Source organism: bacterium (assembly GCA_040755795.1).
In the GTDB taxonomy this organism is placed as follows: Bacteria; UBA9089; CG2-30-40-21; order CG2-30-40-21; family SBAY01; genus JBFLXS01.
Genome location: JBFLXS010000002.1, coordinates 1 through 57,671 on the forward strand (window position 1 = coordinate 1; position 57,671 = coordinate 57,671).

Consider the following 57,671-nt stretch of genomic DNA (forward strand, 5'->3'; position numbering starts at 1 on the left):
GGTAATGGATTTGGAGCCAGTCAAACTATTCGTATAAAATTTGGCACGACACCAAGTATTACCTTTACCTCAACAGATGCCTACGGCAGTTTCTCAACCACATTCACCATTAATACCCAACCTTATGGACGGACGACTATTATAGCCTATAATGATGCCCTGGGTATATTTGCCATTGATAATACATTTATTAAACAGAACTTAGTGTTTATTACCCCTACCTCCGGCACAGTAGGAATAATAGTTACCTTATCTGGAGATGGCTATTGTGGAAATGATACGGTTTATGTTGATTTTGGGACGACACGAACTATAACCACTGTTTCTACCAGTGCAGGAGGGAGTTTCACAACTACCTTTACAATTGATACCCAACCTTATGGCTGGACCACAGTTAAGGCGTTTGGAGGAACGATTACCTACGAGGTTAAATTTAGAATTGAACCAAAGATTATCTTTATCTCGCCAACCGAAGGAACGGTAGGGACAATTATTACTTTACGAGGTAATGGATATAGAACTTCTGAAACGGTAACAATAGAGTTTGGGACGACAAAGAGTATTCAAGTTGTATCTGCTGAGGTTCAGGGTTCATTTACCACTACCTTTACTATTGATACCCAACCTTATGGTACAACTACGATTGTAGCACTTGGAGCTGAAATTTTCGCCAGAGGCACAGTTATCATCCAATCAAATATTATTTCTATTACTCCAAAAGAAGGCACGGTAGGGACAATTATAACTATAAGTGGAAATGGATATGAGGCATCCAAGACCATTCATATCGATTTTGGGACTAATGTTAATCTTAAATTAACATCGAGTGTGGCAGAAGGAAGCTGGACAACTACCTTTACGATTAATACCCAACCTTATGGCGTAACTACCATCAAGGCAAGAGGAAGTGAATGGGCAGTAGGCACGATCACTATCTTGCCTAATATTATCCTGATTCAGCCTAAAGACGGGACAATAGGAACACCTGTCATGGTAAGAGGGAATGGATTTGGTGCCACGGAGCCAATACATATTCACTTTGGCACAACACCTACGATTACCTTTGTTACAACTACTGCTTATGGTTCGTTCACCGCAGTTTTCACGGTTGATCTCCAGTCGGTAGGGATAACTACCATTAAGGCAGTGGGAATAAATACCAGGAAAGAGGCAAGTGGAACCTATACTGTTCAGGCAACATTAAAGGTAATTTCGCCAAAGACCGGGACAGTGGGAACTATAATTACCGTTCAAGGAGATGGATATAGAAGTAGTGAATATATACGGATAGACTTTGGAACGACGAAGAGTATTAATATTACCAGTACAGATGCGGCAGGTTACTTCAGTACGACATTTACTATCGATACTCAACCAGCTGGAATAACGACAGTAATGGCAACAGGGATAGATTCAGGTAGTAATCCTTTTGGCACACTGACTATTAAATCTAATATCTATTTAATTACACCGGTTATTGGTCCGGTAACTACGGTTGTAACTATCAAAGGGAATGGTTACAGTGCATCAGAGTTAGTAGTCATAGGTTTTGGATGGACGCGAACGATTACGACTGTTTCGACAATTCATAATGGGTCATTTGATACTATCTTTACCGTGGATACTCAGCCACTGAATGACAATTGGGCTTCTAAACTGGTGGTAGCTACTGGAACTACTTCTCTGGAAGTAGCCACAGGGTCATTTAAGATTATTCCAAGAATCTGGCAAGTTTCACCTCCTGCTGGAACTGTGGGAACAATAGTAACTATATTTGGTGATGGCTATAAAGGTTATGGTAGTCCACAATGGATATGGATTCAGTTTGGGACAGAAATTGGGACCGGTAATCTATCTTATAATGTAACTGATGTATATGCAAATTATAATGGTAGTTTTTCAACTACATTTACCGTTGATAATCAACCTTTTGGTAGTGCAACTATAATTGGTTATGGTCGGAATGACCCACAGGAATCAGCCATTAATTTCTTTAATATTACGGCAAAAATCTTTATGGTTACACCGAATAGAGGTCCAGTAGGAACTATAGTAACAGTTAAAGGTAATGGATATGGGTCAAGTGAATTAATAGAGGTAAAGTGGCCAGTTCCTGCACCTGGTGTGATAATGGCTACTCCTACCTCTAATTTTGATGGTGAGTTCACTGCTTCATTTGAAATTCGGCCACAAGGTAATGGAACTAATACCATTACTGCCATAGGTAGTTTAACTACTGCCTCTGCTATCAACTTCTTTGAAATAATTACAGGTATTACCTTGGTAAGTCCAACAGAAGGAACAATTGGGACTGTTATTACTGTTGCAGGTACCGGATTTAATCCTTTACAAACCATAAGGATTGATTTTGGTGGTATAACAAGTATTGCCTTTACATCATCAGGTGCAGATGGTGCATTCTCGACTACCTTTACTACGCAAGATCAACCTATGGGTAATGTGGTAATTAAGGGAGTTGATGAAGGAGGAAATTATGCCTATAATACTGCTAATCCTTATATTGTGTTAGGAAATATTATCATAACTCCTACTTCAGGGACAGTAGGTAGTTTTATTACGCTCCACGGAACAGGTTATGGAGTAACCGAAAATATTTGGGTTTGGTTTGGAGATAAGGTAGATTATACAGGTAACCCAGGGACACAAACTAATGAAGTTGGAACATTCCATACCATATTTACGGTTGATACGCAAATTTTTGGTCCAAAGACTATTAGAGCAAGGGGTTGGAGAGGAACTCAGCTAGATATTTCATTTAAGATTATTCCAAAGGTAGTGGTAGATCCTATTACTGGAAGTGTTGGAACAATTGTTACAGTGTTTGGGACAGGTTATGGTGACTCAGAATATGTGGTGATTAATTTTGGTAGAACCTCTACTATTGTTACAACAACGAGTAATAATATAGGAACATTTACGGTATTGTTTACCGTAGATACTCAACCAGTAGGTACAACTACCATTACCGGAGTTGGACAGAATTTCTATGCCTCGGCAACTACTTATTTAGGGATTTATAAATCTTTGACCTATTTGTCACCAACAATAGGGACGGTTGGTTCATTGATAACTATAAAAGGTAATGGATATAGTGTTAGTGAAACAGTGCAAATTGATTTTGGGATGACTAGGAGTATTACCTTAGTTACGAGTACCTATGATGGTTCATTTGAGGCTGTATTTACGGTAGATACTCAATATTTAGGTACAAAGACTATTATCGCTTATGGAATTATATCTAAACAAGACCAGAATGGTCAATTCAGAATTATACCTCATATCACCTTTGTTACCCCTACTTCAGGAACAATTGGTATCCTGGTGCGAATAGATGTGAATGGTTATGGGGCTTATGAATATATTAGAGTTGATTTTGGGAGTTTAATAAGTGTAACATCTTCCTATCAAACCGATAATGTTGGACAACGGGATAATATTCAATTTCAAATTTCACAACCACAACCTTATGGAACTACAACTATTACGGCTTTGGGATATACCTATCAAGAATTTGATATTGACTTTTTCCATATTGAACCTCATATTATACAGATTAATCCTTTAGATGGAACTGTAGGAAGTAAGGTTGCAGTAACAGGTGATGGTTATGGTGCTACAGAGATGATTCAGATTGATTTTGGAACTACCGTAAGCATTATTTTAGTAACTACCTCTGCATCAGGGACTTTTTCAGCTACCTTTACTATTGATACACAGCGGTCAGGGATAACTACCATCAAAGCCACAGGACTTACTATTCAGCAATTTAAATATGCTATCTTTACCATAAACTCTGATATTACAAATTATACTCCACAGTCAGGTAGTGTAGGGACTTATGTAACGATTGAAGGGACAGGATTTGGAGCAACTGAAACTGTGAGGATAAGTCTGGGGAATACAACGACGATTAATTTAGTTACTACTAATGCCTTTGGTTCATGGACAACTATCTTTACGATAAATGTTCAGACATGGGGGACAAAGACAATAACTGTTAGAGGACTTACATCTGGCGAGATACAGGATTCTAACAATAATCCATGGATGAAATTTAAGATATTACCTAATATTATTTTGGTATCTCCTGATACTGGGACAGTAGGGACATATATAACTGTATCGGCTAATGGTTTTTCTTCAACTGAAGGGATATGGGTTGATTTTGGCACCCATCCTAAGATTATAGATCAATTTCAGACTAATGGAAATGGTGAATTCACCATTAATTTCACCATCGATACTCAACCTTATGGTGTAACGACAATAGGTGCTTGGAATTCTGCTGCACCATCAAAAGAAAGAACTGCTTACGATACCTTCTTTATCCTTTCCAGGATTATTACCTTAACGCCTAAGTCAGGACCAATAGAATGGACTCGGGTGACGGTGGTAGGTGATGGATATGGTGCGACAGAGCAGGTGCGGATTAGTTTTGGGACTACGGTAAGTATAGCCTTTGCCACCACAAATGCCTACGGGACATTCTCTACTTATTTCACGGTTGATACTCAACCTTCTTTATATAATGCACCAGGATTATGGGGTTCTAAGACTGTGACAGCAACAGGAATAAATTATTTTGGTTCATATTCAGTAACATACAAGATAAAGGGTAGAATAGCTATCGTTTCACCTTCACATGGTGTTGTGGGGACGAGAGTGACTATATTCGGAGATGGATATGGTTATAGTCCAACGCTTGGTGGAGAAAACATAAAAGTAAAATTTGGCATTCTTCCTGAATCTCCTTCTATCTATGCATCACCATTAGGAACTTATTCATATACATTTACCGTTGATACTCAACCGGCGGGCTCTACGACCATCAAGGCTAGAGGGTATAATTGTAGTTCTGGTGAAAGTTATAATACATTCTATATAGATGCCAATATTATTCATTTTAGCCCTACTTCGGGTGTAGTAGGAACTATAGTGACATTGAGAGGTGATGGGTTTGGAGCGAATGAAATAATCAGGGTTGATTTTGGGATTACTCCAAGTATAAATATTACTACTTCCAGTTCGTTAGGGACATTTGCTATAACCTTTACCGTTGATACTCAACCATCAGGGACAACAACTATTTTTGTTAAGGGGATTAATTCTAATAATAGTGATACGAGATACTTTGTGATTAATCGGGGCATAACAGTATTTAGTCCTGCGGTTGGTAGTGTAGGGACGCTTGTAACTATAGAGGGTTGTGGATATACTCCATCAGAGGAGATAGTTGTTGGATTTGGAGAAAATCCTGTCATTGCTACGACTACTGTTTTAAATGATGGTGTATTTGAGATCTCATTTACCGTTGATACACAACCGGTTGGTGCAAAGGTAGTTACTATAAAAGGTTCTATTACTCCAGGGACGATAACACAGTCGTTCCAAATTGTAGGGAATATAACCTTAGTTAGTCCTGCGTCAGCGACAATTGGGACTATTGTTACGGTTAAAGGAGATGGATACGGAGTAACTGAGCTTATTAGAATCCATTTTGGACAAACTCGCAACATTAATATTACCTATAGTGATTATAGAGGGGTTTTCATCACGACATTTACCGTTGATACGCAAACATACGGAAGTAAGACAGTAATTGCGGCAAGTGGAGGTCAAGAGATTAGCAGATACTTTACAATTATTGGTAGAGTTTGGCAGGTGTCACCTACAAGTGGGAGTGTAGGGACAATTATAACTATCTGGGGTGATGGATATAGTGAGAACGAGAAGATAGGAGTTTATTTTGGGAAAGGAACTTCCTCGCAATATTTCGTTGGCACAACTACGGCGGCATCTACTCTATACGGTGGAACATTCTCAACGACATTTACAATAACTACCCAACCTGTAGGAACGACAACGGTTATTGCTAAAGGTGCGGGTGCTTCATATCAAGAAACCTTGAATTTTGTAGCCATAATAGGTAATATTATCCTTATTTCACCTCCACAAGGAACCGTAGGCTCACGCGTTACGGTAGCGGGTAATGGATATGGAATACAGGAACGAGTATTTATTGATTTTGGCACGACTAATACTATTATGGTTACTACTACTGATAATATCGGGTCATTTACTACTTTCTTTACTATTGATACACAAATTTATGGAACGACAACGGTGGTTGCAACAGGTAAAGAATCCGGACAAATATCCACAGACCCATTTGTGATTATTCCAGAAATTACTCTTATTTCACCAACAAAGGGTCCTGCCTGGACAATCGTTTCAGTAACCGGTAATGGTTATGGTAACTCAGAACTTGTGAGAATAAGTTTTGGGACAACGGTGACGATTGCTCTTACTTCTTCTAATTATCGTGGTGAATTTGAGACCACATTTAGCGTGGATACGCAACTTTATTATAAGAATACTATTGTCGCTACAGGTATCTTCACCGGGCAGGCAAGTGTTAAACAAGGAGTGTTCTTTGTTACCCCAAGAATTGTTTTAGTAACTCCTGATCGTGGTTCTGTTGGTTGTATGCTGACAGTTATTGGTAATGGTTATTCAAGTAATGAGACAGTAAAACTATTTTTGGGTATCTTTGACTATCGCTATCAAGGGATGGGTGGGACACCTATTAGTACTTGTGTCGCAACTAATTTTGGCACCTTCTCAACTACCTTTACAATTGATATAGAACCAGCAGGAACAAAATCTGTTACTTCACGGGGTGGGTCATCGGCTGCAACTTCTACTTATGATATCTTTATTGTAGGTGAAATTACTTTGGTTTCTCCTTCACAAGCGACTGTGGGAACAATAATTACCGTGAGAGGTAATGGTTTTGATGCCAGTGAGCTTATCCAGATTGATTTTGGAACATTCCTAACCATAACTACGGTGACGACAAATATCAGAGGGACTTTTACCACGACATTTACCATTGATACACAACCTGCCGGAAGCACTACTGTGCGGGCAACTGGATTAAGAATGGGGCTGGTGAGTGAAAAGACATTGTTCATTTATGGAAATATTATTAAAGTTACACCTACTTCGGGTTCATTAGGGACTATTATCACCGTTGTCGGCGATGGATTTGGCAGGACGGAGACGATTTATATTGATTTTGGAACCAGTAGAACTGTGGGGATTGGTTTGACTAATAGTCTGGGGACATTCTCAACTACATTTACCGTAGATATTCAGCCTTATGGTCGAACAACGATTAAAGCAACAGGCTCTGAGACGACTTTAGTCGCATTAGGGTCATTTACGATTACAGGTCGGGTAACGGTTGTTTCACCTTCACAAGGTTCGGTTGGTAGTATAGTTACTGTAGAAGGCACAGGATATGGTGTCAGTGAGTTAATTGGTATAGATTTTGGTACACATCCGACCATTACTATTACCTCATCTGATTGGAATGGTCAATTTAGAACCACATTTACTATCGATACCCAGATTGCCGCTACAAAGACGGTTGTGGCGAGAGATAAGAATACTTCCGCCGCAAACTTCTTTGCAGTTAGAGGTGATGTAACCCGTATCTGGTATGATAGTGGTCCAGTGGGAACTGTGGTTACTGTATGGGGTAATGGTTATGGTGCGACTGAGGATATATTTGTCCAGTTTGGTACGACACTTACTATTACTACTTCTACCTCCAATGGCATTGGTGAATTTATTGCTAATTTCACGGTTGATGAGCAGGCAGTTGCTTCTGTTACTGTAACTGTAAGAGGGATTCCTTCAGAAGAAAAGGCGATTACACACTTTCTTATCAGGCCAGGTATTTCCATGCTTGTTCCAACTGAAGGAACCGTCGGAACAATCATTAATATAGAAGGAAAAGGATATGATCCTATAGAACCTATTCAAATCGTTTTTGGACAGACACAAACCATTACTACCACTACCACAGATGGAGTAGGAAGATTTTTGACTACCTTTATCATTGATACCCAGGTTTATGGGACAACTTCGGTTACACCTATTGGACTTGATTCAGGCAAACAGGATACAAGATATATCTTTATCTTCCAGGAAATTGCTGTGGTAAGTCCAGATGGGGGGACAGTAGGGACTATTGTTAGTATTGTTGGCACAGGATTTTATGCCACAGAACTTATTCAGATTGATTTTGGCACGACAAAGACTATTACTAAAGTAACGACAGAACCAAATGGTAGATTCAGTACTACCTTTACTATTGATACCCAGATTGTGGGCACAACTACTATTAAAGTTACGGGTATGACATCTCAGTTAATCTCTACACGAACATTTACGATTATTCCACAAATCCATACAGTTACATCAAATATTGGGACAGTGGGAACAATTATTACCATTTGTGGAGATGGTTATAGTCCGATTTCAAACATTCAAGTTGACTTTGGCAGACACAATACTATTACTACTGTTACCACGACCGATGTAGGAACATTTGCAGTAACATTTACGATAAATACTCAACCTAATGGTAGCACGACCATAACGGCAACAGATGCAAAAGGTAACTTTGCCATTAATAAATTCGATATTATCCCGGATATTATCCTTTCTACCCCAACGATTGGCACAGTGGGAACGATTGTTACATTAGAGGCAACCGGATATGGCGATTCAGAACTCGTTAGAATTACCTTTGGTGAAAATGTTACTATTCATACGACCAATGCTAATACCGAAGGGTCTTTCTCGGTTACCTTTACCATTGATACCCAACCAGCAGGCACTACGACTATTAGACTTACCGGCACAACCATTGATAGAATGGATTCAAGTCTATTTAATATCATTTCAGATATTATCATCTTTACACCTACTCAAGGAACCGTAGGCACAATTGTTACCCTGGAAGGGACAGGTTATGGTATTACTGAACCAATCACTGTTCACTTTGGCACAACACCTACTATTGTTACCGTAGAAACAAATAGATGGGGAACATTTACCACCACATTTACTATTGATACTCAACCTTATGGTTGGACAACTATTGTCGTTAAGGGTGAGGAGACTAAGTTGTCAAATACAATGAATTTCTTGATTACAGAGGTAATTGAATCGATTACGCCTACACAAGGTTCTGTAGGGACAATAGTAACAATTATCGGTAATGGATTTGATGCCACAGATAATATATATATTAAGTTTGGAACTAAAGATAATATAGCTTCTTACAAGACGGATGCAGGTGGTAGATTTACCGGCACCTTTACCATAAATACACAGCCAGCAGGGACTACGACTATTAGAGCAACAGAATCAGATGGTCCAAAACAGGCTTATGCCTATTACTTTATTACCGGCAGGATAATTTATATTAACCCATTAGAAGGTGTCATAGGGACAATTGTGACTGTCAAGGGTAATGGTTATGGGGCAAGTGAGGTCATTCAAATTGATTTTGGCACAACCTACACTATAACTTCAACGGTATCTAGTAACATTGGAACATTTAATGTTACCTTTACCGTTGATACCCAACCTTGTGGCACTACGACTATTAAAGCTACTGGGATGAATACCCAGGAGGTTGATACCGGGACATTTACGATTAAAGCCGGTATTGCGATTGTTTCGCCTACCTTTGGAACTGTAGGGACAGAGGTATTGGTAGAAGGTAGAGGTTATGAGGCGACAGAGCAGATAGGTATTCAATTTGGCACAAATGGAACTATTACTTATGCTACTACTAATGATAAGGGTGTCTTTGTGGGGACATTTACCGTTGATACGCAACCTTACGGGTCAACAACTATTTTAGCTACCGGCCTTACATCTGGTTTATCAGATAAGTTTATTTTCAAGATAAAAGGGAATATCATTGACATCACTCCTGCAACTGGAACTATTGGTACTAATGTGGTAGTGAAAGGTAATGGTTTTGGGTCAAGTGAGACGATTAAATTCAAACAGGGAAGTGTTCTATTATCTCAGATAACTAATACTTTGATAGATGGTAGTTTTGTAGGCACAATTACCATTATTACTCAGATAGAGGGCGCCAGGATAATTGAGGCAAAAGGTCTGAATACCAATGAGAGGGCTACATCTACCTTTGTTATCATTGCCAATATTACTCAAGTTACACCTACATCAGGAACTGTCGGTAGTTTTGTTACGATTAAGGGTGATGGATATGGCAATGGTGAGCGGATAGAGATTAACTTTGGGACTACGCCAACGATTATCTTTGTTAGTAGTTCAACTGCGGGAACATTCTCAATTAAATTTACAATTGATACCCAATCTTATGGCACAACTACCATAGTAGCGGCAGGTATTGCTTCTGGTGAAAGTGCTCAAAGTGCCTTCCGAATTACTGAAGAGATAATTCTCATAACTCCTATTTCAGGGACCGTCGGAAGTATAGTTACTGTGGCAGGTAATGGCTATGGTGCTACAGAGAGAATTCAGATTGACTTTGGAAAAACAAGCAGTATTATGTTCACGACAACAGATGCCTATGGTTCATGGACAACTACCTTTACCGTTGATACGCAGGTTTATTGCAATAAGACAGTATCTGCCAGTGGACGGACTACCCCGACAAGGGATACGGTTATATTCTGTATTACGCCAAAGATTATTATTACACCTACTATTGGCACAGTAGGGATTTCGGTGACCGTAAACGGGAATGGTTATGATGCGGTTGAATATATTGGTATTTATCAGAGAGAGACTTTAGTTCATACCTCTGGTAATCCGACTTCAAATGATGGGACATTTACTACGGTCTTTATTATGACTAATCAGCCGATAGCAACTACGACTATAAAGGCAGTAGGACTTACAGATCCATTACAATCAGCCACAGATTTATTCTTCATCATACCTCATATCCGGCAGTATGCCCCGCTTGAAGGAACTATTGGAACAATGGTTACAATAGACGGAACAGGCTATGGAGCAAATGAATTAGTCCGAATAGATTTTGGGACGACACAATCAATTACTACTAAAGAGGCATCTGCAGACGGTCAGCTAAATGTTACCTTTACAGTTGATACCCAGCCCTATAGTACCAAGACTATTACCGCAGAGGGAACTATTTATCACCTAAAGGATGAAGTTACCTTCAAACTAAAATCCCGTATTTGGTCAATTACCCCTGTTTCCGGGACAGTAGGAACGATAGTAGAGGTAAATGGAGATGGATTTAGTGCTACAGAACTTATCCAAATTGATTTTGGTCAACATAGGACTATAACCACAGTAACCACAAATGAGATTGGGACATTTACGGTTACCTTTACGGTAGATACTCAGGTTTGTGGTGCAAAATCTGTTGTAGCCACCGGACTTAGTTCACAACAAATAGGTACATCTACCTTTAATATTATTGCCGATATTATTCTTGTTTCACCAACTGAAGGAACGGTGGGAGCTCAAGTAGAGATACGCGGGACAGGTTATGATGCAAACGAAGAGATAGAGGTTAGATTTGGTCAGACTGCTCCAATTTCAATTGAGCCTTTAGGCATATCCACTTCACCTGATGGGACATTTACTGCCTTCTTTAATGTTGATACCCAGCCAGCAGGTGTAACAACCATAGTGGTTAGAGGTTATGATGGTTTACCATCGGCTGATGGAACATTTACTATCAAGGCAGTTATTACCGGTGTTGCACCGCGTAGTGGGTCTGTTGGGACAATAGTTACCATTCAAGGTGGTGGGTATCAACAAATAGAGGGAATTAGAATCGACTTTGGTTCAACGCAAACTATTGCTACGACTATGACTGATGGTAATGGTTCATTTACCGTTACCTTTACCGTCGATACCCAACCAACAGGTAGAACAACAATTACTGCCACTGGCTTAAATGGTGGAGCACCTGCTTATGATACATTCTCTATTACTGGTAATATAACTCAAGTTACTCCGAATACAGGTTCTGTTGGCACAATAGTTAGTGTTTATGGAGATGGTTTTGGTCAGACAGAATTGATTCAGATTGACTTTGGAAAGACAATGACTATCGGGATGGTATCGACTAATGTTAATGGTACCTTTGGAACGACATTTACCATTGATTCACAACATTGTGGAGTAAAGACAATTGTTGCTATTGGGATGATGAGTGAACAAAGAGGGACTATTACCTTCACGGTTACCCAAAGAATTACATCTATCTCACCGACAATTGGGACAGTAGGAACACAGGTAACCCTGATTGGTAATGGCTATGGTTCTCAAGAGAATTTGACTATTCGATTTGGTAATGCGACACCTATTATAAATCAAGGACCAACAAGTATAGATGGGACATGGACTATTTACTTTACAGTTGATACCCAGTATATTGGAATAAAGAATGTTACGGTGGAAGGACAAGCAACTGGAGTTTCTGATACCAGACAATTTAGAATTATACCTAATCTATATCTGGTAACACCGAATACAGGAACAGTAGGAACTCAAATTACGGTGAAAGGAAATGGTTATAACCCAACAGAATTTGTTCAGATTGATTTCGGGACATCTCTGGATATGGTAAATAATCCACAGCCAAAGACAGATGCTGTAGGTAGTTGGACAACTACATTTATTATTAGTACCCAGCCTTATGGAGCAACTACTGTTAAAGCAACAGGTGTAGTCAGTGGAGAAAAAGCGGATAATTTAACCTTCTTTATCTTACCAAATGTAGTTTTAGTTACACCAGCTCATGCTACGGTGGGGACTTTAATTACGGTTAGAGGTAATGGTTATGGGGCATCCAGGACAATTCGGATAGAGTTTGGAACAACACAAACAATTCAATGGACATCTACCTATGCTGAAGGAAGTTTCACTACTACCTTTACCCTTGACACCCAACCTTATGGCAAGACAACCATTGTTGCCCATGAAGATGATATTTCTATTGAGGCTTACGGCACATTAAGTATTCAACCTAACATTGTTTCAGTTACACCTACGGAAGGAACGGTAGGGACAATAATCACTATTCGCGGAAATGGTTATGGTATAACTAAGACCTTGAGGATAGAATTTGGCACTACTAATAATATAAGAAATGTTATTAGTGATATAGAAGGAAGTTTCACGACAACATTTACGATTGATACCCAGCCGTATGGAACAACAACTATATTTGCACATCAAGATGATATTTCAATTAAGGCGACCGCAACACTGCGTATCTTACCTAATATCATCCTTATTTCGCCAAATTCAGGGACAGTAGGTCTGGTGATTACCGTTAAAGGTAATGGTTATAGTGCTACGCGAGCTATCCGAATAGAATTTGGCACGACACCTACCATTGTTATGGCATCGACCTATGCGGCAGGTATGTTTGAAACAACATTCACTATTAATACCCAACCTTATGGTGTAACGACGATTATTGCTCATCAGGATATTACTCCACGACTTAAGGCGTATGGGACATTTGCTATTGAATCTAATATTATCTTGATAAGTCCAAAAGAGGGGACAGTAGGAACGATAATTACGGTTGCTGGTAATGGATTTGTTGCCTCTCATACTATTAAACTTGATTTTGGTATAACAACGACTATTCAAACAACATCGACTTATGCTCATGGCAGTTGGACGACGACATTTACCATTAATACACAACCTTATGGCATTACCACAATTAAGGCTTATGGTAGTGAAGAGGCAGAAGGGACATTTACTATCCTGCCAAATATTATACTTGTAACTCCAGATGCGGCTACAGTGGGAACGGTAATTACTGTGGCAGGTAATGGATTTGGTGCATCAAAGACTATCAGGATAGAATTTGGCACGACTCAGACAATTCAATTGACCTCTACCTATGCCGAAGGGAGTTTTTCAACGACATTTACTGTTGATACTCAACCTTACGGTAGGACTACGGTTACAGCCCATGATGATGACAATGTGATAGCGGCAACCAGTAGTGTTACGATTAAACCAGAAATAATTCTGATTCAACCAGAAAAAGGCACTATCGGAACAACGGTTACCGTCAAAGGTAATGGTTATGGAGCGCACGAGATAGTCCAACTCGTGTTTGGCACCGCACCTACTCGTGATGTTGATACAACAGAAGGAGTAGGGTCATTTACATTTACCTTTACCGTAGATAGACAAACATTAGGGACAACGACTATTATTGTGAGGGGAATAAATACAGGTCAAAGCGTCCTTAAATATCACTTCCGTATAATTCCACATCTAACTGCGGTAATTCCAACTATTGGTTCAGTAGGGACAGTCGTTTTATTAAAGGGTGATGGTTATTTACAGAATGAGTTGGTGAGGATAGAATTTGGAACAACCAGAACTATAACTACAGTGACTGCAGATATAGATGGATTGTTTGAAACTACCTTTACTATTGATACGCAACCTTATGCTACAACTACTGTTAAGGGTGTGGTTGTTAGAACAGATGACTTCGCAGATAATCTGACTGTATTTATTACGCCTCGGATTATTCTTATTACTCCACCTGAAGGCTCAGTAGGGCAGATAATTACGGTTAGAGGTAATGGTTATCCTGCATCAAGCACTATTCGGATAGAATTTGGCACAACACGGACAATTCATACCGTCTCGACCTATGCTGAAGGTAGCTTCACCACTACCTGGACAATAGATACCCAGCCTTATGGCACAACAACACTTATTGCCCATGAGGATACTAATGCCATTAGTGATATAGGTAGTGTTACTATATTAGCTAACCTCTTTGCAGTTATTCCACCATCTGCACCAGTAGATACGGTAATTACTATTCGAGGTAATGGATATAGTGCAACGGAGCGTATCCAGATTGACTTTGGTTTAACAAAGAGTATCACCTTTGTTACTACTGAATCTGTTGGTTCCTGGACGACTATCTTTACGGTTGATACCCAGAAAGTAGGAATAACCACTATTAAGGCTACGGGATTGAGTTCCGGACAGGTAGCCATTAACTTCCTGACCATTACTCCAAGAATCTATCAAGTTACACCTGATTCAGGGACAGTAGGTTTGATAATTACCATTTCTGGTAATGGTTATGATGCCAGTCAACTAATTCAGATTGACTTTGGCACAACACGAACAATTATGACCGTTACCGCTTCCGATGGAGGGTCGTTCACCACTACCTTTACCATTGATACTCAGCCTGCAGGTGTAACTACGATTGCGGCTCTTGGCGTAGGGTTAGCAGGACGCAGTGAGAAATACTTCACTATCCATTGCCGAATTATCCTGGTAACGCCATTAGAAGGAACCGTAGGCAGTTTTGTGACCGTGGCAGGTAATGGTTATGGTGCTAATGAAAAGGTTGATATTGTCTTTGGCACATCAGGCACTCTTACTACCACCTCAACGGATAATATCGGTTCATTTACTACTACATTTACCATTGATACCCAGCCAGCAGGTAGGACGACGATTGCGGCAAGAGGGATGAGCACAAATGAGTTAGATAAAGCGACTTACACTATCCATAGCCGCATCATTTTGGTAACGCCGAAAGATGGGACAGTGGGTAGTTTGGTTACGGTGGCTGGTAATGGTTATGGTGCGGTTGAAGGAATAGATATTCTATTTGGGACATATGTCGGAACGATTACGGTTACCACTACGGATGCCACCGGGTCATTCACTACTACCTTTACTATTGATACGCAACATTCAGGCACGACAAGTATTACCGCAGTAGGTAGAAGGACGGGTGAGCAGGCAGAAGATATTTACAGAATTCATGCTAATATCATATTGGTAACACCAACTTCAGGCACGGTAGGAACGATAATTACGGTAGCAGGTAATGGCTATGGTTGGTCAACCGAGACGATAACTATTCACTTTGGCACAACGGAGACTATTACCCAGGTAGTTTGTGAACAAAATGGTTCCTGGACCACTACCTGGACAATTGATACTCAACCAGCAGGTATGACTACGATTACCGCCATAGGTTATAAGACTCAAGAAATAGCACAGGCAACGATTACCATTCATGCTAATATCATTTTGATAACCCCACTTGAAGGCACAGTAGGTAGTTTGGTGACGGTGGCTGGTAATGGTTATGGTGCGATTGAAGGAATAGATATTACCTTTGGGACTTATGTGGGCACAATTGCGGTTACAACTACGGATGTAATTGGGTCATTTACCGTAACATTTACTATTGATACGCAACATTCAGGAATAACGACGATTGGCGCCAGAGGTGTGAGAACAGATGAATATGATGATGGAACATACACTATTCATGCACATATTATTACAGTTACTCTAACCAGTGGAACAGTAGGTAGTATTGTTACGGTTGCGGGTAATGGCTATGGTAATAGTGAACGGATAGAGGTAGTATTTGGCACGAATAAGACCATTACGACTACTTCGACAGATGTCACCGGGTCATTTACCACAATATTCACTATTGATACACAGATTGCAGGCACAACAACCATTAAAGCTGTGGGAATATCTACCAGTGAAACCGATGATGACATCTACCATATCCATGCTAATATTATCATAGTTTCACCTGATAGAGGAACAGTCGGAACAATTATTACCGTAGCGGGTAATGGTTATGGTAAGCAGGAAGGAGTAAATATTGCCTTTGGAACAAATCCAACCATTGCCTGGACGACTACGGATACGATTGGTTCATGGACGACAACATTTACGGTTGATGTTCAACCTGCAGGTAGAACGACAATTGTTGCCACCGGGGTAGCTACAGCTGAAATCGCGGAGATAGGATTTATCATTGGTTCAAAGATAACTGATGTCAGTCCGAATGTTGGGACAGTTGGATTGGTTATTGAGGTGAAAGGTTCAGGTTATATTGCCAGTGAATATATTCGGATAGATTTTGGAACAACCAGAACGATTGTGATGACTAAAGCAGATGGGGCAGGGTACTTCTCGACCACATTCACGATTGATACTCAACCTGCGGGTAAGACAACGATTAAGGCAGAAGGATTACAACAGACTGTTGAGCCACCAATATCTACCTTTGAGATAAAGGCAAATATTATTAAGATAACATCAACTAAAGGCTCAGTAGGGAGCATAGTTACAGTTGCAGGAAATGGCTATGGTGCCAGTGAGCTAATCCAGATTGACTTTGGGACTACGCGAACTATTGTTACTATCTCATCTGATACCATAGGTTCATTCACAATTAAATTCACCATTGATACGCAACCACAAGGTAGGACAACCATTATGGCAAAAGGTATCAGCACTGGCGAAGATGCAGATGGGACATTTACGATTTATGCTAATATCATTCTGGTTACGCCACAAAAAGGTAGTGTCGGAACAATTGTTACATTAGCTGGTAACGGTTATGGGGCAAGTGAATTGATTGAAATTAACTTCGGAACCTATGCTGGAACGATTGCTACTACCAGCTCAGATAATATTGGTTCATTTACCCTGACCTTTACTATTGATACCCAAATAGCAGGCACTACGACTATTACGGCTACGGGTAATCCATCTGGAGAGGTGGCAAAGGATAGATTTGTTATCTATGCTAATATCATCACTTCTTCACCTGACTCCGGGAGCGTAGGAACGATTGTTACCTTAGCAGGTAATGGTTATGGGGCAACCGAGCTCATTCAGGTTGACTTTGGAACAACACGAACTATTACTACCACCACAACCGATTATTGTGGTAGTTTCTCTGTTACCTTTACAGTAGATACTCAACAAAGTGGTGTAACAACGATTAAGGCGACGGGAATTAGGACTAATGAAACAGCGGTTAGTCTGTTTAATATCGGTGTCAAGATTACCTTAGTTACACCAGAAAAAGGTAGTGTCGGGACACTTATTACTATTGCCGGTAATGGTTATGGTAGCAATGAGAGAATCTGGGTTGATTTTGGAACTACACCGACCATTATTACTAGCTCTGCAGATACCATTGGGTCATGGACAACTATCTTTACCATTGATACTCAACCTGCCGGGCTAACTACTATTAAGGCTACAGGTATAATTACGGGTAGAGTATCTTATGAGGCATTGACTATCTTCGCTCATATTATTAAGGTTAGTCCAATTGAAGGAACAGTAGGTAGTTTTGTTACCATAGCGGGTAATGGTTATGCCGCTAGAGAATTAATTGAGGTTGTCTTTGGTTCTACTCCAACGATTATTACCACCTCAACGGATATAACCGGGTCATTTACCGTCAGGTTCACGATTGATACTCAACCAGCAGGGACAACGACTATTGTAGCCTCAGGTGCAACGGAAAGAGACGATGATACCTACATTATTCATGCCAATATCATTACCGTTACTCCACAACAGGGTAGTGTCGGAACGAGAATCACTTTACAGGGTAATGGCTATGGGTCAAGTGAGGATGTTTATGTCCACTTTGGCACTACCTCAAGTATAACTATAGTTTCTTCAACTGTCTATGGAAGCTTTACGGTAACCTTTACTATTGATACCCAGCCTTCAGGGCTAACGACTATCTTAGCCAGAGGCATTAACACAGCAGAAAAGGATACCGATGCACTTACAATCTTCTGCAATATCATTACTCTCACACCGGATAAAGGCACAGTAGGAATGATTATTACTATGGCGGGTAATGGTTATGAGAAACAGCAGGGTATTACGATTGACTTTGGGACGACTCGAACTATTACTTCTACCGCAACGGATGTTATCGGTTCATGGACAACCACATTCACCATTGATACTCAACCAGCAGGATTAACTACGGTCAAGGCAACCGGTAAATTAGAGATAGATAGTCGAACAATTGATATTGAGCCAGCGATATTTAGTGTAGTCCCGTCAGCACAAACCGTGGGGACACTTGTAACGATTAAAGGAAATGGATATGGGGCAACAGAGTTTATCCAGGTTGACTTTGGTCTTACAAGCACTATTGCGATGACCTCTACGGATATAACCGGGTTATTCGAGGCGATATTTACCATAGATATTCAGCAGGCAGGCAAGACAACTATTCGGGCAACAGGACTTAGAACAAATGAGACAGCAACAAATACATTTGAAATTACAGCAAATATTACACTTGTTACACCTACTTTTGGGACGGTGGGAACAATAATTACTATAACAGGAGAAGGGTTTGGTAACGAAGAAAGATTACGAATTGAGTTTGGAACCACGAAGAGTATTACCTTTGTTTCTACTACCCCGAGTGGAACTTTCTCGACAACATTTACGATTAATACCCAACAAGCAGGGACAACAACTATCGTTGCCAATAGTATCCTTACTCCTGATCTAAAAGCCTACGCCTATCTTATCATCACACCAAAGATTATCTGGGTAACACCGACTATTGGCAGTGTTGGGCAAATTATTACCTTAGCCGGTAATGGTTATGGGGCAAGTGAGAGTGTTCAGATTGGCTTTGGCACTAATCCCAATATTCAACTAACCTCAACCGATATTACCGGGTCATGGACAACTACCTTTACGGTGGATACGCAGGCAGGTGGAATAACACAAATAACAGGAACCGGGACGACTTCTGGCGTAGTAGCGGATAACCAGATAACCATTCGTGGAAGAATTATTCAGGTTTCGCCGTCAGATGGTTCTGTGGGGACGATAGTTACTGTTTTTGGTAATGGGTTTGGACAAGATGATAACTCGATTGATATATACTTTGGATTACTCTTCGATAGATCAGATAAATATCATGCTACTTATGCGGTTTCAAGCCACTTTGGGACATTTGCGGCAATGTTTGTAGTTGATACACAACCTGCCGGTTCAAAGACAATTGAGGCACAAGGATGGATAGGACCTGAGTGGTATTTGAGAAATGATATCGCATCATTCTTTATTACCTCAAATATTATTCAAGTTACCCCTGCCAGTGGCATAGGAGGGACAATAGTTACGGTAGCTGGAAATGGTTATGGTGAATTAGATGATATCAGGATAAGTTTTGGAACAAATGTTACTATTGCGGTTGGTTCTACAAGTATGAATGGGACATTTAGTCTGACCTTTACCGTTGATGTTCAACCAACAGGGGTAAAGACTATTGTAGCACAAGGATTGACCTTTATTCCGACTCAAAAGTCAGAGGCTACATTTACGGTCCTCGCTAAGATTGGATATGTATCACCTACTACTGGTTCAGTGGGAACGATTGTTGAAATAACAGGTGAAGGTTATGCGGTTAGTGAAGGAATTCAAATTGACTTTGGTACGACTAAGACTATTGCTCTGACTTCGACAGATGCGGCTGGTTACTTCAGGGTTACCTTTACGGTTGATACGCAATATTATGGCACCAAGACTATAGTCATTATTGGCCTTACTACTCAGAATCCATTTACGAAGAACTTTATGATACTTGGAAATATTACACTAATAACACCGAGTAGAGGAACAGTAGGAACTGTAGTGACAGTTACTGGAAATGGGTATGGTGCTACGGAGGTAATAGAATTCAGGATTGAGGGAGTTTATAGAGGGACTAATAGTTCTACGGGTGTAGGGACATTCACCGGAACATTTACGGTTAATCCACAAGCAGGATATGAACGTGAAGTAACGGCTAATGGGTTATCTACAGGTGACTTGCGACGGGGTACATTTACTATTGACGGTCGAATTAATATTATTACCCCTTCAAGTGGTAGTGTTGGTTCATGGGTAACGGTGTTAGGTGATGGGTATGAGGATATAGAGGAAATACATATTTTACTTGGGACTACACCTACTATTTGCAGTGTCTGGACCAGCGGTGGAACATATACCGCTATCTTTACCATTGATACTCAACCTTATGGCACAGCATCTGTTGTAGTTGTTGGTATGACTTCGGGATTAAGGTCTGAAGGAACATACCGTATTTTAGAAAATCTGATTTTGGTATCACCAAAGACTGGAACTGTAGGTAGTTTTGTCAGTGTAGCTGGTAATGGATATGGTAAGTCAGAATTAATCCAGATAGATTTTGGAACTAAATCGACTATTACTACTATCTCAACTGATTATAAAGGGGCATTTCAAACTACCTTTACGGTAAATACACAATATTATGGGACAAAGACGATTAAAGTAACAGGACTTTCAACTGGTAGAAATCTTATTTCTCTGTTTAAGATTACTCCATGGGTTAGTGTAACACCAACAATGGGAACCGTTGGGACTTTGGTTGTAGTAGAAGGTGCAGGTTATAATCCGTATAATGTGCTGGTACAAATTAAATTTGGAGGAGGTATTATTAGAACAGTTAATCCGAGTCCTGAGGGGACATTCACCAAAACTTTAGCTGTTGATATACAACCGTATGGGACAACTGCTGTTACTGCTAGAGATACATATGGAGAGACACCAATTGCCGCAACAGTATTTAACATCAAATCAAGAATTACACAGGTTAATCCAGGAATTGGTACCATTGGTAGAGTGGTGACTGTTACTGGTGATGGTTATGGGGCAAATGAACTTATAGCAGTTGATTTTGGGACATATCCAACTATAAATTCTAATGTAAGTCAATCTAACGGGCAAATTAGTATTACCTTTACGGTATTAGTTACTCCGGCGGGCACAACTACAATACTTGTAAGGGGTATAAATACTAATCAGCAACAACTTGCTACATTCACTGTTATCGGGAATATTATTCTATTAACTCCAGATACCGGGACAGTAGGAACTATTATTTCTATCGCGGGTGATGGATTTAGTTCGCAAGAGGCAATAGATATAGTCTTTGGAACAAAAGGAACTATTACCTCTACCTCTGCTACGGCCGCAGGAACATTCACCACTACCTTTACGATTAATACACAAATTTATGGGGCAAAGAGTGTAACAGTAGTTGGAATGACTTCACAGTTAAAGGCAACTGCTACGGTGAATATCATATCAGATATTATTCTCATTTCGCCAACTTCTGGGACAGTAGGAACGACAATAACGGTAGAGGGGACAGGTTATGGTGAGCACGAGACGATAGAGGTTTATTTTGGCACTGAAGGACCAATTTCACCGGCACAAGATTCCAGTCAAGATGGGACATTCAATGTTACCTTTAATGTTACTTCTCAACCAATGGGTATAACTACAATTAAAGCTCAAGGGCAGATTTCTGGTGGTGTAGATTATGGGACATTTAATATCACTCCTGCTATTATTGTTACTCCAACCTCAGGTTCTGTAGGTTTAACAGTGGCGGTGCAAGGGACTGGTTATCCCATAGGTGAGGATGTCTATATTCATTTTGGTATAACTTCAACCATTACGGCTACGCCGGCTCATACCAATGCCAGTGGTGTCTTTAATAAGAATTTTGTAGTTGATGCTCAGGTATATGGAACAACTACTGTAGAGGCGATAAGTGTATCAGGAGCAAAGGCATTAACTACCTTTATTATCTTAGCTAATATTGCCCAGGTTACTCCAACTGAAGGAACAGTAGGAACGATTGTCACTATTTATGGTGATGGATTAGGTGCATCTGAGGTAGTGAATGTTGACTTTGGACGTAGTTCTACTTTAGCCACTGCTGTTACTACCCAACGCGGGACATGGACAACTACCTTTACTATTGATACACAGGCTTATGGCTTGACAACTATAAGTGCTACGGGTAGTATGACTCAACAAGTAGGCAGAGATTACTTTACTATCTTAAGTCATATTACTTTAGTAACACCAACAAGGGGAACAGTTGGAAGTAAGGTTAGGGTCTATGGTGATGGATATAGACCGTGTGGAATTAATGAGTTGCGTATTGATTTTGGTTCAATGGTATGGATGGGTATTGGTAATGCTGTTGTGGGTGAATTTGGTACCTTTGCGGCTATCTTTGAAGTTGATGTCCAACCGGGTGGAATGACAACAATTAAAGCAATCAGTGGTGGGTCGGATATAGATTCCTTCTGGATTGAAGGCAAGATTGTTTATGTGACACCACAAGGGGCAACCGTAGGAACACTTGTAGAAATTGGTGGTAATGGTTATGGCGCATCAGAGTTAGTTCAGATTGACTTTGGAACGATAAAGACTATTACCCAGGTTACGGCTAATAGTGATGGAACATTTACTACTACCTTTACCGTTAATGCTCAACCTAATGGTCCAACTACTATTATGGCAACGGGTCTTGTGACCAGGAATATAGACACTGAAATATTTAACATTGGTGCGGAAATTATCTTTATTTCACCCAGAGCAGGCACAGTAGGAACGATTATTAGTTTAGAAGGAACAGGGTATCAGACCGGTGAAATTATGCGAATTAGCTTTGGCACGATTAAGACAATTACTACTACCACGCCTGATGCACAAGGTAGATTTAGCACTACCTTTACCATTGATACACAACGCTATGGCATTACGACGATTACTGCTTATGGCATAAATTCAACAGCACAGGCAAAAGGAACAGTGACAATTCTGCCCAATATAATCCTGATTACTCCAACAGAAGGTAGTGTGGGCACTATTGTTACGGTTAGAGGTAATGGATTCAATGCCACCAGTCCCGTAGCCATTAAATTCGGCGACACTTCAAGTATTACCATTGTTACTTCAACCGCCTTTGGCAGCTTTACGGTTACCTTTACTGTAGATACACAGAAGATAGGATTAAAGAATATTAGAGTAGTAGATGGAGTTGGAATAGATTATACCGGCACATTTAATATCGTTCCGGCAATTCATGTCAGTCCTACCTGCGGGACAGTGGGAACAGTGGTCATTCTCTGGGGTGATGGTTTTGATAGTCTCGAGACGGTAAGGGTTGAATTTGGAACAACATTAGTGGGTATTGGATTGTGTTTCAATAGTAATAATGGATCTTTCTCAACTACCTTTACTATCACTACACAACCTTTTGGAACTACCACATTTAGAGCAGGTAGAACAGTAGCAGAAGCAACAATTACCACTACCTTTGTTATCGAACCTAATATTATCCAATTACAACCTGATTCTGGTAATGTAGATACTGTGGTAACGGTGGCTGGTAATGGATTTGGTGCAACAGAAACTATTCGAATTACCTTTGGCACTAATGTGACCATAGTTATGACTACTTCTACTGCTTATGGTTCATTCAGCACTACCTTTACAGTTGATATTCAGCCAGTAGGTTCAACCACAGTTTTAGCTACAGGATTAACGACTAATCAAAAGGCATATCGGTTCTTCCAGATAATGACGCGTATTACTAAACTCTCACCGGATAAAGGTACGGTAGGAACTATTGTTACATTAGAAGGAGATGGTTACCATTCTGGAGAAGATATTAGGATTACCTTTGGAACAACTACCACTATAAAGACTACTACGGGTGATATAAGGGGTGCGTTTAGTGTAACCTTTACCATAGATACTCAAAGATATGGGACAACAACAGTAATTGCTACGGGAATTACCTCAGATGCAACCGCACAAACATTATTTGGCATTCTACCGAATATTATCCGTGTATCACCTTCAACCGGGTCAGTGGGAACAATAGTTACTTTAGCCGGTAATGGGTTTGATGACAATGAGCAAGTCAGGATTGAATTTGGAACTAATCCTACTATTGTTACGGCGATGACAGATGTCTATGGTTCATTTACTACCACCTGGACAGTTGATACTCAAGTTTATGGCACCACAACTATTACTGCCTATAATGATACCATAGGGATATTTGCCACCAGCACATTTACCATTCTACCTCATATTGTTGAATTAACACCAACTTCAGGCAGTGTGGGAACAGTAGTAACCTTAAGTGGAACTGGTTATGGCAAGTCAGCAGAAGCAATAAAGATTAAATTCGGTATTACACAAACGATAACCCTTACCACTACCTCGGACTTTGGGAGCTTTACCACAACCTTTACTATCAATGGACAGCCGTATGGAACTACTACGGTAGAGGTTAGAGGATTGACTACCTCACAGGTTCAGGAAACGACCTTTGTTATTCTACCTAATATTGTCTTGATGACATCAACAGTAGGCGTAATTACAGATATTGTTTATATCACTGGCAATGGGTTTGGAGTAACAGAGGATATTCAAATTGACTTTGGAATAACCAATAGCATTACCGTTACAAGGACAGATGAATATGGTTCATTTGCCACTACATTTACAGTCAACCTGCAAGTTTTTGGGACAAAATCTGTTAAAGTTACTGGCTTAAAGACAAATTTTGTTCTATATCAGAGTTTCTTACTGAGGGGTAGAATTGCTGTTGTTTCACCTTCTTGTGGAACTATTGGCACGGTGGTGAGTATTTCTGGTGATGGGTTTGGTAATCAAGAGCTGATGGAATATAGTTTTGGTTGGACTAATTATGCACCACCTACAAATCTAACCGATGGTCTTGGTAGATATAGTTTTGTCTTTACAGTTGATATACAACCAGGAGGAACTACTACCATTAAGGCTAAAGGAGCACTTAAGACTAAGGAAGAGGCATTTAATTACTTCTTTATCCAGGCTAAGATTGAGTTGTTCACACCGACTATTGGAACGGTAGGAAGTGTGGTGACAGTGGAAGGAAGTGGCTTTGGCGGTTCACAAACCGTGCAGGTTGATTTGGGCACGACTGTATCTATAACCTCACAGTTTGTCAAAAGAGCAGGAACATGGACACTGACCTTCACTATTGATACTCAAAATTATGGCAGTACCACTGTGATGGCATTTAGTCCGGGTCTCTCTGGCGTTGGAACTACAGCTACCTTCTTTGTCATACCCAAGATTATTCTTGTTAGTCCAGAGGCTGGTTCTGTTGGAACGGTCGTGATTGTGGAAGGTAATGGTTATGAGGCGTTAGAAGATATAAGAATAACTTTTGGCAATACGGTTACGATTAAACTGACAAGTGTTAGTGCGGGTGGGTCATTCACTACGACCTTTGTAGTTGATTCACAATCTTATGGAACAAAGACTATCAAGGTAACAGGTCTTTCTACTCAGGCTAAATATGAGACACAATTTGCTATCCAACAGCATTTAGTCTGGATTTCACCAACTCAAGGTAGTGTAGGGAGTTTAGTAACTATTCTGGGAACTGGTTATGATGTTACAGATGATATAGTGGTTAACTTTGGTAAGACCGGGACGATTACGACTACATCTGCTTCAGTAGATGGGACATTCTCTACCACCTTTACGATTGATACCCAATCTTATGGGCAAAAGACTGTTACAGCTGTAGGCTTGAAGATAGGGCAGGCATCAAGCGTTATCTTTAATATTCTACCACAATTAGTTAGTATTTCACCAACTGAAGGTTCGGTTGGCAGGATAGTAACATTATTTGGAACAGGATATAAGACCCAGGAACAGGTGCAAATAGACTTTGGCACAACGATGACTATTACCAAAGGACAGACATCAATTGATGGCACATTTAGCGTTACCTTTACCATTGATACTCAACCTTATGGCACAACTACGATTACGGGAATAGGTAGAGATAGTGGAGCATCATCTACGATTACCTTCCGTATCTTGCCTAATATTGCCTGGATAACACCCACGCAAGGTAGTGTCGGAACGATAGTTACAATTTATGGTAATGGATACAGGACGGCAGAATCCATTAAGGTTAGTTTTGGTAAGGATAGTACAGTGCAGATGACCACTACGGACTCTACTGGTAGCTGGACAACTACCTTTACCGTAACAACACAAGTTGCTGGAACAACGACTATTACTGCCACCAATGTAGCGGACGATTTGACCTCACAATCATTCTTTGATATTTTTGCAAATATTACTGAAGTAGCTCCTCCCGACGGTATGTTAGGAGATGAGGTAACTGTAAGGGGTAATGGTTATGCGGCAAAAGAACAAATTAGAATCAGTTTTGGGACAACTATAACCCGAGTGGTGGTTACTTCTACACCAGATGGGACATGGACAGCGACATTTACAGTAGATGAGCAAAGATGTGGACCGACTACTATTGTGGCGACTGGTTTGGGAAGTGGTGAATCCGCAACTAATACTACATTTGTTGTAGGAGTAAAAATTACCTCTGTATCTCCTGAAGTTGGAACAGTAGGAACAATTGTTATGGTGCATGGAGCTGGGTTTGGTTCTAGTGAAAGTATCCGCATTGAATTTGGCAATAATCGAACTATTGCTATGGTTACTACTAATGTCGCAGGAACATTTATTGCTACCTTTACTGTGGATACTCAATCTGCTGGGACTCATACTATTATAGCCACTAATGGCGTAGAGGCTAAAGCATTATTTAGAATTATTGGCAATATCTATTCGATTACACCTATTTCAGGGTCTGTGGGAACTATTGTTACCATAAGTGGCAATGGTTATCCTGCCTGGGACATAGTTCGAATAGAATTTGGAACAACACCAACCATTCAACAGACATCCACTTATGCAGAAGGTAGCTGGACAACTACATTTACAGTAGATACCCAACCGTATGGGAAGACGACAATTACGGCTTATGGAAGTGAGAAGGTATCCGGGACATTTACTATTTTACCCAATATTATTCTGATTACACCAACGCAAGGCTCAGTAGGGGCAATCGTTACAGTTAGAGGCAATGGTTATGTGGCATCTGGAACAATCAGCATAGACTTTGGCACTACACTAACAATCCAGTTGACATCTACCTATGCAGAAGGTAGCTGGACGACTACATTTACCATAGATACTCAACAATATGGCAGAACAACTATTATTGCTTCTGGAGATGGAATATCATCTGCTGGCACATTGACTATCTTACCAGAGATAATACTAATTAGTCCAAAAGAAGGGACAGTAGGGACTATGGTGACCGTAGCTGGTAATGGTTATAAGGCATCAGAGGCAATTCATATAATCTTTGGGACATCACTAACGATTACTACTGCCTCAACGGATGCAATAGGGTCATTTACGACTACCTTTACCGTTGATGCTCAAAGTGTAGGCACAACTACTATTACCGCTGTGGGTATGGATAGTGGCAAGAGTGTATCTAAGTATGAATTTAAGATAGTTCCACAATTGACTCAAGTTTCACCACCTCAAGGAACAGTGGGAACAATAGTATCGCTTCAAGGAGATGGTTACCAGGCTAATGAGTTAGTTAAGATAGATTTTGGGACAACATTGACCATAACTACTATTAGTGCCAGTCAGTCAGGTTCGTTTGCAACTACATTTACCATAGATACGCAACCTTATGGAGTTACGACTATTAATGTAACAGGTCTTACATCTAAGGTTAGTTCTGCTAACTTAACCTTCTTCATTATGCCTAATGTTATTCTTGTTACTCCAACAGAAGGGACAGTGGGTAGAATAGTAACAATTCGAGGTAATGGTTATGGGGCATCAGAGATAATTCGTGTAGAATTTGGCACCACACCGACTATTCAGTTGACATCTACTTATGCAGAAGGGAGCTGGACAACTACCTTTACCATTGATACCCAACCCTATGGTCAGACAACGATTATTGCTTATGGTAGTAATAAAGCCGCAGGGACATTGGCTATATTATCGAATATCATCTTAATTTCACCGCCCTCAGGAACAGTAGGGACGATAGTAACCGTTCGAGGTAATGGTTATGGGGCATCAAAGACAATCCATATCGACTTTGGCACGACATCAACAATACAGATGACCTCTACTTATGCCGAAGGGAGCTGGACAACTACCTTTACGATTGATACACAACCCTATGGTCAGACGACTATAGTTGCCTATGGCAGTGAACGAGCATCAGGGACATTTACTATCTTGCCCAATATTATTCTTATTACTCCAACAGAAGGAACAGTAGGAACAATAATTACAGTTCGAGGCAATGGTTATGGTGCATCGCGAACAATCCGCATAGAGTTTGGAACAACACCTACAATCCAGTTGACCTCTACCTATGCCGAAGGGAGTTGGACAACTACATTTACTATAGATACACAACAATATGGTAAGACGACCGTAGTGGCTTATGGAGATGGGCTTAAAGTAGAAGGGACAATAACTATATTACCGAATATCATTGTGATTACACCAACCGAAGGAACGGTAGGTAGAATAATAACCATAAGAGGTAATGGTTATGTTGCATCACGAACAATCCGCATAGAATTTGGAACAACACCGACAATCCAGTTGACCTCTACTTATGCCGAAGGTAGCTGGACTACGACCTTTACCATCGATACACAACAATATGGTAAGACGACGATTACGGCTTATGGAGATGTAATTAAAGCCGCCGGGACATTAACCATATTACCCAATATTATTCTGATTACACCGACGCAAGGTTCGGTAGGGACAATTATTACTATCAGAGGCAATGGTTATGGTGCATCACGGACAATTCGTGTAGAGTTTGGGACAACACCAACTATTCAGTTGACATCTACCTATGCCGAAGGTAGTTTCACTACTACCTTTACCATAGATACCCAGCAATATGGTAAGACAACTATAGTTGCTCACGGAGATGGACTTAAGGTAGAGGGCACTGTAACCATATTACCCAATATCATTTTGATTACACCAACTGAAGGAACGGTAGGAGCAATAATAACCATAAGCGGTAATGGTTATGGTGCATCTCGAACAATCAGCCTAGACTTTGGCACTACACTAACAATCCAGTTGACATCTACTTATGCAAAAGGTAGTTTCACCATGACATTTACCATCGATACACAACCTTATGGCATAACAACTATTGTGGCTTATGGAGATGGTATATCATTCAAAGGCACAGTGACTATCTTACCAGAGATAATACTAATTAGTCCAAAGGAAGGAACGGTAGGTAGTGTGGTTACTGTTTGTGGTAATGGATATAGGGCATCAGAGACAATTCATATTATCTTTGGAACATCACTAACAATTGCTACTACTTCAACGGATGCCATTGGGTCATGGGCGGTTACCTTTACCGTTGATACCCAGAGTGTTGGGACAACTACCATTACGGCTGTAGATATGGGTAGTGGCAGGAGTGTATCGAAGTATGAATTTAGAATAGTGCCACAGTTAACTCAAGTATCGCCACCTCAAGGGACAGTTGGGACAATAGTAACACTTCAAGGAGATGGTTACTTAGCTAATGAGTTAGTTAAGATAGACTTTGGGACAACATTGACCATAACTACTGTCAGTGCCAGTCAATCAGGGTCGTTCACAACTACATTTACCATAGATACTCAACCTTATGGTGTGACTACGGTTAAGGTAACAGGTCTTAGATCTAAGTTTAGTTCTGCTAATTTAAACTTCTTCATTACTTCTAATATTATTCTTATTACCCCAACAGAAGGAACGGTTGGCAGAATAATAACCGTTCGAGGTAATGGTTATGGGGCATCAAAGACAATCCATATAGATTTTGGCACAACACCAACTATTCAATCAGTTTCTACTTATGCAGAAGGGAGTTGGACTACTACCTTTACGATTGATACACAACCCTATGGTCAGACGACTATAGTTGCCTATGGAAGTGAACGAGCATCAGGGACATTTACTATCTTGCCCAATATTATTCTTATTACTCCAACAGAAGGAACAGTGGGAACAATAATTACAGTTCGAGGTAATGGTTATTCTGCATCAGGGACAATTCGGATAGAATTTGGGACGACACCGACAATTCAATTAACCTCTACCTATGCCGAAGGGAGTTGGACGACCACATTTACCATAGATACACAACAATATGGTAAGACGACCATAGTGGCTCAGGGTGATGGGCTTAAGGTAGAAGGGACTGTGACTATCTTACCCAACATTATTCTGATTACACCAACAGAAGGAACGGTAGGAACGATAATTACAGTTTGTGGCAATGGTTATTATGCATCTCGAGCAATTCGCATAGAGTTTGGAACAACACCGACAATCCAGTTGACCTCTACCTATGCCGAAGGTAGTTGGACAACTACATTTACCATCGATACACAACAATATGGTCAGACGACCATAGTTGTTCATGGAGATGGACTTAAGGTAGAAGGGACTATAACCATATTGCCAAATATCATTTTAATAACTCCGACAGAAGGAACAGTAGGGACAATCATTACTATTAGCGGTAATGGTTATGGGGCATCTCGAACAATCCGTATAGAATTTGGGACTACTCCAACAATCCAGTTAACCTCTACTTATGCCGAAGGTAGCTGGACTACTACCTTTACCATCGATACCCAGCAATATGGCAAGACGACCATAATGGCTCACGGAGATGGACTTAAGGTAGAAGGGACAATAACCATATTGCCCAATATCATTTTGATTACACCAACTGAAGGAACGGTAGGAGCAATAATAACCATAAGCGGTAATGGTTATGTTGCATCTGGAACAATCCGCATAAAATTTGGGACTACACCAACCATTCAGTTGACCTCTACTTATGCCGAGGGTAGTTTCACGACTACATTTACCATCGATACGCAACCGTATGGAATAACAACTATTGTAACTTATGGAGATGGTATATCATTCAAAGGCACAGTGACTATCTTACCAGAGATAATACTAATTAGTCCAAAGGAAGGAACAGTAGGTAGTATTGTTACCGTTTGTGGTAATGGATATATGGCATCAGAGACAATTCATATTATCTTTGGAACATCACCAACAATTGCTACTACTTCAACGGATGCCATTGGGTCATGGACGGTTACCTTTACTGTTGATACCCAGAGTGTTGGGACTACTACCATTACGGCTGTAGATATGGGTAGTGGTAGGAGTGTATCGAAGTATGAATTTAGAATAGTGCCACAGTTAACTCAAGTATCGCCACCTCAAGGGACAGTTGGGACAATAGTAACACTTCAAGGAGATGGTTACTTAGCTAATGAGTTAGTTAAGATAGACTTTGGGACAACATTGACCATAACTACTGTCAGTGCCAGTCAATCAGGGTCGTTCGCAACTACATTTACCATAGATACTCAACCTTATGGTGTTACTACGGTTAAGGTAACAGGTCTTACATCTAACTTTAGTTCTGCTAACTTAAACTTCTTCATTACTTCTAATATTATTCTTATTACCCCAACAGAAGGGACAGTGGGTAGCATAGTAACCGTTCGAGGTAATGGTTATGGGGCATCAAAGACAATTCGTATAGAATTTGGCACAACACCCACTATTCAATTAGTTTCTACTTATGCAGAAGGTAGCTGGACAACTACATTTACCATAGATACACAACAATATGGTAAGACAACTATTACTGCTTATGGAAGTGAACAGGCATCCGGAACATTTACTATCTTGCCCAATATTATTCTGATTACTCCAACAGAAGGAACAGTAGGAACAATAATTACAGTTCGAGGCAATGGTTATGGTGCATCAAGGACAATTCGGATAGAATTTGGGACGACACCGACAATTCAATTAACCTCTACTTATGCAGAAGGGAGTTGGACGACTACCTTTACCATAGATACACAACAGTATGGTCAGACGACAATAGTTGCTCATCAGGATGACGATGGACTTAAGGTAGAAGGGACAATAACCATATTGCCAAACATCATTCTGATTACGCCAATTGAAGGAACAGTAGGGACAATTATTACCATAAGTGGTAATGGTTATGTTGCATCTCGAACAATCCGCATAGAGTTGGGGACAACACCGACAATCCAATTGACCTCTACTTATGCCGAAGGTAGCTGGACAACTACATTTACCATAGATACACAACAATATGGTAAGACGACCATAGTTGCTCATGGAGATGGACTTAAGGTAGAAGGGACTATAACCATATTGCCGAATATTATTTTAATAACCCCAACAGAAGGAACAGTAGGGACAATCATTACTATTAGCGGCAATGGTTATGGTGCATCTCGGACAATCCGTATAGAATTTGGAACCACACCAACAATTCAGTTAACCTCTACTTATGCCGAAGGGAGTTGGACGACGACATTTACTGTGGATACTCAACAATATGGTCAGACAACAATTATTGCTCATGGAGATGACCAGGGAATTAAGGCACAAGGGACATTGACAATATTACCGAATATTATTCTCATTACCCCAACTAAAGGAACAGTAGGGACAATAATTACTGTTAGAGGTAATGGTTATGGTGCATCGCGGACAATCCGCATAGAATTTGGAACAACTCGCACACACCAGTTAACATCAACCTATGCTGAAGGTAGTTGGACAACGACATTTACCATAAATACACAGCGATATGGAACAACAACTATTATAGCTCATGGAGATATACTGGGAATTAAGGCTTATGGAACATTGACGATTGAATCAAATATTATTCTAATTACACCAACTGCTGGCACCGTAGGCAGGACTATTACTATTGCCGGTAATGGTTTTGGTGCAACGGAAAAAATACAGATTGACTTCGGCACAACTAAGAGTATTGCACTTCCAACATCAACGGCATTTGGGTCATTTAGTACGACCTTTACTAGAGATACCCAACCTTGTGGGACAACAACTATTAAAGTGACTGGAATAAGCACTAATCAAATACGATATGGTAGCATTACGATTCAACCGAATATTATCAGTATTACACCTGTTTCTGGGACGGTAGGAATTGTTACAACCGTAAAAGGAAATGGATATGGAGCAAGTGAACAAATTAAGATTGACTTTGGGACGACTTCAACGATTACAAGGACGACATCTAATGGCATTGGGCAATTTGAGGTGTCATTTACGATTATTTCTCAAGTTAAATGTGGTTCAACCACGGTTAGGGCAACAGGTCTTATATCAGGTGTTGAAGATACAGATGAATTTGTCATTACCGGAATTACCTTAGTTTCACCATCACAAGGAACGGTAGGGACGATGATTACTGTGCGAGGTGCAGGATATAAACTTCCCGATCCAATGGGAGAAATAGTCTGGATTGATTTTGGAGCTACTACTCACATTGCTTTTGATATGAGTAATGAATTAGGTGAATTTACGGTTATCTTTAGTATTAACACTCAAGTTCGTGGGACACATACTATTACAGCCTCTGGTGCGACAACAGGTAGAGTAGATACAGATGACTTTAGGATTTTACCCAATATCCATTCAGTTACACCTACCGCTGGGACAATTGGAAGTTATTACATAACAATTATAGGTACTGGTTTTGATGAAAGTGGACCGGATGATTCGATAAGGATTGATTTTGGCACTACCGATAATGGTATAGGTGTAGGTATGGATCCTTTTACACCGGTACCGGAGTGGCCAAAAGCATCAGCTGGGGGAACATTTACCGCCATATTTCGTAATGATATTACACAACCAGGTGGAACGACGACTATTACGGCTATAGAAATTAAGCAATTTGAAGAAAAATTCAGGGTTTATAATTACTTCCGTATCCTTGGTAAGATTACTAGCTACCAACCTACATCTGGCTCTGTGGGAACCAATGTTACTATAGAAGGTAGTGGTTATGGTGCTACAGAAACAATACAGGTTGATTTTGGGACGACGATGACTATTGGGATAACAACTACATCTGCTTTAGGTAACTTTAATCTTACCTTTACCGTTGATACTCAAGTCTATGGGACTACCTCAATATCTATTATCGGGCTGAGAACAGATATAGTAAGACAAGAAGAATTTATTGTTATTCCGAATATTACGGTTGTTTCACCATCTGTTGGTAAGATAGATAGTAGTGTAACTATTTATGGTAATGGTTATAAGGCATCAGAGACATTACAGGTTGACTTTGGAGTTACTTCCAGTATCACCTTTGTTAGTGCAGATTATCAGGGTAACTTTATGGCTATATTTACTGTTTCACAACAAGGTGCAGGCACAAAGACAATTACTGTTACAGGAATTGAATCACAAGGGAAAGCGACTAATGTATTTAGCATATTGGCAGGAATTAATAGAGTTTTACCTATGTCTGGTACTGTGGGAACGACGGTAACAGTAGAGGGTACAGGTTATACCCCGAATACGGAAGTAAGATTCCACTTTGGTGGAGAACCGGATATAAATCCTCCCCCTCGACCAAAAGTTAGTACCTATGGTACTTTTACCGGCACCTTTATTGTTAATACTCAACCTTATGGGACGACAACTATTACTGCGGTAGATACTGGTGTACCATCCGTATCAAGCTATGATTACTTCCTGATTACTTCTAAAATTATTTCTATAACACCCGAATCAGGAACAATAGGTAGAAATGTTACTGTCGAAGGTAACGGTTTTGGGCAAAATGAACTTATACGCATTAGTTTTGGGACAACTATAAGTGTAACATTTATAACTACTACAGGGGATGGAACTTTCTCAACTACCTTTACTATTACACCACAACCATATGGGACAATTACTATTAGGGCTTTTGGACTTAATACAGCGGCGGAATCTCAAGGTATATTTATTGTTAAAGGGAAAATTATTAGTGTAACACCTACAAAAGGGACGGTAGGAACTATAGTTACTGTAGAAGGGAATGGTTATGCGGCAATAGAATTAATACGGATTGATTTTGGAACGAATAGAACATTAACTATGGCTACAACAGACGATATGGGTGTATTTAGGGCTATATTTACAGCAGATACACAGGCTTATGGAACGACAACGGTCTTTGCTTATGGATTTAATTCTAATCAACTTAAGGAAGATGTATTCTTTATCATTACACAACGAATATTTGCTCCTTCACCTACCGTAGGGACAGTGGGAACAATAGTAACGGTTACCGGTAATGGATTTATGGCTTGGGAAGGACTCCGTGTTGATTTTGGAACTACTCGAACAATTGAAGTAGATGCAGCTGATGAAGATGGGGCATTTGTTCTTACCTTTAAGGTTGATTCCCAACCATATGGTGTAAGAACTATTTTGGTTACCGGAATGAATTCACAGGCTACGGATAGCACAACATTTGAAATGAGACCTTCTATTACTTTAGTTACACCTTCTATTGGTTCGGTGGGAACTATAGTTACTGTTGAAGGTGCTGGACATTATTATGTTACTCCGATAGCAGAAAAAGTATTTATTAAACTTAATTCAATTTCAATGGCGACCGTAACGGTTTCTGTTGTAGGTACCTATAGTGTTACCTTTACAGTTAATACTCAATCTTATGGAAGTAAGACGGTTAGTTCTAAAGGACAATATACGCCACAAACTTCGGAATCTCCTTTCTTTATTATTTCAAAGATTATATTAGTTTCACCTAATAAAGGTACTGTAGGAACAACAGTAACAATAAGAGGAACAGGATATGTAGAAAATGATATAGTTCAAATTGATTTTGGATTATATTCCACTATTGCGTTAACCACTGCTTCTATAGATGGTACTTTTGCCACTACCTTTACCGTAGATACCCAGAGTTATGGTAGTGTTACTATTACCGCAGGTGGATTGACAGCAGGATCAGATACAAGTATCTTCTTTATTGACATAGGTATAACTAAAGTATCACCTGACAGAGGTTCTGTGGGAACAGTGGTTGAGGTTATCGGGACAGGGTATTTACCAAATGAAGGAATAAGTATTACCTTTGGCTTGACTTCGACTATAGCGGTGGCTACAACTAATCAAAATGGTAGTTTCAGCGTTTCCTTTACTATTGATACTCAAAAATTTGGCACAACAACTATTATTGCTCTTGGTAGCCGTGGAGAGGCTAAAGGTTACTTTGCGATTACCACTAATATCATTCAACTGACACCAACAGAAGGAACTGTCGGAACAATAATTACCATTGCTGGTGATGGTTATGCCTCTTCAGAAATGGTGAGAATTGATTTTGGCACAACCATGTCTATTACTCTTACTCAGACAAGTTCCATGGGGACATTTGCTACTACCTTTACTGTTAATACACAACCTGCGGGATTGACTACTGTTAAATCTACTGGTAGTAAATCACTTACACCAGTTACTGTTTACTTTACCATTAAGCCTCAAATCGGTGTAGTTTCACCAGATAAAGGCACGGTAGGAACAATAGTTACTGTTCATGGTGAAGGGTACCGAGCAAATGAATCCTTAAAACTTGATTTTGGTGATAAAGCAACGGTTACGGTTACTTCTACTGACCAGACAGGGTCATTTACAACTACATTCACGGTTGATACCCAGGTTTATGGTTCGACAACCATTACCGTAACTTCAATCGCTGATAATTCAAGGTTTGCTCAGAACTACTTCTTTATTATTCCTCAAATAGTTCAGATAACTCCAACGCAAGGAACAATAGGGACTCAAGTTATTATTCTTGGTAATGGTTATGGTTCGTCAGATACGGTGCAGGTTGATTTTGGTTTGGCAATAAGTATTACGACCAGTGTAACAAGTTTAGCCGGGTCATTTACGGTTACATTTACGGTTGATACCCAGGTTTATGCGACAACAACAATTGTCGCGAAGAATCATATCGCCGGGTCAGCGACGATTACCTTCTTTATCTTAAATAGAATCATTAGTATAACTCCAACTCAAGGCACGGTGGGGACATCAGTTACTGTAGAGGCAAATGGTTATGGAAAACAAGAAGATGTCCGAATTAGTCTTGGTTTGACAAAGACGGTTGCAACTTATTTGACTGGTGAACGCGGGACATTTACGGTTGTCTTTACCATTGATACTCAACCTGCTGGAACAAACACGGTTACAATAACAGGTATTACTTCAGGTGCAACTTATCATGAATTCTTCTTTGTTCGTGCCCAAATTACATCAGTAACACCAACAGTAGGAACTGTGGGAACAATTGTGTCGATTTCTGCCACAGGTTATGGTGCTACTGAGTTAATCCAGATTAATTTTGGAACTACTCAAACTATTACTACCGTGTCAACCGATGCTTATGGAAAATTCTCAACGACATTTACGATTAATACCCAATATGTAGGAACAACGACTATTGTGGTAATTGGGATGAGAACTAATTGCCAGGAAACAGAGTTTGTCAAGATAATTAGTAATATCGTTACCGTAACACCTGACAGTGGGACAGTAGGTTCGGTAGTTACAATTAAAGGAAATGGTTTTGGTGATAGGGAAGATATAAATATTGTCTTTGGAACTAATGGAATTATTACCGCTGTATCTTCTACGCCGGATGGAACATTTACCGCGATATTTACTATTGATACTCAACCGTATGGCACAACGACAATTGTTATTACTGGTGTTGCAAGTAATGAGGTTCAAATAAGAACTTATAAGATTATGGCAAAGGTAATTAATGTGGAGCCAATAGAAGGACCCACCAGTGTATTGGTTTTAGTCGAAGGGAACGGTTATGGTATCTCAGAATTAGTCTGGATTGATTTTGGAGCAACACCGACAATTGTGACAACGACGACAAATAAACATGGTGAGTTTAAGACTTACTTTACTGTTACTCCTCAGGTAAGTCAGCGGGCCACTGTGACTGCAACTGGCTTGAATACAGGGGTTAAAGATGATTATGATCTGGTATTCAGGGTTAAACCTGGTATCGTCTCAATGGAACCTACCACCGGGACAGTAGGTAGTTTCATTACACTGGTTGGTGCCTCTTATTCAGCTACTGAACCAATTAGAATTGACTTTGGAACAACGAGGACTATTTACCTGGTAACCTCAGGGCCTGATGGTGGATTTAACATTACCTTTACCGTAGATACACAACCAGCAGGAATAACTACAATCAAAGCGACTAATGTTAATAATGGGTCTCAAACTGATACCAGAATATTCACTATTACAGGCAATATTATTACCTATACCCCGCAAAGTGGAACAGTAGGGACTATAGTTACTTTGGCTGGTAATGGTTATGGAGCGACTGAATTAGTGGTGATTACATTTGGTACGACCCAAACTATTGTTACCACTACTTCAACTGCTACCGGTTCATTTACCACTACATTTACCGTCAATACACAACCTTATGGTTCGACTACCATAATAGTTAGAGGTATTACTTCTGGACAGGTAGTAACAAAGACATTTACCATCCAACATCGAATTGAATATATTACACCTACTAATGGAACGGTTGGAACTTTAGTGACCGTTTTTGGTGATGGATATAAGGCGTATGATTATATCCGAATTCACTTTGGAACGACCTATTCTATTACTACTACCTCAAGTAATGAAAATGGTTCATTTACCGCGCAGTTTAGAGTTGATTCTCAACCTTATGGTTCAACTACTGTCATGGCAGTAGATGTTGAGATGGCGTCAACTATCTTCTCTATCTTGCCACAAATTGTTAATGTTTCACCTACAGAAGGAACAGTAGGAACGATAATTACCTTAGTAGGGTCAGGTTATGGAGCAATAGAAGATGTCCGAATAGATTTTGGAACCACTCAAACTATAACTATGGCTAACTCGAATATAGATGGCACATGGACAATTACCTTTACTGTTACCACACAAGGTTATGGGATTACGACTATTAAAGCTACTGGTTCAAATACACAGGTATCAAGTATTAATTACTTTAAGATAACGCCACAAGTTGTTAGTGTCAGTCCAGAAATAGGGACAGTGGGAACAATAATTACTATCCGTGGTACCGGGTTTATAGGCACCGAAGAAATATACATTAACTTTGGAATAACACAAACTATTACTACTACAATTTCAGATATAGAAGGGAGCTTTACCACTACATTTACCATAGATACTCAGGTCTTTGGAACGACTACCATAGCCGCTCGTGGTAAGGTTTCTGATACAGAAGTGGTTAATTACTTCAAGATTATTCCAGAAATTTACTATGTTACTCCAACAGAAGGTAGTGTGGGAACAATACTGAGGATATCAGGTTCTGGATATAGTGGTTCGGAGAATGTTGTTATAGATTTGGGTAAGAGAGCAACCGTATCTATAGCCAATACCTCTAATTTTGGCACATTCACTATCGCCTTTACGGTTGAAATCCAACCTTATGGAACAAAGACTATTGTTGGAAAGGGAATAGATTCTGCCGCAAAGGCTATTAATTACTTCCGTATTATACCTAATATTACAAATATAATTCCGTCAGCTTCACCTGCTAAGGGCACAGTTGGAGCAATAGTAGTAGTAGAAGGTGATGGTTTTGGTGAGAATGAACAATTATTTGTTGAATTTGGCACTACTCATACCATTACTATAACTACAAGTAGTGAATGGGGGACATTCTCAGCTACCTTTACTGTTGATACTCAACCTTATGGCACGACTACGGTTAAGGTGATAGGTTCAACTACGCCATTAACTGCTGTCGATTATTTCACTATTCTACCTAATATCTTTGTTACCTCTCCTTCAAAAGGCACGGTAGGAACAATAATTACTATTTGTGGTAATGGTTATGCCGCATCAGAAGAAGTGGTAATACAATTTGGCATTACAAAGACTATAACTATTACTTTGACAGATTTGATAGGGTCATGGACAACTACCTTTACAATAAATACACAACCTTATGGTTCTACAACAATTATAGCGACAGGATTAAATTGTGGGACTTCTGCCAATAGCTCTTTCAAGATACTACCAGAATTATGGTCAGTGGTGCTTGCGGAAGGGACAGTAGGGACAATCGTTACAATCCGAGGCACAGGTTATGCGGCGAATGAGTTAGTTTACATCCACTTTGGGACAACAAATACAATCACAATGACCTCAGCCGCAATTGAAGGTAGTTTCACGACGACATTTACCATTGATACACAACCTTATGGTTCGACGACAATCACTGCGGTAGGCTTGAGTTCAGGTGAGGCGATAAACGACTTCAAGATAGTGCCAGAATTATGGTCAGTGGAGTTAGGTGAAGAGACAGTAGGGACAATCGTCACAATCCGAGGCACCGGCTATGCGGCGAATGAGTTAATTTACATTCACTTTGGCACAACAAATACAATCACGACGACCTCAGCCGCAATCGAAGGTAGTTGGACTACAACATTTACTATTGATACACAACCGTATGGTTCGACAACGATAACAGCACTAGGCTTGAATTCAGGTAGTGCCATAAATGACTTCAAGATATTACCAGAGTTATGGTCAGTAGTGCTTGCCGAAGGGACAGTTGGGACAATCGTCACAATCCGAGGCACCGGCTATGCGGCGAATGAGTTAATTTACATTCACTTTGGCACGACAAAGACAATTACGACGACCTCAGCCGCAATCGAAGGTAGTTTTACGACGACATTCACTGTTGATACACAAGGATTTGGCTCGACGACAATAACCGCCGTAGGATTGAATTCCGGCAGTGCGATAAATTACTTCAAGATAACTGTTGAGTTATATTCAGTAACACCAACAGAGGGCACAGTAGGGACAATAATTACGATTAAAGGCACAGGGTATAAAGCCAATGAAGGAATAAGGATAGACTTTGGAGTTAAATCAACAATAACTACAACACAAGCCGATGGAACAGGTAGCTGGACAGTTACCTTTACCATCGATACACAGCCTTATGATAGAACTACAATCAAGGCAACAGGATTAACAAGTGGTGGAGAAGGGATTAATTACTTCAAGATACTGCCAGAATTATGGTCAGTGGTGCTTGCCGAAGGGACAGTTGGGACAATTGTCACGATACGAGGCACCGGGTATGCGGCGAATGAATTAGTTTATATTCACTTTGGCACAACAAAGACGATTACAACGACCTCAGCCGCAAGCGAAGGTAGTTTCACAACGACATTTACCATTGATACACAACCGTATGGTTCGACGACAATCACTGCGGTAGGTCTGAGTTCAGGTAGTGCCATAAATGACTTCAAGATATTGCCAGAGTTATGGTCAGTAGTATTAGCCGAAGGGACAGTAGGGACAATTGTGACGATACGAGGCACAGGGTATGCGGCGAATGAATTAGTTTATATCCACTTTGGCACAACAAAGACAATTACGACGACCTCAGTCGCAATCGAAGGTAGTTGGACTACAACATTTACTATTGATACGCAACCGTATGGTTCGACGACGATAACAGCGGTTGGCTTGAATTCAGGCGAGGCGATAAATGATTTCAAGATATTGCCAGAGTTATGGTCAGTGGTGTTAGCCGAAGGGACAATAGGGACAATTGTGACAATCCGAGGCACAGGTTATGCGGCGAATGAGTTAGTTTATATCCACTTTGGGACAACGAAGACAATTACGATGACCTCAGCCGCAATCGAAGGTAGTTTCACGACGACATTTACCATTGATACACAACCTTATGGTTCGACGACAATCACTGCGGTAGGTCTGAGTTCAGGTAGTGCCATAAATGACTTCAAGATACTGCCAGAGTTATGGTCAGTGGTGTTAGCCGAAGGGACAGTTGGGACACTAGTAACGATACGAGGCACCGGCTATGCGGCGAATGAGTTAGTTTATATCCACTTTGGGACGACAAAGACAATTACGACGACCTCAGCCGCAATCGAAGGTAGTTTCACGACGACATTTACCATTGATACACAACCTTATGGTTCGACGACAATCACTGCGGTAGGCTTGAGTTCAGGTGAGGCGATAAACGACTTCAAGATAGTGCTAGAATTATGGTCAGTGGAGTTAGGTGAAGGGACAGTAGGGACAATCGTCACAATCCGAGGCACCGGTTATGCGGCGAATGAGTTAGTTTATATCCACTTTGGGACGACAAAGACAATCACGACGACCTCAGCGGCAATCGAAGGTAGTTTCACAACAACATTTACTATTAATACACAACCTTATGGTTCGACAACGATAACAGCAGTCGGATTGAATTCAGGTAGTGCCATAAATGACTTTAAGATATTACCAGAGTTATGGTCAGTAGTGCTTGCCGAAGGGACAGTTGGGACAGTCGTCACAATCCGAGGCACAGGCTATGCGGGGAATGAGTTAATTTACATTCACTTTGGCACGACAAAGACAATTACGACGACCTCAGCCGCAATCGAAGGTAGTTTCACGACGACATTTACCGTTGATACACAAGGGTTTGGCTCGACGACAATAACCGCCGTAGGATTGAATTCTAACAGTGCCATCAATTACTTCAAGATAACTGTTGAGTTATATTCAGTAACACCAACAGAGGGAACAGTAGGAACAATAATTACGATTAAAGGCACAGGGTATAAAGCCAATGAAGGGATAAGGATAGACTTTGGAGTTAAATCAACAATAACTACAACACAAGCCGATGGAACAGGTAGCTGGACAGTTACCTTTACTATCGATACACAGCCTTATGATAGAACTACAATCAAGGCAACAGGATTAACAAGTGGTGGAGAAGGGATTAATTACTTCAAGATACTGCCAGAGTTATGGTCAGTAGTGCTTGCCGAAGGGACAGTTGGGACAATTGTCACGATACGAGGCACCGGTTATACTGCAAATGAGTTAATTTATATTCACTTTGGGACAACAAAGACAATCACAACAACCTCAGCCACAATTGAAGGTAGTTTCACGACGACATTTACCATTGATACACAACCGTATGGTTCGACGACGATAACAGCAGTTGGATTGAATTCAGGTAGTGCGATAAATAACTTCAAGATACTGCCAGAGTTATGGTCAGTGGTGCTTGCGGAAGGGACAGTTGGGACAATCGTAACAATACGAGGCACCGGCTATGCGGCAAATGAGTTAGTTTACATTCACTTTGGCACAACAAAGACAATCACGACGACCTCAGCCGCAATCGAAGGTAGTTGGACTACAACATTTACTATTGATACGCAACCGTATGGTTCGACGACGATAACAGCAGTTGGATTGAATTCAGGTAGTGCGATAAATAACTTCAAGATACTGCCAGAGTTATGGTCAGTGGTGCTTGCGGAAGGGACAGTTGGGACAATCGTAACAATCCGAGGCACAGGGTATGCGGCGAATGAGTTAGTTTACATTCACTTTGGCACAACAAAGACAATCACGACAACCTCAGCCGCAATCGAAGGTAGTTTCACGACGACATTTACCATTGATACACAACCTTATGGTTCGACGACGATAACAGCAGTTGGATTGAATTCAGGTAGTGTGATAAATTACTTTAAGATACTGCCAGAATTATGGTCAGTGGAGTTAGCCGAAGGGACAGTAAGAACAATCGTGATAATCCGAGGCACCGGCTATGCGGCGAATGAGTTAGTTTATATTCACTTTGGGACAACAAAGACGATTACAACGACCTCAGCCGCAATCGAAGGTAGTTTCACAACAACATTTACCATTGATACACAACCGTATGGTTCGACGACAATCACTGCGGTAGGCTTGAGTTCAGGTGAGGCGATAAACGACTTCAAGATACTGCCAGAATTATGGTCAGTGGTGCTTGCGGAAGGGACAGTAGGGACAATCGTTACAATCCGAGGCACCGGCTATGCGGCGAACGAGTTAATTTACATTCACTTTGGCACAACAAATACAATCACGACGACCTCAGCCGCAATCGAAGGTAGTTTCACAACGACATTTACTATTGATACACAACCGTCTGGTTCGACAACGATAACAGCAGTAGGCTTGAATTCAGGTAGTGCCATAAATGACTTCAAGATACTGCCAGAATTATGGTATGTCAATCCAGCCGAAGGGACAGTTGGTAAGATAGTAACGATTCGAGGGACAGGATATAGTGCCAATGAGTTAATTTACATTCACTTTGGCACAACAAAGACAATCACAACGACCTCAGCCGCAATCGAAGGTAGTTTCACGACGACATTCACTGTTGATACACAAGGATTTGGCTCGACGACAATAACCGCTGTAGGATTGAATTCCGGCAGTGCGATAAATTACTTCAAGATAACTGTTGAGTTATATTCAGTAACACCAACAGAGGGCACAGTAGGAACAATAATTACGATTAAAGGCACAGGTTATAAAGCCAATGAAGAAGTAAGGATAGACTTTGGCACAACATCAAGTATTACCACAACACAGGCAGATGGAACAGGTAGCTGGACAGTTACCTTTACCATCGATACACAACCTTATGATAGAACTACAATCAAGGCAACAGGATTAACAAGTGGTGGAGAAGGGATTAATGACTTCAAGATACTACCAGAGTTATGGTCAGTGGTATTAGCCGAAGGGACAGTTGGAACAATCGTAACGATTCGAGGCACAGGGTATGCGGCGAATGAGTTAGTTTACATCCACTTTGGCACAACGAAGACAATCACGACGACCTCAGCCGCAATCGAAGGTAGTTTCACAACGACATTTACTATTGATACACAACCGTATGGTTCGACGACGATAACAGCGGTTGGCTTGAATTCAGGTAGTGCGATAAATAACTTCAAGATACTGCCAGAATTATGGTCAGTAGTGCTTGCCGAAGGGACAGTTGGGACAATCGTCACAATCCGAGGCACCGGCTATGCGGCGAATGAGTTAGTTTACATTCACTTTGGCACAACAAAGACAATCACGACAACCTCAGCCGCAATCGAAGGTAGTTTCACGATGACATTTACTATTGATACACAACCTTATGGTTCGACGACAATCACTGCGGTAGGTCTGAGTTCAGGTAGTGCCATAAATAACTTCAAGATAGTGCCAGAATTATGGTCAGTGGAGTTAGCCGAAGGGACAGTAGGGACAATCGTTACAATCCGAGGCACCGGCTATGCGGCGAATGAGTTAGTTTACATTCACTTTGGCACAACAAAGACAATCACGACAACCTCAGCCGCAATCGAAGGTAGTTTCACGACAACATTTACCATTGATACACAACCGTATGGTTCGACAACGATAACAGCGGTTGGCTTGAATTCAGGTGAGGCGATAAATGACTTCAAGATACTGCCAGAATTATGGTCAGTGATGCTTGCCGAAGGGACAGTAGGAACAATCGTAACGATACGAGGCACAGGTTATGCGGCGAATGAGTTAGTCTATATCCACTTTGGGACGACAAAGACAATCACGACGACTTCAGCCTCAATCGAAGGTAGTTTCACAACAACATTCACTATTGATACCCAATCTTATGGTTCGACAACAATTACTGCGGTAGGTTTAAATTCAGGTGAGGCGATAAATGACTTCAAGATACTACCAGAATTATGGTCAGTGGTATTAGCCGAAGGGACAGTAGGGACAATCGTTACAATCCGAGGCACAGGCTATGCGGCGAATGAATTAGTTTACATTCACTTTGGGACAACAAAGACAATTACAACAACCTCAGTGGCAATCGAAGGTAGTTTCACAACGACATTTACCATTGATACACAACCTTATGGTTCGACGACAATCACTGCGGTAGGTCTGAGTTCAGGTAGTGCCATAAATAACTTCAAGATACTGCCAGAATTATGGTCAGTGGTGTTAGGTGAAGGGACAGTTGGGACAATCGTAACAATCCGAGGCACAGGCTATGCGGCGAATGAATTAGTTTACATTCACTTTGGGACAACAAAGACAATTACAACAACCTCAGTGGCAATTGAAGGTAGTTTCACAACAACATTTACTATTGATACACAACCTTATGGTTCAACAACAATCACTGCGGTAGGTCTGAGTTCAAGTAGTGCGATAAATAACTTCAAGATACTGCCAGAATTATGGTCAGTGGTGTTAGCCGAAGGGACAGTTGGGACAATCGTAACAATCCGAGGCACCGGTTATGCGGCGAATGAGTTAGTTTACATCCACTTTGGGACAACAATTACAATCACCACGACCTCAGCCGCAATCGAAGGTAGTTTCACAACGACATTCACTATTGATACGCAACCGTATGGTTCGACGACGATAACAGCGGTCGGGTTGAATTCAGGTAGTGCCATAAATGACTTCAAGATACTGCCAGAGTTATGGTCAGTGGTGCTTGCAGAAGGGACAGTAGGGACAATCGTAACGATACGAGGCACAGGCTATGCGGCGAATGAGTTAATTTACATTCACTTTGGCACAACAAAGACAATCACCACAACCTCAGCCGCAATCGAAGGTAGTTTCACGACAACATTTACTATTGATACACAACCGTATGGTTCGACAACGATAACAGTAGTTGGATTGAATTCAGATAGTGCCATAAATGACTTCAAGATATTACCGGAATTATGGTCTGTAACACCAAAAGAAGGGACAGTAGGGACAATCGTAACGATACGAGGCACAGGCTATGCGGCGAATGAGTTAATTTACATTCACTTTGGCACGACAAAGACAATTACGACGACATCAGCCGCAATCGAAGGTAGTTTCACGACGACATTCACTGTTGATACACAAGGATTTGGCTCGACGACAATAACCGCCGTAGGATTAAATTCCGGCAGTGCGATAAATTACTTCAAGATAACTGTTGAGTTATATTCAGTAACACCAACAGAGGGCACAGTAGGGACAATAATTACGATTAAAGGCACAGGTTATAAAGCCAATGAAGAAGTAAGGATAGACTTTGGCACAACATCAAGTATTACCACAACACAGGCAGATGGAACAGGTAGCTGGACGGTGACATTTACCATAAATACACAACCTTATGATACAACTACAATCAAGGCAACAGGATTAACAAGTGGTGGAGAAGGGATTAATTACTTCAAGATACTGCCAGAGTTATGGTCAGTGGTATTAGCCGAAGGGACAGTAGGAACGGTAGTTACAATACGAGGCACCGGCTATGCGGCAAATGAGTTAGTTTACATTCACTTTGGGACAACAAAGACAATCACGACGACCTCAGCCGCAATCGAAGGTAGTTTCACAACGACATTTACCATTGATACACAACCGTATGGTTCGACAACGATAACAGCAGTTGGCTTGAATTCGGGTAGTGCGATAAATAACTTCAAGATACTGCCAGAATTATGGTCAGTGGTGCTTGCGGAAGGAACAGTTGGGACAATCGTTACAATCCGAGGCACCGGCTATGCGGCGAATGAGTTAGTTTATATTCACTTTGGCACAACAAAGACAATCACGACGACCTCAGCCGCAATCGAAGGTAGTTTCACAACGACATTTACCATTGATACACAACCTTATGGTTCGACGACAATCACTGCGGTAGGTCTGAGTTCAGGTAGTGCCATAAATGACTTCAAGATATTACCGGAATTATGGTCTGTGGTGCTTGCGGAAGGAACAGTGGGGACAATCGTAACGATACGAGGCACAGGTTATGCGGCGAATGAGTTAATTTATATCCACTTTGGCACAACAAATACGATAACGACAACATCTGTAGATGGACAGGGTAGCTGGACAACCACCTTTACCATAGATACACAACCTTATGGCTCTACAACCATAACAGCGGTAGGGTTGAGTTCAGGTCAGGCAAGCAATGACTTTAAGATACTGCCAGAAATATGGTCAGTGGAGTTAGCCGAAGGGACAGTAGGAACAATTGTTACGATACGAGGCACAGGCTATGCGGCGAATGAATTAGTTTATATTCACTTTGGGACAACAAAGACAATCACAACGACCTCAGCCGCAATCGAAGGTAGTTTCACGACGACATTTACCGTCGATACACAACCTTATGGTTCGACGACAATCACTGCGGTAGGCTTGAGTTCAAGTTCTGCAATAAATGACTTCAAGATACTGCCCGAATTATGGTCAGGGGTGCTTGCCGAAGGGACAGTAGGGACAATCGTAACGATACGAGGCACCGGTTATGCGGCGAATGAGTTAGTTTATATCCACTTTGGCACAACAAAGACAATTACCACGACCTCAGCCTCAATCGAAGGTAGTTTCACGACGACATTTACCATTGATACGCAACCGTATGGTTCGACAACGATAACAGCGGTTGGATTGAATTCAGGTAGTGCCATAAATGACTTCAAGATATTACCGGAATTATGGTCTGTAACACCAAAAGAAGGGACAGTAGGGACAATCGTAACGATACGAGGCACAGGCTATGCGGCGAATGAGTTAATTTACATTCACTTTGGCACAACAAAGACAATTACCACGACCTCAGCCTCAATCGAAGGTAGCTGGACGACGACATTCACTGTTGATACACAGGGATTTGGCTCAACGACAATAACCGCTGTAGGATTAAATTCCGGCAGTGCGATAAATTACTTCAAGATAACTGTTGAGTTATATTCAGTAACACCAACAGAGGGCACAGTAGGAACAATAATTACGATTAAAGGCACAGGTTATAAAGCCAATGAAGAAGTAAGAATAGACTTTGGCACAACATCAAGTATTACTACGACGCAGGCAGATGAAACAGGTAGCTGGACAGTTACATTTACCATAAATACACAACCTTATGATACAACTACAATCAAGGCAACAGGATTAACCTGTCAGGGAGAAGGGATTAATTACTTCAAGATACTGCCAGAGTTATGGTCAGTGGTGTTAGCCGAAGGGACAGTAGGGACAATCATAACGATACGAGGCACAGGCTATGCGGCGAATGAGTTAGTTTATATTCACTTTGGCACAACAAAGACAATCACGACGACCTCAGCCGCAATCGAAGGTAGCTTCACGACGACATTTACCATCGATACGCAACCTTATGGTTCGACAACGATAACAGCGGTTGGATTGAATTCAGGTAGTGCCATAAATGACTTCAAGATACTGCCAGAGTTATGGTCAGTAGTATTAGCCCAAGGGACAGTAGGGACAATTGTAACGATACGAGGTACAGGGTATGCGGCGAATGAGTTAGTCTATATCCACTTTGGCACAACAAAGACAATCACGACGACCTCAGCGGCAATCGAAGGTAGTTTCACGACGACATTTACCATCGATACGCAACCTTATGGTTCGACGACAATCACTGCGGTAGGTCTGAGTTCAGGTAGTGCCATAAATGACTTCAAGATACTGCCAGAATTATGGTCAGTGGTGTTAGCCGAAGGGACAGTAGGGACAATCGTTACAATCCGAGGCACAGGCTATGCGGCGAATGAGTTAATTTACATCCACTTTGGGACAACAAAGACGATTACCACGACCTCATCGGCAATCGAAGGGAGCTGGACCACAACATTTACTGTTAATACACAACCATATGGTTCAACAACAATTACTGCGGTAGGTTTGAATTCAGGCGAGGCGATAAATGACTTTAAGATAATACCAGAATTATGGTCTGTAACTCCAACTTCCGGAACAGTAGGTACCAGTATTACTATAAGAGGCACGGGTTATTGTGGGACAGAGGTAGTTTATATCCACTTTGGTATAACCAATACGATTACTACGGTTGTTTCAGATATAGAGGGTAGTTGGACAATTACATTTACTGCTGATGCTCAACCTTATGCAACTACTACTATAATAGCAGGAGGACAGCATAATGCACATCAGGCAAGCAATTTCTTCTCTATGAAGAGTAGGATTGTTGAGATAGTGCCACCTAAAGGTGCTATTGGACTTGAAATTACAGTTTATGGTGATGGATTTGGTGCCTCAGAATCTGTCCGGATTGATTTTAGCGACAAACCGACATTAACTTATGTTACTTCTCAACGAAATGGGCAATTTACCGCTATCTTTACTGTTCCTGATGTATCTGCTAATCAAACAGTAACGGCTACAGGTCTTACAACGGGTGCGGAAGGTATAGATACATTTACGGTTATACCTGGTATCTCATTTATATCACCTACCTTTGGGACTATTGGAACTATAGTTGATATTAGAGGAAGTGGTTTTGGTGTAGGAAATGAAATAAGAATAGATTTTGGCACAACGAGAAGTATTGTCGTCCTAACTGCTGATACGAGTGGAAGATTTGTTACTACCTTTACTGTTGATACTCAACCTTCAGGTTCAACTACTGTTATGGTCCAGGATGTGTTAACTTCAGCTTTTGAAGATAGAATATTTGATATTATTGGAAGAATTACCTATACTACACCTCTCATTGGAACTGTTGGGACAACTATTACCGTGCAAGGAGATGGTTATGGAGCTACCGAGACAATACGGATTAGTTTTGGAACAACTACGACTATCGGAACAGCGACTTCAAATGCCGTAGGAACTTATACCGCTATCTTCACCATTGATACTCAACCTTATGGAAATACGACTGTGGTAATTAAAGGTTTAACTTCTGGTGAAGAAGAAATAACACAAGTATTTATTATACCTAATATTATTGTAGTTACACCTGATAGAGGTAGTGTGGGGACAATAATTACTTTGAAAGGAAATGGATACAAGGCGAATGAAACAGTTCAAATTGACTTTGGTAATTATTCTACTATCACTACCACTTCAAGTGATAACATTGGTTCATTTACTACAACCTTTACTATTGATACCCAGAAATATGGTGTTACAACTATTATTGCCAGAGGATTAGATTCAAGTTATGCTGTTGATGACCTGTTTATTATACCTAATATCATCACCGTTACGCCTTCAATTGGAACTGTGGGAACGATAATAACCGTAGCCGGTAATGGTTATGGGGCGTCAGAGACAATAACCATTAGTTTTGGAACACATCCAACTATAACGACTACTTCTACGGATGAAATAGGGTCATTCACGACTACCTTTACGATAGATACCCAGAGATATGGAACAACAACGATTATTGCTACCAATATGAGTTCGGCAGAAGGCTACTTCTTCATTATTCCAAATATAATTAACATTACACCTAAGTCTGGAACTGTGGGCACAATAATAACATTGCAAGGTAATGGATTTGGAGCCTCCAAGACTTTAAGCATAGACTTTGGAACTACATCTACTATTCAAATTACCTCTACTTATGCCGAAGGCAGCTTTACCACTACCTGGACAATTGATACTCAACCTTATGGTATCACCACTATTACTACCCATGGAAGTAAGGATGCATCAGGAACATTTACCATCTTACCTAATATCATTCTGATTACACCGAGTTCAGGGACAGTGGGAACGATAATAACCGTGAGAGGAAATGGCTATGCCGCATCGGATACGGTAAGAATAGCATTTGGTATCACTCCAACAATTCAATTAGTTTCTACAGAAATATATGGTAGCTTCACTACCACATTTACTATAGATACTCAACAATATGGCATAACAACGATTGTTGCTCATGGAGATGCACAAGGCATTTCGGCTCAAGGGACTATTAGTATTCAACCCAATATCATTCTTGTTACACCAACTTCAGGAACCGTAGGAACGATAATAACCTTAAGAGGAAATGGATATTGGGCATCCGAGACAATCAGGGTAGAATTTGGGACTACGCCAACTATACAACTAACCTCTACTTATGCAGAAGGTAGTTTCACCACCACATTTACTATAGATACACAACCTTATGGCATAACAACTATTATTGCTCATGGAAACGGGATATTATCCGCAGGCACATTAACCATATTACCTAATACCATTTTGATTACACCGAGTTCAGGGACAGTAGGAACGATAATAACTGTGAGAGGGAATGGATATGAGGCATCGTCGGTAATCAGGGTAGAATTTGGGACTACACCTACAATACAACTAACTTCTACCTATGCCGAAGGCAGCTTTACCACTACATTTACTATTGATACACAACCTTATGGCATAACAACTATTATTGCTCATGGAAACTGGATATTAGCAGAAGGGACATTAACCATATTACCTAATATTATTCTGATTACACCAGATTCAGGGACAGTAGGAACGATAGTAACATTAAGAGGAAATGGTTATCGGGCATCCGAGAGAATCAGGGTAGAATTTGGGACTACGCCAACAATACAGATAACCTCTACCTACGCAGAGGGAAGTTTCACCACCACATTTACCATAGATACACAACAGGCGGGTATAACAACCATTATTGCCTATGGAGACGGAATATTAGCCGAAGGAACATTAACTGTGTCATCGAATATTGTTCTGGTTACACCAGATTCTGGAACAGTGGGAACAGTAATAACCGTGAGAGGAAATGGATTCAGGGCATCAGATACGATAAGGATAGATTTTGGAGTAACTCGAACAATTCAATTAACTTCTACTTATGCCGAAGGGAGCTTTACTACTACATTTACGATTGACACGCAAAACTATGGTTCTACAACAATAACAGCATCAGATTTAGATTCACGGCAGGCGGTTAGATACTTTAAGATACTGCCAGAACTTTGGTTTGTAACTTCAACCGAAGGAACAGTAGGAACTATAGTAACGATAAGAGGGACAGGATATGCGGCGAATGAGTTAGTTTATATCCACTTTGGAACGACAAAGACGATAACAACTACATCTTCAGCCAATGAAGGTAGCTTTACCACTACATTTACTATTGATACACAACCTTATGGCTCTACAACCATAACAGCCTTAGGATTAAGTTCAGATAAGGCAAGCAACTACTTTAAGATACTATCTTCAGTTTATGAAGTTACACCGATTGAAGGGACGGTAGGAACAATCGTTACCATCAGTGGAATGGGATATGGGGCGTTCAAAGACATAACCATACATTTTGGCACAACTAATACCATTACTACTACTTCTACGAATATAGCAGGGTCATTTACTACAACATTTACCGTAGATACACAACCTTATGGCACGACAACGATAACGGCATTAGGTTCTGTGGCAATTAACCACTTCAAGATACTGCCAGAGTTGTGGTATGTCAATCCAGCAGAAGGGACAGTAGGTAAGGTAGTAACAATTCGAGGGACAGGCTATGCGGCGAATGAGTTAGTCTATGTCCACTTTGGCACAACTAATACAATAACGACAACATCTGTAGATATAGAGGGTAGCTTCACAACAACATTTACCATAGATACACAACCTTATGGCTCTACAACCATAACAGCGGTAGGTTTGAGTTCCGGTCAGGCAAGCAATGACTTCAAGATACTGCCAGAATTATGGTATGTCAGTCCAGTAGAAGGGACAGGAGGGAGTATAGTAACAATTCGAGGGACAGGCTATGCGGCGAATGAGTTAGTCTATATTCACTTTGGCACGACTAACACGATAACAACTACTTCTTCAGCCAATGAAGGTAGTTTCACCACTACATTTACCATAGATACACAACCTTATGGTTCTACAACGATTACAGCATTAGGTTTGAGTTCAGATAAGGCAAGTAATTACTTTAAGATACTATCTTCAGTTTATCAAGTTACGCCGACTGAAGGGACGGTAGGGACAATCGTTACCATAAGTGGAATGGGTTATGGGGCGTTCAAAGACATAACCATACATTTTGGCACGACAAACACCATTACTACTACTTTATCGAACATAGCAGGTTCATTTACCACTACCTTTACCATAGATACACAACCTTATGGCACGACAACGATAACCGCATTAGGTTCTGTGGCAATTAACCACTTCAAGATACTGCCAGAGTTGTGGTATGTCAATCCAGCAGAAGGGACGGTAGGTAAGGTAGTAACGATTCGAGGGACAGGATATACGGCACAGGAATTAGTCTATATCCACTTTGGCACGACCAACACCATAACGACAACATCTGTAGATGAACAGGGTAGCTTCACAACGACATTTACCATAGATACACAACCTTATGGCTCTACAACGATAACAGCGTTAGGCTTAAGTTCAGGTCAAGCGATAAATGACTTCAAGATATTGCCAGAATTATGGTCTGTCAATCCAGCAGAAGGGACAGTAGGGAAGGTAATAACGATTCGCGGGACAGGATATGCGGCACAGGAAACAGTTTACATTCACTTTGGCACGACAAATACGATAACGACAGTATCATCCGATGTCCAGGGTAGCTTCACGACTACATTTACCATAGATACACAATCTTATGGCTCTACAACGATAACAGCCGTAGGTTTGAGTTCAGATAAGGCTATTAACTACTTTATGATATTATCTTCAGTTTATGAGGTTACGCCAACTGAAGGGACGGTAGGAACAATAGTTACCATCAGTGGAATGGGATATGGGGCGTTTAAAGATATAACCATACATTTTGGCACGACCAATACCATTACCACTACCTCATCGAATATAGCCGGTTCATTTACTACTACCTTTACTATAGATACACAGCCTTATGGGACGACAACGATAATCGCTATAGGTTCTAAGGCAATTAACTATTTCAAGATACTGCCAGAATTATGGTATGTCAATCCAGCAGAAGGGACGGTAGGTAAGATAATAACGATTCGAGGGACAGGATATGCAGCGAATGAGTTAGTTTATGTTCATTTTGGCACGACTAATACGATAACGACAACATCTGCAGATGTCCAGGGTAGCTTCACCACTACATTTACCATAGATACACAACCTTATGGTTCTACAACTATAACAGCGTTAGGGTTAAGTTCAGGTCAGGCGAGCAATGACTTCAAGATACTACCAGAATTATGGTCTGTCAATCCAGCAGAAGGAACAGTAGGGAAGGTAGTAACGATTCGAGGGACAGGATATGCGGCGAATGAGTTAGTCTATATCCACTTTGGGACGACAAAGACGATAACAACTACATCTGCAGATGGACAGGGTAGCTGGACAACAACATTTACCATAGATACACAATCTTATGGTTCTACAACCATAACAGCGGTAGGATTGAATTCAGGTTCAGCTATCAATTATTTCAAGATACTGGTAGAGTTATATTCCATTACACCGACAGAAGGAACAGTAGGGACGATAGTTACTATTAAAGGAACAGGATATAACGCTAATGAAGAGATAAGGATAGATTTTGGAGTTAAATCAACGATAACTACGACACAAGCAGATGAAACAGGCAGCTGGACAGCTACATTTACCATAGACACGCAACAGTATGGTAGAACAACTATTAAGGCAACTGGATTAACCTGTCAGGGAGAAGGAATTAACTACTTCAAGATACTGCCAGAATTATGGTATGTTGAGCCAGCAGAAGGAACAGTAGGAAATATCGTAACGATTCGAGGGACAGGCTATGCGGCGAATGAATTAGTCTATATCCACTTTGGCACAACTAACACGATAACGACTACATCTGTAGATATACAGGGTAGCTTCACCACTACCTTTACCATAGATACGCAACCTTATGGCTCTACAACGATAACAGCGTTAGGGTTGAGTTCAGGACAGGCAAGCAATGACTTCAAGATACTGCGAGAATTATGGTCAGTGGTGCTTGCGGAAGGGACAGTAGGGACAATCGTAACGATACGAGGCACCGGCTATGCGGCAAATGAGTTGATTTATATCCACTTTGGGACAACAAAGACGATTACAACGACATCAGCGGCAATTGAAGGTAGTTTCACAACGACATTTACTATTGATACACAACCGTATGGTTCGACGACAATCACTGCGGTAGGTCTGAGTTCAGGTAGTGCCATAAATAACTTCAAGATACTGCCAGAGTTATGGTCAGTGGTGCTTGCGGAAGGGACAGTAGGAACAATCGTAACGATCCGAGGCACCGGTTATGCGGCGAATGAGTTAGTCTATATCCACTTTGGCACAACTAATACTATAACGACTACATCTTCAGATGGACAGGGTAGCTGGACAACAACCTTTACCATAGATACACAATCTTATGGCTCTACAACGATAACAGCGTTAGGCTTGAGTTCAGATAAGGCTATTAACTACTTTATGGTATTATCTTCAGTTTATGAGGTTACGCCAACTGAAGGGACGGTAGGGACGATAGTTACCATCAGTGGAATGGGATTTGGGGCGTTCAAAGATATAACCATACATTTTGGCACGACTAATACGATTACGACCACTGTGTCAAATATAGCAGGTTCATTTACCACAACATTTACCATAGATACACAGCCTTATGGCACGACAACGATAATCGCTTTAGGTTCGAAGGCAATTAACTACTTTAAGATACTGCCAGAATTGTGGTATGTCAATCCAGCAGAAGGGACAGTAGGAAGTATAGTAACGATACGAGGGACAGGGTATGCGGCGAATGAGTTAGTTTATATCCACTTTGGCACAACTAATACCATAACAACTACATCTTCAGATATTCAGGGTAGTTTCACCACAACATTTACAATTGATACCCAGAATTATGGCTCTACAACCATAACAGCTTTGGGATTAAGTTCAGGCCAGGCTATTAATGATTATAAGATAATGCCAGCTGTCTGGTATGTCATTCCACCAAAGGGAACAGTTGGCAGCACGGTGATGATAAGAGGGACAGGGTATGAAGCCAATGAGTTAGTTTATATCCACTTTGGGACAACAAAGACGATAACAACTACATCTGCAGATATAGAAGGTAGCTGGACAACTACATTTACCATAGATACACAACCTTATGGCAGCACAACGATAATCGCATTAGGGTTAAGTTCAGACAAGGCGACTAATTACTTTATGATTGTTCCAAGATTATGGTATGTGAGTCCAGTAGAAGGGACAGTAGGGAGTGTAGTAACGATTCGTGGAACAGGATATGCGGCTTATGAGCCAGTAAATATCTTCTTTGGAACTACGGTATTACCTATTATGCAAACCTTAGTAGATGTTGAAGGAAGTTTCACCACGACATTTACTGTTGATACACAACCTTATGGCACTACGACGATAGTGGCTACTGGTGTGAATTCTCTTATTCCAGATGCTAATTATTTCAAGATACTGCCAGAATTATGGTATGTCAGTCCAGCAGAAGGGACAGTGGGTACGGTAGTAACGATTCGAGGGACAGGCTA

1 protein-coding gene (running past one end of the window) is annotated in these 57,671 nt (G+C 40.7%); it reads left to right on the forward strand.

Features of this window, described 5'->3' with window-relative positions; all coding sequences use genetic code 11:
- Nucleotides 1-57,671, forward strand: part of the annotated coding region (locus tag AB1414_00115) for a hypothetical protein (GenBank protein ID MEW6605839.1) (this coding region is incomplete at both ends). Its footprint extends 12,807 nt past the window's final position; 57,671 of its 70,478 annotated nt are in view.